At 70.1% G+C, this 57,671-nt stretch carries 52 protein-coding genes (1 of these 52 running past the window's edge); 14 read left to right on the top strand and 38 right to left on the bottom strand.

Features of this window, described 5'->3' with window-relative positions; all coding sequences use genetic code 11:
• The 9 genes from ACTWQO_RS37820 to hisD all read right to left on the bottom strand — a co-directional run.
• Positions 1-8, bottom strand: partial view of an ArsR/SmtB family transcription factor gene (locus ACTWQO_RS37820; RefSeq protein WP_443241904.1) — the beginning only. 577 nt of this gene lie to the left of the window's left edge; the window shows 8 of its 585 coding nt (coding positions 1-8); the start codon lies at positions 6-8; its stop codon lies beyond the left edge, outside the window.
• A gap of 112 nt (positions 9-120) precedes the next feature.
• On the bottom strand, positions 121-876 hold the full coding sequence (gene hisF, locus ACTWQO_RS37815; RefSeq protein WP_443241903.1) for an imidazole glycerol phosphate synthase subunit HisF: 756 nt from the start codon (positions 874-876) through the stop codon (positions 121-123).
• Complete coding sequence (locus ACTWQO_RS37810; protein WP_443241902.1) at positions 873-1,277, bottom strand: RidA family protein; 405 nt, start codon at positions 1,275-1,277, stop codon at positions 873-875. The genes hisF and ACTWQO_RS37810 overlap by 4 nt, the downstream gene beginning before the upstream one ends.
• A 16-nt stretch (positions 1,278-1,293) precedes the next feature.
• Complete coding sequence (gene priA / locus ACTWQO_RS37805) at positions 1,294-2,016, bottom strand: bifunctional 1-(5-phosphoribosyl)-5-((5-phosphoribosylamino)methylideneamino)imidazole-4-carboxamide isomerase/phosphoribosylanthranilate isomerase PriA (protein WP_443241901.1); 723 nt, start codon at positions 2,014-2,016, stop codon at positions 1,294-1,296.
• Complete coding sequence (gene hisH / locus ACTWQO_RS37800; protein WP_443241900.1) at positions 2,013-2,654, bottom strand: imidazole glycerol phosphate synthase subunit HisH; 642 nt, start codon at positions 2,652-2,654, stop codon at positions 2,013-2,015. Before hisH ends, priA begins: the two co-directional genes overlap by 4 nt.
• A complete protein-coding gene (locus ACTWQO_RS37795; RefSeq protein ID WP_443241899.1) occupies positions 2,651-2,815 on the bottom strand; it encodes a hypothetical protein in 165 nt (54 codons plus the stop codon). The genes hisH and ACTWQO_RS37795 overlap by 4 nt, the downstream gene beginning before the upstream one ends.
• Positions 2,812-3,405: an imidazoleglycerol-phosphate dehydratase HisB gene (hisB, locus tag ACTWQO_RS37790; RefSeq protein WP_030932889.1), complete on the bottom strand. Its 594-nt coding sequence runs from the start codon at positions 3,403-3,405 to the stop codon at positions 2,812-2,814. Before hisB ends, ACTWQO_RS37795 begins: the two co-directional genes overlap by 4 nt.
• Complete coding sequence (locus tag ACTWQO_RS37785; protein WP_443241898.1) at positions 3,405-4,508, bottom strand: histidinol-phosphate transaminase; 1,104 nt, start codon at positions 4,506-4,508, stop codon at positions 3,405-3,407. Before ACTWQO_RS37785 ends, hisB begins: the two co-directional genes overlap by 1 nt.
• Positions 4,505-5,830, bottom strand: a complete 1,326-nt coding sequence (hisD, locus tag ACTWQO_RS37780) for a histidinol dehydrogenase (RefSeq protein ID WP_443241897.1) — start codon at positions 5,828-5,830, stop codon at positions 4,505-4,507. The genes ACTWQO_RS37785 and hisD overlap by 4 nt, the downstream gene beginning before the upstream one ends.
• A 158-nt stretch (positions 5,831-5,988) precedes the next feature.
• On the opposite strand from hisD, the gene ACTWQO_RS37775 reads away from it, so the two are divergent.
• The 3 genes from ACTWQO_RS37775 to ybaK all read left to right on the top strand — a co-directional run bounded on the left by ACTWQO_RS37775 (position 5,989) and on the right by ybaK (position 8,934).
• Complete coding sequence (locus ACTWQO_RS37775) at positions 5,989-7,566, top strand: oxidoreductase (protein WP_443241896.1); 1,578 nt, start codon at positions 5,989-5,991, stop codon at positions 7,564-7,566.
• A 106-nt stretch (positions 7,567-7,672) separates the two neighbouring features.
• A complete protein-coding gene (locus ACTWQO_RS37770; RefSeq protein WP_443241895.1) occupies positions 7,673-8,413 on the top strand; it encodes an LON peptidase substrate-binding domain-containing protein in 741 nt (246 codons plus the stop codon).
• A 17-nt stretch (positions 8,414-8,430) separates the two neighbouring features.
• A complete protein-coding gene (gene ybaK / locus ACTWQO_RS37765) occupies positions 8,431-8,934 on the top strand; it encodes a Cys-tRNA(Pro) deacylase (protein WP_443241894.1) in 504 nt (167 codons plus the stop codon).
• Positions 8,935-9,427: 493 nt separating this feature from the next.
• Here ybaK and ACTWQO_RS37760 read toward each other — a convergent pair whose 3' ends face one another.
• From ACTWQO_RS37760 to ACTWQO_RS37745, 4 genes are all read right to left on the bottom strand, one after another.
• The gene (locus ACTWQO_RS37760; RefSeq protein WP_443241893.1) at positions 9,428-10,096 is read right to left on the bottom strand and encodes an AAA family ATPase; all 669 of its coding nucleotides are present in this window, start codon (positions 10,094-10,096) and stop codon (positions 9,428-9,430) included.
• Positions 10,097-10,130: 34 nt separating this feature from the next.
• Positions 10,131-10,952, bottom strand: a complete 822-nt coding sequence (locus tag ACTWQO_RS37755) for an ABC transporter permease (protein ID WP_362951538.1) — start codon at positions 10,950-10,952, stop codon at positions 10,131-10,133.
• 79 nt (positions 10,953-11,031) lie between these two features.
• Positions 11,032-12,003 (bottom strand): ABC transporter ATP-binding protein, encoded by a 972-nt coding sequence (locus ACTWQO_RS37750; protein WP_362951539.1) that lies wholly within the window; start codon positions 12,001-12,003, stop codon positions 11,032-11,034.
• Between the two features lie 107 nt (positions 12,004-12,110).
• The gene (locus ACTWQO_RS37745; RefSeq protein WP_443241892.1) at positions 12,111-13,334 is read right to left on the bottom strand and encodes an NYN domain-containing protein; all 1,224 of its coding nucleotides are present in this window, start codon (positions 13,332-13,334) and stop codon (positions 12,111-12,113) included.
• A gap of 225 nt (positions 13,335-13,559) precedes the next feature.
• Between ACTWQO_RS37745 and ACTWQO_RS37740 the strand changes: the two genes are divergently transcribed.
• A complete protein-coding gene (locus ACTWQO_RS37740) occupies positions 13,560-13,724 on the top strand; it encodes a hypothetical protein (protein ID WP_301979204.1) in 165 nt (54 codons plus the stop codon).
• 83 nt (positions 13,725-13,807) lie between these two features.
• On the opposite strand, the gene dnaE is transcribed toward ACTWQO_RS37740, so the two are convergent.
• Entirely contained in the window at positions 13,808-17,347 is a 3,540-nt protein-coding gene (gene dnaE, locus ACTWQO_RS37735) for a DNA polymerase III subunit alpha (protein WP_443241891.1), read from the bottom strand.
• 204 nt (positions 17,348-17,551) lie between these two features.
• Here dnaE and ACTWQO_RS37730 point away from each other — a divergent pair, with 204 nt between their 5' ends.
• From ACTWQO_RS37730 to ACTWQO_RS37715, 4 genes are all read left to right on the top strand, one after another.
• A complete protein-coding gene (locus ACTWQO_RS37730; RefSeq protein ID WP_443241890.1) occupies positions 17,552-18,886 on the top strand; it encodes a DUF2252 domain-containing protein in 1,335 nt (444 codons plus the stop codon).
• Between the two features lie 68 nt (positions 18,887-18,954).
• The gene (locus tag ACTWQO_RS37725) at positions 18,955-19,647 is read left to right on the top strand and encodes a hypothetical protein (RefSeq protein WP_443241889.1); all 693 of its coding nucleotides are present in this window, start codon (positions 18,955-18,957) and stop codon (positions 19,645-19,647) included.
• Between the two features lie 106 nt (positions 19,648-19,753).
• Positions 19,754-20,566, top strand: a complete 813-nt coding sequence (locus ACTWQO_RS37720; protein ID WP_443241888.1) for a thioredoxin domain-containing protein — start codon at positions 19,754-19,756, stop codon at positions 20,564-20,566.
• 99 nt (positions 20,567-20,665) lie between these two features.
• Positions 20,666-22,327 (top strand): alkaline phosphatase D family protein, encoded by a 1,662-nt coding sequence (locus ACTWQO_RS37715; protein WP_443241887.1) that lies wholly within the window; start codon positions 20,666-20,668, stop codon positions 22,325-22,327.
• 7 nt (positions 22,328-22,334) lie between these two features.
• Here the strand turns inward: ACTWQO_RS37715 and ACTWQO_RS37710 are convergent, their stop codons facing one another.
• Positions 22,335-22,910, bottom strand: a complete 576-nt coding sequence (locus ACTWQO_RS37710; protein ID WP_443241886.1) for a dienelactone hydrolase family protein — start codon at positions 22,908-22,910, stop codon at positions 22,335-22,337.
• Positions 22,911-23,025: 115 nt separating this feature from the next.
• On the opposite strand from ACTWQO_RS37710, the gene ACTWQO_RS37705 reads away from it, so the two are divergent.
• On the top strand, positions 23,026-24,141 hold the full coding sequence (locus ACTWQO_RS37705; RefSeq protein ID WP_443241885.1) for a mechanosensitive ion channel family protein: 1,116 nt from the start codon (positions 23,026-23,028) through the stop codon (positions 24,139-24,141).
• Between the two features lie 3 nt (positions 24,142-24,144).
• On the opposite strand, the gene ACTWQO_RS37700 is transcribed toward ACTWQO_RS37705, so the two are convergent.
• From ACTWQO_RS37700 to ACTWQO_RS37680, 5 genes are all read right to left on the bottom strand, one after another.
• Positions 24,145-24,885: an SDR family NAD(P)-dependent oxidoreductase gene (locus tag ACTWQO_RS37700; RefSeq protein ID WP_443241884.1), complete on the bottom strand. Its 741-nt coding sequence runs from the start codon at positions 24,883-24,885 to the stop codon at positions 24,145-24,147.
• A 103-nt stretch (positions 24,886-24,988) separates the two neighbouring features.
• Entirely contained in the window at positions 24,989-25,465 is a 477-nt protein-coding gene (locus ACTWQO_RS37695; RefSeq protein WP_443241883.1) for a GNAT family N-acetyltransferase, read from the bottom strand.
• Positions 25,462-26,406, bottom strand: coding sequence for an RluA family pseudouridine synthase (locus tag ACTWQO_RS37690; RefSeq protein ID WP_301979214.1), 945 nt, complete (start codon positions 26,404-26,406; stop codon positions 25,462-25,464). The genes ACTWQO_RS37695 and ACTWQO_RS37690 overlap by 4 nt, the downstream gene beginning before the upstream one ends.
• Positions 26,407-26,449: 43 nt before the next feature.
• Complete coding sequence (gene lspA, locus ACTWQO_RS37685; RefSeq protein ID WP_443241882.1) at positions 26,450-27,049, bottom strand: signal peptidase II; 600 nt, start codon at positions 27,047-27,049, stop codon at positions 26,450-26,452.
• Between the two features lie 99 nt (positions 27,050-27,148).
• The gene (locus tag ACTWQO_RS37680) at positions 27,149-28,336 is read right to left on the bottom strand and encodes a TraR/DksA family transcriptional regulator (RefSeq protein ID WP_443241881.1); all 1,188 of its coding nucleotides are present in this window, start codon (positions 28,334-28,336) and stop codon (positions 27,149-27,151) included.
• Between the two features lie 594 nt (positions 28,337-28,930).
• Between ACTWQO_RS37680 and ileS the strand changes: the two genes are divergently transcribed.
• Entirely contained in the window at positions 28,931-32,068 is a 3,138-nt protein-coding gene (gene ileS, locus ACTWQO_RS37675; RefSeq protein ID WP_443241880.1) for an isoleucine--tRNA ligase, read from the top strand.
• Between the two features lie 339 nt (positions 32,069-32,407).
• On the opposite strand, the gene ACTWQO_RS37670 is transcribed toward ileS, so the two are convergent.
• From ACTWQO_RS37670 to rsmH, 16 genes are all read right to left on the bottom strand, one after another.
• Positions 32,408-33,550, bottom strand: a complete 1,143-nt coding sequence (locus ACTWQO_RS37670; protein ID WP_362951561.1) for a DivIVA domain-containing protein — start codon at positions 33,548-33,550, stop codon at positions 32,408-32,410.
• Between the two features lie 53 nt (positions 33,551-33,603).
• The gene (locus ACTWQO_RS37665; protein ID WP_443241879.1) at positions 33,604-33,888 is read right to left on the bottom strand and encodes a YggT family protein; all 285 of its coding nucleotides are present in this window, start codon (positions 33,886-33,888) and stop codon (positions 33,604-33,606) included.
• Positions 33,889-33,950: 62 nt separating this feature from the next.
• Positions 33,951-34,592 (bottom strand): cell division protein SepF, encoded by a 642-nt coding sequence (locus ACTWQO_RS37660; RefSeq protein ID WP_210576123.1) that lies wholly within the window; start codon positions 34,590-34,592, stop codon positions 33,951-33,953.
• A 128-nt stretch (positions 34,593-34,720) separates the two neighbouring features.
• A complete protein-coding gene (locus ACTWQO_RS37655; RefSeq protein ID WP_443241878.1) occupies positions 34,721-35,440 on the bottom strand; it encodes a YggS family pyridoxal phosphate-dependent enzyme in 720 nt (239 codons plus the stop codon).
• Positions 35,441-35,446: 6 nt separating this feature from the next.
• Positions 35,447-36,175, bottom strand: a complete 729-nt coding sequence (gene pgeF, locus ACTWQO_RS37650) for a peptidoglycan editing factor PgeF (RefSeq protein ID WP_443241877.1) — start codon at positions 36,173-36,175, stop codon at positions 35,447-35,449.
• On the bottom strand, positions 36,172-37,365 hold the full coding sequence (gene ftsZ / locus ACTWQO_RS37645; protein ID WP_443241876.1) for a cell division protein FtsZ: 1,194 nt from the start codon (positions 37,363-37,365) through the stop codon (positions 36,172-36,174). The genes pgeF and ftsZ overlap by 4 nt, the downstream gene beginning before the upstream one ends.
• A gap of 286 nt (positions 37,366-37,651) precedes the next feature.
• Positions 37,652-38,446, bottom strand: a complete 795-nt coding sequence (locus tag ACTWQO_RS37640) for a cell division protein FtsQ/DivIB (RefSeq protein ID WP_443241875.1) — start codon at positions 38,444-38,446, stop codon at positions 37,652-37,654.
• Positions 38,447-38,471: 25 nt separating this feature from the next.
• Complete coding sequence (gene murG / locus ACTWQO_RS37635) at positions 38,472-39,569, bottom strand: undecaprenyldiphospho-muramoylpentapeptide beta-N-acetylglucosaminyltransferase (RefSeq protein ID WP_443241874.1); 1,098 nt, start codon at positions 39,567-39,569, stop codon at positions 38,472-38,474.
• Positions 39,570-39,575: 6 nt separating this feature from the next.
• Positions 39,576-40,928 carry a putative lipid II flippase FtsW gene (gene ftsW / locus ACTWQO_RS37630; protein WP_362951568.1) on the bottom strand — a complete coding sequence of 451 codons (1,353 nt, stop codon included), beginning with the start codon at positions 40,926-40,928 and terminating at the stop codon, positions 39,576-39,578.
• Between the two features lie 76 nt (positions 40,929-41,004).
• Entirely contained in the window at positions 41,005-42,438 is a 1,434-nt protein-coding gene (murD, locus tag ACTWQO_RS37625; RefSeq protein ID WP_443241873.1) for a UDP-N-acetylmuramoyl-L-alanine--D-glutamate ligase, read from the bottom strand.
• Positions 42,420-43,490 carry a phospho-N-acetylmuramoyl-pentapeptide-transferase gene (gene mraY, locus ACTWQO_RS37620; RefSeq protein WP_362951575.1) on the bottom strand — a complete coding sequence of 357 codons (1,071 nt, stop codon included), beginning with the start codon at positions 43,488-43,490 and terminating at the stop codon, positions 42,420-42,422. Before mraY ends, murD begins: the two co-directional genes overlap by 19 nt.
• Positions 43,490-44,896: a UDP-N-acetylmuramoyl-tripeptide--D-alanyl-D-alanine ligase gene (locus tag ACTWQO_RS37615; protein ID WP_443241872.1), complete on the bottom strand. Its 1,407-nt coding sequence runs from the start codon at positions 44,894-44,896 to the stop codon at positions 43,490-43,492. Before ACTWQO_RS37615 ends, mraY begins: the two co-directional genes overlap by 1 nt.
• Before the next feature lie 28 nt (positions 44,897-44,924).
• Positions 44,925-46,448, bottom strand: a complete 1,524-nt coding sequence (locus ACTWQO_RS37610; RefSeq protein WP_443241871.1) for a UDP-N-acetylmuramoyl-L-alanyl-D-glutamate--2,6-diaminopimelate ligase — start codon at positions 46,446-46,448, stop codon at positions 44,925-44,927.
• A gap of 169 nt (positions 46,449-46,617) precedes the next feature.
• The gene (locus ACTWQO_RS37605; RefSeq protein ID WP_443241919.1) at positions 46,618-48,582 is read right to left on the bottom strand and encodes a peptidoglycan D,D-transpeptidase FtsI family protein; all 1,965 of its coding nucleotides are present in this window, start codon (positions 48,580-48,582) and stop codon (positions 46,618-46,620) included.
• 5 nt (positions 48,583-48,587) lie between these two features.
• Positions 48,588-49,145 (bottom strand): septum formation initiator family protein, encoded by a 558-nt coding sequence (locus ACTWQO_RS37600; protein ID WP_443241870.1) that lies wholly within the window; start codon positions 49,143-49,145, stop codon positions 48,588-48,590.
• Positions 49,146-49,264: 119 nt separating this feature from the next.
• Positions 49,265-50,221, bottom strand: coding sequence for a 16S rRNA (cytosine(1402)-N(4))-methyltransferase RsmH (rsmH, locus tag ACTWQO_RS37595; protein ID WP_443241869.1), 957 nt, complete (start codon positions 50,219-50,221; stop codon positions 49,265-49,267).
• A 422-nt stretch (positions 50,222-50,643) separates the two neighbouring features.
• On the opposite strand from rsmH, the gene ACTWQO_RS37590 reads away from it, so the two are divergent.
• The 4 genes from ACTWQO_RS37590 (at position 50,644) to ACTWQO_RS37575 (ending at position 56,229) form a co-directional block, all read left to right on the top strand.
• Positions 50,644-51,189 carry a beta-class carbonic anhydrase gene (locus ACTWQO_RS37590; protein ID WP_443241868.1) on the top strand — a complete coding sequence of 182 codons (546 nt, stop codon included), beginning with the start codon at positions 50,644-50,646 and terminating at the stop codon, positions 51,187-51,189.
• 257 nt (positions 51,190-51,446) lie between these two features.
• Positions 51,447-52,484, top strand: a complete 1,038-nt coding sequence (locus ACTWQO_RS37585) for an AAA family ATPase (protein ID WP_443241867.1) — start codon at positions 51,447-51,449, stop codon at positions 52,482-52,484.
• Positions 52,484-53,848 (top strand): DUF58 domain-containing protein, encoded by a 1,365-nt coding sequence (locus ACTWQO_RS37580; protein ID WP_443241866.1) that lies wholly within the window; start codon positions 52,484-52,486, stop codon positions 53,846-53,848. Before ACTWQO_RS37585 ends, ACTWQO_RS37580 begins: the two co-directional genes overlap by 1 nt.
• Positions 53,845-56,229, top strand: coding sequence for a transglutaminase TgpA family protein (locus tag ACTWQO_RS37575; protein WP_443241865.1), 2,385 nt, complete (start codon positions 53,845-53,847; stop codon positions 56,227-56,229). The genes ACTWQO_RS37580 and ACTWQO_RS37575 overlap by 4 nt, the downstream gene beginning before the upstream one ends.
• A gap of 228 nt (positions 56,230-56,457) precedes the next feature.
• Here the strand turns inward: ACTWQO_RS37575 and ACTWQO_RS37570 are convergent, their stop codons facing one another.
• Both ACTWQO_RS37570 and ACTWQO_RS37565 read right to left on the bottom strand, forming a co-directional pair.
• Entirely contained in the window at positions 56,458-56,856 is a 399-nt protein-coding gene (locus ACTWQO_RS37570; protein ID WP_301979245.1) for a DUF3040 domain-containing protein, read from the bottom strand.
• A 277-nt stretch (positions 56,857-57,133) separates the two neighbouring features.
• Positions 57,134-57,671 (bottom strand): methyltransferase (locus tag ACTWQO_RS37565; RefSeq protein WP_443241864.1); only part of this gene is annotated, 538 nt, incomplete at its 5' end.

Here is a 57,671-nt window from a genome sequence, read left to right as displayed (position 1 = left end):
TCCGTCATGCCACTCACGCTAGATGGGAAAGAAAAGTTGCACAACATATTTTGCGCAATATTCCTTTCTCATCTGCCCATGAGAAAGCCCCGGCCGGGACCGACCGGGGCTCTGATCGTGCTAGCGGACGGGGTGCCCCGCCTCCCGCAACGTCTCCTTCACCTCACCGATCCGCAGGTCGCCGAAGTGGAAGACCGATGCCGCGAGGACCGCGTCCGCGCCCGCTTCGATGGCCGGGGGGAAGTGGGCGAGCCGGCCCGCGCCGCCGGAGGCGATGAGGGGGACGGTCACGTGCTTGCGGACGGACTCGATCATCTCGATGTCGTAGCCGTCCTTCGTGCCGTCCGCGTCCATCGAGTTGAGCAGGATCTCGCCCGCGCCCAGCTCGGCGGCCCGATGCGCCCACTCGATCGCGTCGATGCCGGTGCCCTTGCGGCCACCGTGGGTGGTGACCTCGAAGGTGCCTTCGGGAGTGCGGCGGGCGTCCACCGACAGGACCAGCACCTGCCGGCCGAACCGCTCCGCGATCTCGCGGATCAGGTCGGGACGGGCGATGGCCGCCGTGTTGACGCCCACCTTGTCCGCGCCCGCCCGCAGCAGCTTGTCCACGTCCTCGGCCGTGCGGACACCGCCGCCGACCGTGAGCGGGATGAACACCTGCTCGGCGGTGCGGCGCACCACGTCGTACGTCGTCTCGCGGTTGCCGGAGGACGCGGTGATGTCCAGGAAGGTCAGTTCGTCGGCGCCCTCGGCGTCGTACACCTTGGCCATCTCGACGGGGTCGCCCGCGTCGCGCAGGTTCTGGAAGTTGACGCCCTTGACGACCCGGCCGTTGTCCACGTCCAGGCAGGGGATGACTCGGACCGCCAGGGTCATGACTGCTCGGCTCCTCTGAATGCTTCTATTTCCACTTCGACCAGGATGCGCGAGTCCACGAAGCCCTCCACGATCAGCAGCGTCGAGACCGGGCGCACCTCGTCGAAGAGCTCCTTGTGGGCCCGGCCCACGGCGTCCACGTCCCGCGCGTGGGTCAGGTACATCCGCGTACGGACCACGGACCCGACCGCAAGCCCGAACTCGCCGATCGCCTCGATCGCGTTGGTGAAGGCCACCATGGCCTGTTCGTACGGGTCGCCCTCGCCGTACAGCACATCGCCCTTGAAGGACGTGGTGCCCGCCACCAGAACGCGGTCTCCCGCCGCGACGGCACGTGCGAAACCGAAGGACTCCTCCCAGGGGCTTCCGCTCTGCACGCGCCGCACGGCTTCGGACGTCATGACACTGTGCCCTTTTTCAAGACGTGGCCTCCAAGGCCTCTTCCAGGGTGAACGCCTTCGCGTACAGGGCCTTCCCTACGATCGAGCCCTCCACGCCCAGCGGTACGAGCTCGGCGATGGCCCGCAGGTCGTCCAGCGAGGAGACGCCGCCGGAGGCCACGACCGGGCGGTCGGTCGCCGCGCAGACGTTCTTCAGCAGCTCCAGGTTCGGGCCCTGGAGCGTGCCGTCCTTCGCGATGTCGGTGACCACGTACCGCGCGCAGCCCTCCTGGTTGAGGCGCTCCAGCGTCTCGTAGAGGTCGCCGCCGTCGCGGGTCCAGCCGCGCCCGCGGAGCGTGGTACCCCGTACGTCCAGACCCACCGCGATCTTGTCGCCGTGCTCGGCGATGACCTTCGCGACCCACTCCGGGGTCTCCAGGGCGGCCGTTCCCAGATTCACCCGGGTGCAGCCGGTGGCCAGGGCGGCGGCGAGGGAGGCGTCGTCCCGGATGCCGCCCGACAGCTCGACCTTGATGTCCATCGCCTTCGTGACCTCGGCGATCAGCGCGCGGTTGTCGCCGGTGCCGAACGCGGCGTCCAGGTCGACCAGGTGCAGCCACTCGGCGCCCGCCCGCTGCCAGGCGAGGGCGGCCTCCAGGGGGGAGCCGTACGACGTCTCGGTCCCGGACTCTCCATGCACGAGGCGGACGGCCTGGCCGTCGCGGACGTCGACGGCGGGGAGGAGTTCGAGCTTGCTCACAGTGTTCCGATCCAGTTGGTGAGGAGCTGGGCTCCGGCGTCGCCGGACTTCTCGGGGTGGAACTGCGTCGCCCACAGGGCACCGTTCTCCACGGCGGCCACGAAGGGCTTGCCGTGCGTCGACCAGGTGACCTTGGGGGCCGTCAGCGCCGGGTTGTGCACTTCGAGGTTCCAGTCGTGGACGGCGTAGGAGTGCACGAAGTAGAAGCGCGCGTCCGCGTCCAGACCGGCGAACAGCTCGGAGCCGGGCGCCACGTCCACGGTGTTCCAGCCCATGTGGGGCACGATGTCGGCCTGCAGCGGCTCGACCGAGCCGGGCCACTCGTCGAGGCCGGAAGTCTCGACGCCGTGCTCGATGCCGCGCGCGAACAGGATCTGCATGCCGACGCAGATGCCCATGACGGGACGGCCGCCGGCCAGACGACGGTCGACGATCCAGTCGCCGCGCGCTTCGGTCAGCCCCTTCATGCAGGCGGCGAAGGCGCCGACGCCGGGCACCAGCAGCCCGTCGGCGTTCATGGCCTTGTCATAGTCACGGGTGATCTCGACATCGGCCCCCACGCGCGCGAGGGCACGCTCGGCCGACCTCACATTGCCGAAGCCGTAGTCGAACACCACGACCTGCTTGGGTGCACTCAATTCCACACCTCCAGCCGCACCACGCCCGCGACCAGACACATCGCGGCGCCGATCGAGAGCAGCACGATGAGGCTCTTCGGCATCTCCTGCTTGGCGAAGGAGATGATCCCGCCGACCAGGAAGAGCCCGACGACGATCAGGATGGTCGACAGCCCGTTCACAGCGCGCCCTTCGTGGAAGGCAGGATTCCGGCGGCGCGCGGGTCCCGCTCGCTGGCGTACCGCAGCGCCCGGGCCAGCGCCTTGAACTGGCACTCCACGATGTGGTGCGCGTTGCGCCCGTACGGCACGTGCACGTGCAGCGCGATCTGGGCCTGGGCGACGAAGGACTCCAGGATGTGCCGGGTCATCGTGGTGTCGTACTCGCCGATCATCGGCGCCATGTTCTCGGGCTCGGTGTGCACGAGGTAGGGGCGGCCGGACAGGTCGACGGTGACCTGGGCGAGGGACTCGTCCAGCGGGACCGTGCAGTTGCCGAAGCGGTAGATCCCCACCTTGTCGCCGAGCGCCTGCTTGAAGGCGGCGCCCAGCGCGAGGGCGGTGTCCTCGATGGTGTGGTGCGAGTCGATGTGCAGGTCGCCCTCGGTCTTCACGGTCAGGTCGAACAGACCGTGCCGGCCGAGTTGGTCGAGCATGTGGTCGTAGAAGCCGACGCCGGTCGACACATCGACCTTGCCGCTGCCGTCGAGATCGATCTCGACGAGCACCGACGTCTCCTTGGTGACGCGCTCCACGCGTCCTACGCGGCTCATCAGCTCTGCTCCTTCTTGAGTTCACGGACCGCGTCGAGGAACGCGTCGTTCTCCTGTGGGGTTCCGGCGCTGACCCGCAGCCACCCCGCGATGCCGTTGTCGCGGACCAGGACGCCCTGGTCGAGGATCCGCTGCCAAGCCGTGTGAGAGTCCTCGAACCGGCCGAACTGCACGAAGTTCGCATCGGACTCGACGACTTCGTAGCCGGCCGCCCGCAACTCGCTCACCAGCCGGTCCCGCTCGGCCTTCAGCTGCTCGACGTACTTCAGCAGCGTGTCGGTGTGCTCCAGGGCCGCGAGCGCGGTCGCCTGGGTGATCGCCGAGAGGTGGTAGGGCAGCCGTACGAGCTGGACGGCGTCGACGACGGCCGGGTGCGCGGCGAGGTAGCCGAGGCGGAGCCCGGCCGCGCCGAACGCCTTCGACATCGTCCGCGAGACGACGAGATTCGGCCGGCCTTCGAGCAGCGGGAGCAGCGAGTCGCCGTGGCTGAACTCGATGTACGCCTCGTCGACCACGACCATCGACGGCTTCGCCGCCTGCGCGGCTTCGTACAGCGCGAGGACCGTCTCGGGCGGAACCGCGTTGCCCGTGGGGTTGTTGGGGGTGGTGATGAAGACGACGTCCGGCCGGTTCTCGGCGATCGCCTTCTCGGCGGCGGTGGGGTCGATCGTGAAGTCGTCGTCGCGCGGACCCGAGATCCAGCCCGTTCCGGTGCCGCGCGCGATGAGCGCGTGCATCGAGTACGACGGCTCGAAGCCGATCGCCGTACGGCCAGGTCCGCCGAAGGTCTGCAGCAGCTGCTGGATGACCTCGTTGGAGCCGTTGGCCGCCCAGACGTTGGCCAGGCCGACCTCGTGACCGGACGTGTCGGTCAGGTACTTGGCCAGCTGTGTGCGCAGCTCGACCGCGTCCCGGTCCGGGTAGCGGTTGAGGTTCCGGGCCGCCTCACGGACGCGCTCGGCGATCCGTTCGACCAGCGGCTCGGGCAGCGGGTAGGGGTTCTCGTTGGTGTTCAGCCGTACGGGGACGTCCAACTGGGGCGCGCCATAAGGGGACTTGCCACGCAGCTCGTCCCGTACGGGGAGATCGTCGATGCCAGTCACTTGCCCTCAGGTACCTTCCAGCCGAACCGCGCCTTGATCGCCGCACCGTGCGCCGGCAGGTCCTCCGCCTCCGCCAGCGTCACCACATGCTGCGCCACGTCGGCCAGCGCGTCCTTCGTGTAGTCGACGATGTGGATGCCGCGCAGGAAGGACTGGACCGACAGGCCCGAGGAGTGGCAGGCGCAGCCGCCGGTGGGCAGGACGTGGTTGGACCCGGCGGCGTAGTCGCCGAGCGAGACCGGCGCCCAGGGGCCGATGAAGATGGCACCGGCGTTCTTCACCCGGTCCGCGACCGCGGCAGCGTCAGCCGTCTGGATCTCCAGGTGCTCGGCGCCGTACGCGTCCACCACCCGCAGCCCCTCGTCGACGCCGTCGACGAGCACGACCGCGGACTGCCGGCCCTTCAGCGCCGGGACGACCCGGTCCTCGATGTGCTTGGTGGCCGCGACCTGCGGCTCCAGCTCCTTCTCGACCGCGTCCGCGAGCTCGACGGAGTCGGTGACGAGGACGGCGGCGGCCAGCGGGTCGTGCTCGGCCTGGCTGATCAGGTCGGAGGCGACGTGCACCGGGTCGGCGGTGGCGTCGGCGAGGATCGCGATCTCGGTCGGGCCCGCCTCGGCGTCGATGCCGATCTTGCCGGTGAAGTAGCGCTTGGCGGCGGCGACCCAGATGTTGCCGGGGCCGGTGACCATGTTGGCGGGCGGGCAGGACTCGGTGCCGTACGCGAACATCGCGACGGCCGTGGCACCACCGGCCGCGTACACCTCGTCGACGCCGAGCAGCGCGCACGCGGCGAGGATCGTCGGGTGCGGCAGGCCGTCGAACTCGGCCTGGGCAGGCGAGGCGAGCGCGATCGACTCGACGCCGGCCTCCTGGGCGGGCACGACGTTCATGATCACGGAGGACGGGTAGACCGACCGGCCGCCGGGCGCGTAGAGCCCGACCCGCTCGACCGGCACCCACTTCTCGGTGACCGAGCCGCCGGGCACGACCTGGGTCGTGTGTGTCGTACGGCGCTGCTCGCGGTGGACGAGACGAGCGCGCCGGATGGATTCCTCCAGGGCGGCACGCACGGCGGGGTCGAGTTCTTCGAGTGCCTTGTCGAGTGCCTCGGCCGGGACCCGTACGGAATCCAGACGTACCCCGTCGAACTTCTCGGCGAAGTCGATCAGCGCCGCGTCGCCCCGATGATGCACGGCCTCGCAGATCGGACGCACCTTCTCGAGGGCGGCCGCAACGTCGAAGTCGGCTCGGGGCAGCAGGTCGCGCAGGGCGGGACCCTCCGGGAGGGCGTCGCCGCGCAGATCGATTCGGGAGATCACGGTGCCAATTCTCGCAGACCGGAGTCGGGCGTCGTCCGCGCATTCCAATGGCTGATACAGGACCTGGAAGATCCCCTTCACGGTTAGCGTTCGGGGCGTCACTCAGCGGGCATGAACGGTTGTACGAAACCTATGAGTAACAGGAGGAAGGAACTACCGTGACCGAGGGCGCCGGCATCCGCGCCGGGGAGCTGCCGGACGATCTGACCGCCGCCGAGGCCGGCATGTGGCAGGCCTTCCGCAACGGCAGCGTGTACGACCTGAGCAGCGGAGACGCGATCGTCGACGATCCGCACGGCGGGCACCCGTGGGGACCGGAGCGGACGGTGCGGGCGCGGATCGTGTGCTGGCTGCTGCTGGACGGCCCGCCCGCCCTCGCGGGCCGCGTGTCGTCCCTGAAGCTCACCGGCGTGCAGATCAGCGGCACCCTGGACCTCGCGGGCGGCACGATCACGCCCTACGTCGAGCTGCGCGGCTGCCGTTTCGAACGGGAGGTCCTGCTGCCGGAGGCCCGCTTCACCACCGTACGGCTGGTGGACTGCTCGGTGCCGCGGCTGGAGGCGGCCCGGGTGCACACGGAGGGCGATCTGCATCTGCCGCGCTGCCGGTTCCACAACGGAGTACGGCTGACCGACGCGCAGATCGGCACGGATCTGCTGATCAACCAGGCCATCGTCTACCGGGACCGCAGCGGGCGCTCCATCTCCGGGGACGGCATGACCATCGGCCAGGACCTCCAGGCCGAGCTGCTCGAATCGCACGGCGAGCTGCGGCTGCGCGGGGCCAACGTCGGCGTGTCGCTGAGTCTGCGGGGCGCCCGGCTGGCCAACCCGTACACCCGGTTCGCGTTGAACGCGCCGCAGCTGACCGTGGGGCGGACGCTGTATCTCACACCCGCCGGTGTCGGCAGCGTGCTGCTGAGCGGGACCACACCCGCGCGCGGGACGCGGGTCCAGCGGGTCGAGTGCGAGGGCGGGGTGCGGCTGGACGACGGGCGGTTCGGGGACTCCGTCGACTTCGAGCGGGCCCGGTTCACCTTCACCGACGAGCAGGAGCTGTCGCTGCGGCGGGTGCAGACGCCGGAGTTGCGCTTCCTCGGGGAGAGGCCGGCGCGCGGGCGTGTCGTGCTCTCGGGGGCGAAGATCGTCAACCTGATGGACCGGAGGGACAGCTGGCCCGGCCCCGGGCGACTGCACATGGGCGGCTTCGCCTACGAGAACCTCGTGCCGCGCGGCCCGTTCCCGCTCGCCGAGCGGCTGGAGTGGGTGGCCGCCGCGACCGCCGAGTACAACCCGGAGCCGTACGAGCGACTGGCGACCGTGCTGCGGGCCGGGGGCGAGGACGAGGACGCCCGCGAGGTGCTGCTGGCCAAGCAGCGCCGGCGGCGCGAGACGCTGCCGCCGGCGGCCAAGCTGTGGGGGTATGTGCAGGACTTGACGGTGGCCTACGGCTACCGGCCCGGCCGGGCGGCGGTCTGGATGGCGCTGCTGTGGGCGGCGAGCTCGGTGGCCTTCACGCACGCCGACCATCCGCCGATCAAGTCCGGCGAGCATCCGCCGTGGAACCCGGCCCTCTTCGCGCTCGACCTGCTTCTGCCCGTCATCGACCTCGGTCAGGTGAGTTTCTTCGGGCTGCGCGGCGGCTGGCAGTGGCTGGCCGCGGCGATGATCCTGGTCGGCTGGATCCTTGCGACGGCGGTGGCGGCGGGGGCGACGCGGCTGCTGCGACGGGGCTGACGTACGTGCGGGAGCTGCCCGACAGGAGCTGACGCAGGTGCGGCAGCTGCCCACCAGGTGGTCGGTGCGCACGCGCGTTCTCCCGCGACCACTAGGCTTTTGCGCCGTGACCACCGTCCGGCTTCCGCTCTTCCCCCTGAACTCGGTGCTGTTCCCGGGACTCGTGCTCCCGTTGAACGTCTTCGAGGAGCGTTATCGCGCCATGATGCGAGAACTGCTCAAGTCCCCCGAGGACGAACCGCGCCGTTTCGCCGTCGTGGCGATCCGCGACGGCCACGAGGTGGCCGCCAGCGCGCCCGGCATGCCGGACCCGACGGCCCTGCCCGAGCGCGGGCCCGCCGCCGGCTTCGGCACCGACCCCGTCAAGGCGTTCCACGGCGTGGGCTGTGTGGCGGACGCGGCGACGATCCGGGAGCGGGCCGACGGCACGTTCGAGGTACTGGCGACGGGGACGACCCGCGTGCGGCTGCTGTCGGTCGACGCGTCCGGTCCCTTCCTGACGGCCGAGCTGGAGGAGCTGACGGAGGACCGCGGCGACGAGGCGGGGGCGCTGGCCGAGGGGGTGCTGCGGGCGTTCAGGCAGTACCAGAAGCGGCTGGCGGGGGCGCGGGAACGGTCGCTGTCGACGGGTGCGGAGCTGCCGGACGAGCCGGCCGTGGTCTCGTATCTCGTGGCCGCCGCGATGATGCTGGACACCCCGACGAAGCAGCGTCTGCTCCAGGCGCCGGACACCGCGTCCCGGCTGCGCGACGAACTGAAACTCCTTCGCTCCGAGACGGCCATCATCCGTAACCTGCCGTCGTTGCCGGCGTCGGACCTGACGCGCGGCCCGACGAACCTCAACTGAACCTGGGAAAAGGCCGGATGGCGAAGAAGTCGAAGAAGCAGCACCAGTCGGGCGGAACGCCCGCGACAGTCGCCCTGACAGCGGCAGGCGCGGACTTCACGGTCCACGCCTACGAACACGACCCCGCGCACCCCTCCTACGGCGAGGAAGCGGCCGAGGCGATGGGTGTCTCCCCGGAGCGGGTCTTCAAGACGTTGGTCGCGGACGTCGACGGCGCCCTGGTGGTCGGCGTCGTCCCGGTGTCCGGCTCACTGGACCTCAAGGCCCTGGCGACGGCGGTGGGCGGCAAGAAGGCGACGATGGCGGACCCGGCCCTGGCGGAGCGCACGACGGGCTATGTCCGGGGCGGTATCTCCCCGTTGGGCCAGCGCAAGAAGCTCCGGACGGTCCTGGACGCCTCGGCGACGGCCTTCGACACGATCTGCGTCTCGGCGGGCCGCCGCGGCCTGGAGGTCGAACTGTCCCCGAAGGACCTGACCGACCTCACGAACGCCACCCTCGCCCCGATCGCCCGCGCCTGACCCCTCGACGCCGGTCCCTTCCTCGGTTAAGCAGAGGGGACATGTCGAAGAAAACCCGAAAACGCAAGTGGCGTATGAAAAAGGGCCGAGCAAATCATGGCCGCCGCCCAGCCTGACCCAAGCCCGTCCGGCGTACCAGGGTGAAACCGCCTCGGCCACAACCAGCCCGTCCGGCGCCTGTGGCCGAGAACGGCCATGCCCACCCCCACCCACTGAGGGCACCTCACTCCTCGACACCGACCCGCACAACCCAGCCCACCCGGCGCTTCAGGACGAGAACAACCATCCCCAACCCCCACCCACCCACTGAGGGCGGCCCATTCTTCGGCGCCGGTCCGTGCATTTCAGCCCGTTGGGGGTGCCCCCTCTGGGGGAGTTTGAGGACGAGGCCGTTCAGGCCGAAGCGGGGGTCTGGGGGCGGCAGCCCCCAGGATGGGACGGGTAGGGGCGGCGGGGGCGAATCAACCCCCGCCGCAACCACAGCGGACCGCCCCTACGCAGGCGGCACCCCAGCAGGCTGCTGATACGGCTCCGGATCCCGCGGCCCGAACAACGCCGTGAGCCCCAGGTGCACCACCAGCCCAGCCAGCGGCCACGCCAGCAACGCGCCCTTCGCCCCCAGCTTCAGCGGCGCGGAGAAGGTGACTCCCTTGCCCACATCCTTGGCATGGGCGATGACGTCCTCGGCCGGCCCGAGCCAGATCCCCACCCGCCAGGCCAGCAACGCCCCGAGCAGCCCTCCGACGGCCAGCCCCACCACCAGCGGCACCCCGCCACGCCGCCGCACGAGGAACACGACGAAGGCGCTCACGACACCGAAGGCGACGGCCAGCAGAGTGAACGTGCCGTCCACCCCCACCGCCTGCTCCCCCTCGGTGTCCTTGAGGTAGACGACCCAGTTCTTGTCGACGACGTCCCCCACCAGCGGCACCCGCGGCGCCAGCCAGGCCCACACCACGCCCAGCAGCAGTCCGCCGAGCGCCACCACGACCGCGATCACCGCGGCTTCCCGCACTTCGGTCTTCATCCCGGGCCCGTCCTGTCCGTACCCGACATCATGCGTCGCGAGGGCCCCGTACGCCTGCCCGGCAGGCGACGGCGGCCACCCACCGTGGGGCGGCTGTTCATGCGGCGGCGGAGGAGGAGTCAGCGGTGCGGTCACCCTGACATCGTGCCAGGCCCGCCTGTGCGGTGTGTCACCGGACGGCAGCCCGGCGATACGCCCAGGTCGCGACGGCCAGCGACACCACGCCCACAACCCCGCAGACGGCGAGGTCACCGAGCACGAACGCCCAGTCCGGACTCGGCCCGAACGTACGCGCGAAGGCCTCCACGCCGTAGGTCGACGGCAGCAGATCCCGCAGGAACCGCACCCCTTCCGGCATCCGCTCCGCCGGCAGCACGCCCAGCAGCAGCGCCGCCGACATGCCCAACTGCCCGAGCAGCGTGGCCAGTTCCGGCCGCGGCGCGAGCAGCCCGAGGGCCGCCCCGAGCCCGGCGAGCGCGGCACCGGCGAGCGGGATCACCGCCGCCAGCACCCACAGATGCGCCAGCGGCAGCCCGAACAGCGCGCACCCGAACACCGCCGTCACGACGGTCCCCGGCACGGTGAACGACGCGTACGCGCCCGCCGCCCCCAGCACCACCGCCGCCGGCGGCACCGGCAGCGTCGCGTAGTGGTCGAGCCCGCCGCTGGCCCGCAGCTGCCCGAAGTACTGGGCGAGCAGGTTCAGGGCGACGAAGGCCACGACGAGCACCGACGACCCGGCCACCACGGCCCGCGCCTCGCCCCCGCCGTCCACGACCCCGCGCATCAGGACCATGATCCCGATCGACTGGAAGGTCGCCACGAACAGCAGCGGTATCCGCGCGACCCGCGCCCGGGACAGCTGCGCCCGGTACACGGCGGCGAGGGACGGCCACAGCCGCGCCCGCGGCCCGAGGACGGCCGCACCATCGGCGGCCTCCTCCACGCCCAGGGCCCCGCCCGGCAGGACATCGGCGGATACGACACTCACGTCGAAGTGCTCCCCTTCGTACGGCCCACTGAGGCAGTCCCCCTGTCCCCCACGGATACGGATACGACGATCCGCGCGCTCATGCCTTCACCAGCCCCTGCGCATCGCCGCCCAGCGCCAGGTACACGTCCTCCAGGCTCGGCGTGGCCAGCGTGAAGTCGTCCAGGGCGGTGAACGCGGCCCCGCCGGTGACCGTGGCGACGGCCACCCGGGCCTCCTCGGGTGCGAGCCGCAGCGTCCAGCGGCGCCCCGACTCCACGGCCCGTTCCCGCAGCGCGGCGACCTCGGGCACCTCCAGCGGCGCCCGGTCCCGCCACACCAGCTCGACCCGGACCTCCCCGGCGACCTGCTCCTTGAGCCCGGCGGGGCTGTCGCAGGCGATCACGCGTCCCTGGTCGAGGACGGCGACCCGGTCGAGGACGGTCTCGGCCTCGATGACGTTGTGGGTGACCAGCAGCACGGTGGTGCCGCGTTCGGCCCGGCGCCGGTCCACCGCGGACCACACGGCCCGCCGCGCCACCGGGTCCATACCGGTGGTCGGCTCATCGAGGACCAGCAGCGATCGCTCCCCCACCAGCGCCGAAGCGAAACAGGCCAGCCGCCGCTGCCCGCCGGACAGCTTCCTGATCGGGCGCCCGGCGAGCGGCGTGAGGCCCAGCTCGTCGAGTACGTCGTCCCGCTCGGCCCGCGCCCGCTTCACTTCGAGTCCGCGCAGCCGCCCGGTGGTCTCGGCGGCGAGCGACACGGTGAGGTCGTCGAGGGCGGTGGACTCCTGGCCGAGGTAGGCGAGGATCCGGGCGGCCCGCTCCGGATGCCGCACGATGTCGTGCCCGAGGATCTCCACGCTGCCGCGGTCCGGCCGCATCAGCCCGGTCAGCTGCCGTACGAGGGTGGTCTTCCCGGCGCCGTTCGGCCCGAGCAGCCCGAAGATCTCACCCCGTCGGATGTCCAGCCGTACATCGTCGGTGGCCCTGACCTCGGGCGTCGCCGGAACCCCGCGCCGACCCCGCACCGCGGGATAGGTCTTCGTCAGCCCGCGCACCGCGCACACGACATCCCGACCGTGCCGAAGTGCCTGTCCCGTGCGCATGCTCACAAGGGACGAGAGTACGGGGTCGGGAACCTCCGCTCCCCCTCGGGGGCGGCGTATGTGCCGTTTCACTCCCCCGCGGGAGCGTGTTCCGCGGCCGTCCGCACATCGATCTCACGCCAGAACCCGGCCCGGATCGCATAGCGGTCGTGCTCGTCGATCTGGTCGTCCTTGTGGGCGAGGAGCCCGAACCTGGCGGCGTACCGCAGCAGTTCCCCGTCGATGCGGTGCGGAATGCGCGGATACATCCCCGACAGCTTCTGCAGGTGGCTCTGGTCCCCGAGCCGCCCCATCCACCGCCGGGCGAACACCTGTCCCACCTCGTACGGATCACCGCCGACCGTGGTGATGTCCTCCTCCCGGTCCGCCCACCGCTGCTCCGCCGTGGTCAGCTGCGCCAGCGTCGGCATGGAGGCGACGTCGGGCGGTTCGGCCGCGACACCGGGCCGGTCGACCCAGCCCTTGTCGGAGGACCACCGCAGCGTCGCGCTCGCGGGGTGCTTGTCGGCCTGGGTGCCGCCGGGGGCGCGCAGCGCGGCCAGGTCCTTGGGGGTGGGCACGCCGCCCTTGGGCGCGGGCACCCGCTCCTGCGTGCCGTTCTCGGAGACGGTGGCCGCGGGCGGGTGCTCCCTGTCCTCGGCGGCCCGCTCGGCCGAGGAGAGCGCGGACTCCGGCAGCGGCGCGGAGAGGATCGCGGCGATCTCGGGCCGCGGCACCGGCGGCGGCGCGCAGATCCCGCCGAGATCCTTGGCCCGTACCGCCTTGGTGATCCATGTACGGTCGAGCACGCGCCGCTCGTCCGCCTCGGCGACCAGATCCTCGGACTGGTTGTAGTCGCCGTCCGCCGCCTGCACGGCCCACAGGTGTACGGCGACCCCGTGCTCCTTGGCGGCCATCATGCCCGGCAGCAGATCACCGTCGCCGGTGACCAGGACGATGTCGGAGCAGGCGCGGTTGCGGGCCAGCTCGGTCAGCTCGGCGTGCATCGCGGCGTCGACGCCCTTCTGGGCCCAGCGTCCGTCGCTGCGAGTCAGGGCGCCGAGCCGGACGGTGACGCGGGGCATCACGCGCAGCCTGCGGTGCTCGGGCTGGGGGACGCGGTCGGGGGCGCCGTCGAACCAGTAGATACGCAGCAGCGGCCGTTCGGTGTCCGACTCGGCGCGTTCGCGCAGGCCGTGGATGAGGGCGGTGTGGTCGACGGTGATGCGGGAACGTGAGGGCTCTCCGGCGAGAAGAGAGGCGGCGGCCCCCAGCAGATACCCGGCGTCCACCAGGACGATGCAGCGGTCCACGCGATCCACCCTCTTTCCGGGAGGTTTGCTTCGGGCTTCCTTCGAGTCTGCCCGACCACGCGAGGGTTAACGGTCGGAACTCGATCTTCGGCGTGGCGTTTCGGGGCATCGCTTCCCCGACTAGCACTGTCACACAGGGTAATTATCCGAAATGCGTTCCTTGCCAGCCTATGTGAGTCTGGTCGCGGCCCTGGCCCCTAGATCCCCCACAGGAGGCAGATCACCATGGCCAAGAACAAGAAACAGGACCGGAAGCAGCCGCAGTCCGAGCGCGGGCAGCAGCAGGCCCAGCAGTCCTCGATGGAGGCGCAGGCCGAGCAGCGCCTGTCCCAGGTGACTCCCAGCGACATCGCGCGCAAGGGCAAGCAGAAGCGCTTCGGTCACAACTGACATCTTCATAACGGGCTGTTGCGGCCCAGGCACAAGACGAGGGGCGCACCCCGCACGGTGCGCCCCTCTCGCAGCACTACGGCTCAGCCGGCCAGACAGGACGGCCCGAGCAGTACCTTCAGGTCGCCGAAGAGCGCGGGATCCGGCTTCACCCGGTGCCGGTCCAGCCGCAGCACGGTCGTCTTCCGCGGCCCCTGGAGCTTGATCCGCACCTCGCTCTCGCCCTTGTGATGGCTGAGGATCTCCCCGAGGCGGCTGACCATGGGCGGGGTGACCCGGGTGGCCGGGATGGTGAGGATCACGGGGGCGTTGGTGCCCGCGTTCGACAGGTCGGGGACCTGGAGCTCCATCGCGACGAGCCGCGGCACGTCCTCGCGCTTGTCGAGGCGGCCCTTGACGAACACCACGGCGTCCTCGACGAGTTGGGTCGACACCAGTTGGTACGTCGCCGGGAAGAACATGCACTCGATGGAACCGGCGAGGTCCTCGACCGTGGCGATCGCCCAGGCGTTGCCCTGCTTGGTCATCTTGCGCTGGAGGCCCGAGATGATGCCGCCGATGGTGACGACCGCGCCGTCCGCGTGCTCACCTCCGGTGAGCTGGGCGATGCCCGCGTCGGCCTTGTCGGACAGCACATGCTCCAGGCCGAAGAGCGGGTGGTCGGAGACGTACAGACCGAGCATCTCCCGCTCCTGGGCGAGCAGATACGTCTTGTCCCACTCCTCGGTGGTGAACTCCACGTCGAGTCCGAAGCCGGGCTCGCTGGTGTCCTCCTCGCCCATCCCGCCGAAGAGGTCGAACTGTCCCTCGGCCTCCTTGCGCTTGACCGCCACCACGTTGTCGATCATCGGCTCGAAGTGTGCGGTGAGGCCCTTGCGGGTGTGCCCCATGGAGTCGAACGCACCCGCCTTGATGAGCGATTCGGTGGTGCGCTTGTTGCAGGCGGCGGCCTCGACCTTGTCGAGGTAGTCGGGGAAGGAGGCGTACTTCCCCTTCGCGTTGCGGGACCGGATGATCGAGTCGACCACGTTCGTGCCGACGTTGCGCACGGCCTCCAGGCCGAAGAGGATCACGTCGTCGCCCTGGGCGGCGAAGTTGTGCAGCGACTCGTTGACGTTCGGCGGGAGCACCCTGATGCCCATGCGGCGGCACTCGTTGAGGTAGACGGCCGACTTGTCCTTGTCGTCCTTGACCGAGGTGAGCAACGCGGCCATGTACTCGGCGGGGTGGTTCGCCTTGAGGAACGCGGTCCAGTACGAGACGAGTCCGTACGCCGCCGAGTGCGCCTTGTTGAACGCGTATCCGGCGAACGGGACCAGCACGTCCCACAGGGCCTGGATCGCCTCGTCGCTGTAGCCCTTGTCCCGGGCGCCCTGCTGGAAGAGGACGAAGTTCTTCGCCAGTTCGTCGGGCTTCTTCTTGCCCATCACGCGGCGGAGGATGTCGGCCTCGCCGAGTGAGTAGCCCGCGATGATCTGGGCGGCCTTCTGCACCTGCTCCTGATAGACGATCAGGCCGTAGGTGACGGCCAGGACCTCTTCGAGGGGCTCCTCCAGCTCCTTGTGGATCGGCGTGATCTCCTGGAGGCCGTTCTTGCGCAGGGCGTAGTTGGTGTGCGAGTCCATGCCCATCGGGCCCGGGCGGTACAGGGCCGACACGGCGGAGATGTCTTCGAAGTTGTCGGGCTTCATCAGCCGCAGCAGCGAGCGCATGGGGCCGCCGTCGAACTGGAAGACGCCGAGTGTCTCGCCGCGCTGGAGCAGTTCGAAGGTCTTCGGATCGTCGAGCGGAAGGGCCAGCAGGTCGAGATCGATGCCCTTGTTGGACTTCACCATCTTGACGGCGTCGTCCATGATCGTCAGGTTGCGCAGGCCGAGGAAGTCCATCTTCAGCAGGCCGAGCGACTCGCACTGCGGGTAGTCCCACTGCGTGATGGTCACGCCGTCCGTGTGCCGCACCCAGACCGGGGCGTGGTCGACGATGGGTTCACTGGACATGATGACGCCGGCGGCGTGCACACCCATCTGCCGGACCAGGCCCTCGACGCCCTTGGCGGTGTCGATGACCTTCTTCACGTCCGGCTCGTTCTCGTACATCGCGCGGATCTCGCCGGCCTCGCTGTAGCGCGGGTGCGAGGGGTCGGTGATGCCGTTGAGGTCGATGCCCTTGCCGAGGACGTCGGCGGGCATCGCCTTGGTGAGGCGGTCGCCCATGGCGTACGGGTAGCCCAGCACGCGCGCGGAGTCCTTGATGGCGTTCTTGGCCTTGATCTTGCCGTACGTGCCGATCATGGCGACCTTGTCGGCGCCGTATTTCTCCGTCACGTACCTGATCACCTCGACGCGCCTGCGCTCGTCGAAGTCGATGTCGACGTCGGGCATGGAGACGCGCTCGGGGTTGAGGAACCGCTCGAAGATCAGGCCGTGCGGGATCGGGTCGAGGTCGGTGATGCCCATGGCGTACGCGACGATCGAGCCGGCCGCGGAACCACGGCCCGGACCGACCGCGATGCCCTGGTTCTTGGCCCACATGATGAAGTCGGCGACGACGAGGAAGTAGCCCGGGAACCCCATCTGGATGATGACGTCCATCTCGTACTCGGCCTGCTTCTGCCGGTCCTCGGGGACGCCGCCCGGAAAGCGGCGCTCCATGCCGCGGCGGACCTCCTCCTTGAACCAGGTGACCTCGGTGAAGCCCTCGGGGATGTCAAACTTCGGCATGAGGTTCTTGGCCTCGAACATGCCGGTGGTGTCGATCTGCTCGGCCACCAGGAGGGTGTTGGCGCAGCCCTCCTGCCAGGCGTCCGAGGAGTCGATGGCGTACATCTCGTCCGTGGACTTCAGGTAGTAGCCGGTGCCGTCGAACTTGAAGCGGTCCGGGTCGGAGAGGTTCTTGCCGGTCTGGATGCACAGCAGCGCGTCGTGCGCCGTCGCCTCGTGCGCGTACGTGTAGTGCGAGTCGTTGGTGACCAGGGGCGGGATGCCGAGCTTTTTGCCGATCTCCAGCAGTCCGTCGCGGACCCGGCGCTCGATCTCGATGCCGTGGTCCATCAGCTCCAGGAAGTAGCGGTCCTTGCCGAAGATCTCCTGGTACTCGGCGGCCGACTTCAGGGCCTCGTCGAACTGGCCCAGGCGCAGCCGGGTCTGCAGTTCGCCGGAGGGGCAGCCGGTGGAGGCGATGAGCCCCTCGGACCACTGGGAGATGGTCTCCTTGTCCATCCGCGGCCACTTCTGCAGCCAGCCCTCGGCATACGCGTCGGAGGAGAGCCGGAAGAGGTTGTGCAAGCCGGTGGAGTTCGCCGCCCAGATCGTCTTGTGGGTGTAACCACCGGAACCGGAGACGTCGTCGCGCTTCTGGTGCGGCTGGCCCCACTGGATCTTGCGCTTGTTTCGCCGGGACTCGGGGGCGACATAGGCCTCGATCCCGATGATCGGGGTGACTCCGGCCTTCTTCGCGGAATGGAAGAAGTCGTACGCCCCGTGCAGGTTGCCGTGGTCGGACATCGCGATATGGGTCATGCCCATCTCGTTGCACGCGTCGAACATGTCCTTGAGCCGCGCGGCACCGTCCAGCAGTGAGTACTGGGTGTGGACGTGCAGGTGCGTGAACGGCGGCTTTGACACGGCGTGACCTCCAAGGAAAACGCTCGGCGACAGGCTGCGGACAGTCTGGGGGGACAGCGTCGAAGTCTATGCCTGAGCACTGACACTCGGCGGGCACTCCCGCGTACCTTCGTGCGTTGGAAGGGGACGGACCAGCCCGTCCATCCGGACGTCACATCCGCCCCACATGTCACGCACCACCCTCGCACCAGGAGGCACCAGGCAATGTCGGTCCCGCAGCTCAGCGCCGAGCAACGCGGCGAGGAGATCCTCACCGTCTTCGACACCGCCTTCGGCGAGCTCCTGGCCGCCGACCCGGCCGCGTTCCGCGTGAAGTTCCGCAAGATGGCGGCCTCGGCGTTCGCGTTCTACCGGGGCACGGCGTGCCTCTTCTACCACGACCAGGACGCGGAGAAGCGCGGCGGACCGTACCTGGACGAGCGCACCTCGCGGGTGTGGATCCACGGCGACCTGCACGCCGAGAACTTCGGCACGTACATGGACGCCAACGGCCGGCTGATCTTCAACGTCAACGACTTCGACGAGGCGTACGTCGGACCCTTCACCTGGGACCTCAAGCGCTTCTCCGCCTCCATCGCGCTGATCGGCTACGCGAAGGCACTCAGTGACGAGCAGATCACCGAGCTGGTGCAGGTGTACGCGGGCGCTTACCGCGAGCGGATCCACGCCCTGGCGACCGGCGCCAAGCGCGACGAGGTGCCACCGTTCACGCTGGACACCGCCCAGGGCGCTCTGCTGGACGCGCTGCGTGACGCCCGCTCACTGACCCGTTTCGGACTGCTGGAGTCGATGACCGAGATCCGCGACTTCGAGCGCCGCTTCGCGCCGGGCGGCGGTTCCATCGAACTGGACGCGGCCACCCGCTACAAGGTGCTCGCGGCCTTCGACGGCTACCTGGAGACACTGCCCGAGGCCTCGCTCTCCCGCCCGGACTCCTACCGTGTCAAGGATGTCGTCGGCCGCCGCGGCATCGGCATCGGCTCGGCCGGTCTGCCCTCGTACAACATCCTCCTGGAGGGCCACACCGACGCCCTGGAGAACGATGTCGTCATCTACATCAAGCAGGCCCAGACCCCGGCGGCCTCCCGCCACATCACCGATCCGGCGATCCGCGACTACTTCCAGCACGAGGGCCACCGCACGGTGATCTCCCAGCGCGCCCTCCAGGCGCACGCCGACCCGTGGCTGGGCTGGACCGAGCTGGACGGCTCCGGTCAGCTGGTCGCCGAGGTCTCGCCGTACGCCGTGGACCTGGACTGGGGTGACATCGACGAGCCGGAGGAGATCGCGGCGGTCGTCGCCGACCTCGGCCGGGCCACGGCGACGATGCACGCCGCGGCGGACGACACCTCCGGCGAGTCCCTGGTGCCGTTCTCCACGGAGCGGGCCATCGACGCTGCGATCGCGGCGGACTCCGACGACGGCGCCGGCTTCGCGGACCTGCTGGTCGACTTCGCGCACAGCTACGGCGCACGCGCGCGTGCGGACCACCAGATCTTCCTGGACCTGTTCCGCAACGGCCGGATTCCGGGTCTGTGACGGAAGGGCCACTCACAGGAACCCTTTAAGGGTCCCTTACCGGCCCACGTGACAGACTCTCTTCCGCTATGGACATATCCGGGACCCAGCTCAGAGCCGTGCGCGCGGCGCTGTTCACGGCACTCGTCGTGACGCTCAGCACCGCGTCGCACGTGCTGCTGTCCCGGGTCCCGCTGCCGCTGAACACGGTGGCCGCGGTCGCCGCCGCCGTGTTCGTCATCGCCTACGCGCTGGCCGGCCGTGAGCGCGGGTTCGGACGGATCGCCGCCCTGCTGATCCCGCTGGAGCTGGCCGCCGACACCGTCTTCACCACCGGCCAGCACGTCTGTTACGGCGCCGCGGGTGGCCCGGTCGCGGGCCCCCTGCGCTCCGTCGGCTTCGACGTCCTGTGCGGCGACGGCACCGGCGTCGGCACCCCGCTGGCCCGGGTCACCGGAACGAACCCCGAGCGGGCCGCCGACCTGCTCGCCCACGCCGACCCGACGGCGGCCTGGCTGCTGCTGGGCGCACACGTCGGCGTCGGACTCCTGGCCGCCGCCTATCTGCGCCGCGGCGAGCGGGCCCTGGCCCAGCTGCTGAGCGCGGTGGCGGCGACCACGTTCCGGCCGCTGCTCCTCGCGGCCGCCGCGGTGACGGTACGCCCGGCCCCGTCGACCCGACGCCTGCCGCGCTCCGCCCACCGCCCGGCCGTCATCCGCGACCGGATCCTCGTGCACTCCCTGGGACGCCGCGGACCGCCGTGCCCGACCGCTTTCGCATAGGCCTTCATAGGCCTTCATCAGGCTTCACGCGAACAGCCACTGAGCACCAGCAGTCCCCCATACGTATCCCGCGCACGGCAGGTGCGCGTCCCCACTGGAGAACACCATGAGCAAGCGGAACAGCCAGGCCGCGAAGACCGCCGCCCGCGAGCGGCTGCGCCAGGAGCGCGAGCGGCAGGCCAAGCGCGACAAGGTCAAGCGCCAGGTCATCGTGGCCGGTTCGATCGTCGGCGTCCTCGCGATAGCCGGCGGCATCAGCTACGCGGTGATGCAGGGCAACAAGCCCGGTTACTGGGAGGCCGCGAAGAACGACAAGCTCGTCAAGCCGGCCAACACCACCGGGAAGAACGGCACGACCGTCGTCATCGGCAAGGCCAGCGCCAAGAAGACCCTGGTCATGTACGAGGACCCGCGCTGCCCGATCTGTGCCCAGTTCGAGCAGGCGGTGGGCTCGACCGTCGACAAGGGCGTCGAGGACGGCCAGTACAAGGTCCAGTTCGTCGGCGCCACGTTCATCGACAACGGCGCGCCCGGCGAGGGCTCCAAGAACGCGCTCAGCGCCATGGGCGCCGCACTGAACGTCAGCCCTGAGGCCTTCCTCGACTACAAGAAGGCGTTGTACTCGGCGAAGTGGCACCCGGAGGAGACGGACGACAAGTTCAAGGACGACGACTACCTGATCGAGATCGCGAACACGGTCGACGCCCTGAAGAACAACAAGGAGTTCCAGAACGCCGTGACCAACGGCACCTACGACAAGTGGGCGCTGGACATGTCGGCCACGTTCGACGACAGCGGCGTGACCGGCACACCGACCCTGAAGATGGACGGCAAGACACTGACCGGTCCCGACGGGAAGAACGCGCCCATGACGCCGGCCCACTTCAACACGGCGATCGAGGCGGCCCTCAAGGCCTGACCCCGGGTCACGGACTCCGGTCGACCCCCAGCCGAAGAGCGGGCGAACTTTTACGAGTTCGCCCGCTCTCGTTCATACCGATCAGTAACCTGATCGCTCGTGACCAGTCGATACAGAACTCCACAGAGCGCCAACCCGCTTGCACCGCGCCGCCGTACGGTCGTCAAGGCCGCGGCGGCCACCGCTGTCTTGGGCGGCCCGCTCGCCGCCGCGCTTCCCGCGCGCGCCGCCGACGAGGCCCCCGCGTTCCTGCACGGTGTCGCCTCCGGCGATCCGCTCCCCGACGGTGTCCTGCTGTGGACCCGGGTGACGCCCACCGCGGCGGCGGTGCCCGGCTCCGGGCTCGGCCCGGACACCGAGGTGAGCTGGACCGTCGCCACCGACAAGGCGTTCATGAACGTCGTCGCCAAGGGGTCGATCACCGCGACCGCCGCCTCCGACCACACGGTCAAGGCGGACATCCGGGGCCTCGCACCCGCGACCGACTACTGGTTCCGCTTCTCGGCGGGCGGCACGGACTCCCCGGTGGCGCGCACCCGCACCGCGCCGGCGGCGGACGCGGCCGTCTCCCATCTCCGCTTCGGCGTGGTCTCCTGCGCCAACTGGGAGGCCGGCTACTTCGCCTCGTACCGCCATCTCGCCGCCCGCGGCGACCTGGACGCCTGGCTGCACCTCGGCGACTACATCTACGAGTACGGCACCGGCGAGTACGGCACACGCGGCACCGTCGTACGGCAGACCTCGCCCGCCCACGAGATCCTCACGCTCGCCGACTACCGCGCCCGGCACGGGAAGTACAAGACCGACGCCGACCTCCAGGCCCTGCACGCGGCGGCTCCGGTCGTCGCGATCTGGGACGACCACGAGATGGCCAACGACGCCTGGGCGGGCGGCGGCGAGAACCACACCGAGGGCGCCGAGGGCACCTGGGCCGCCCGTCAAGCCGCCGCCAAGCAGGCGTACTTCGAGTGGATGCCGGTCCGTCCGGCGCTCGCCGGCACCACCTACCGCCGGCTCCGCTTCGGCAAGCTCGTCGACCTTTCCCTGCTCGACCTGCGCTCCTTCCGCTCGCAGCAGGTCGCCGTGGGCAACGGCGAGGTCGACGACCCGGACCGCACGCTCACCGGCCGCGCCCAACTCGACTGGCTGAAGGCGGGCCTGAAGTCCTCCGACACCACCTGGCGGCTGGTCGGCAACTCGGTGATGATCTCGCCGTTCGCGATCGGCTCGCTCTCCGCGGACCTCCTCAAGCCGCTGGCCAAGCTGCTGGGCCTGCCGCAGGAGGGCCTCGCCCTCAACACCGACCAGTGGGACGGCTACACGGACGACCGCCGCGAAATCCTCGCCCATCTGCGGTCCAACGCGATACGCAACACCGTCTTCCTCACCGGCGACATCCACATGGCATGGGCCAATGATGTGCCGGTGAACGCCGGGACCTACCCGCTGTCCGCCTCGGCAGCAACGGAGTTCGTGGTCACGTCGGTGACGTCGGACAACCTGGACGACATCGTCAAGGCGCCCGAGGGCACGATCTCCGCGATCGCCTCGCCGATCATCCGCGCCGCCAACCGGCACGTCCACTGGGTCGACACCGACCGCCACGGCTACGGCGTCCTGGACATCACCGCCGCCCGCGCGCAGATGGATTACTACGTCCTGTCCGACAAAACGAAGCAGAACGCGACCGCGTCCTGGTCCCGCTCCTACCGCACACGCAACGGCACGCAGAAGGTCGAGCGGACCTACGACCCGGTGTAACGGCCGGCTACACGTCCAGGCTTTCGAGGAAGCCGAGCGCCACCCGCCAGGTGGCCTCGGCGGCCTCCTCGTCGTAGTCCGGCAGGTCGGGGTCGGTGTACAGATGACCGGCCCCGGCGTATCGGTAGATCTCCACGTCGGCGCCCGCTCTGCCCATCTGCAGATACCAGGCGCTCAGCCAGTCGTCGGTCTCGAACGGGTCCGGCTCGGCGACATGCAGTTGCACCGGCAGACCGTCCACTGAGACGTTCGGCGCGAGGTCCGACGTGCCGTGCAGAAGCAGCAGCCCGCGCGCCTTCTCGTCGCCCAGCGCCAGGGTCTGCGCGATGGACGCGCCGAGCGAGAACCCGGCGTACACCAACCCCCGCTCGGAATACGGCGCCGCGGCCAGCACGGCACGCTTCAGCAGCTCGTCCTTGCCGATCTCGTCCTTGAAGGTCATGCCCTCCTCGACCGTCCCGAACGTACGCCCCTCGAAGAGGTCCGGCGTCCACACCTCGTGTCCGGCGCCGCGCAGCCGGTCCGCCGCCGCGCGCACCGCGGGCCTGAGGCCGAAGGTCGAGTGAAAGAGCACGATGTTCATGAGGCCATGGTGCCAGCCGGGTACGACAACGCCCCGCGACGCCCGCCACGAGGGACCCGCCGCGCACCGGGGGCGGCATGTTCACGCCCCCCGGTCGGCGGTTACGGTTCGGAGGATGGAGAACATACTCCGCCCGCTGATCGTCATCGGCGGCTCGATCGTGCTGCCGCTGCTCATCGGCTGGGCCACCGACCTACTGCTGCGCAAGGCCGACGAACGGCACACCGAGACCCCGCTGTGGGGCCTGCTGCGCCGCGCCCGGATTCCCTACCAGGTCGTGCTGTGCGCGGCGGTGCTCAGAGGGTCGTACGACGAGGCGAGGCTGCTGGAGGAGTACGAGGTCGGCATCGGCCGGGTGCTGACGCTGGTGCTGATCGGGGCCACCGCCTGGCTGATGGTCGGGATCGCCGCGTCCGTCGTCGAGACGTCGTACAGCCACTATGCGCGCGCCCACCGCGACCCGGCCCGGGTCCGGCGGGTCCGTACCCAGGTGACGCTGATCATGCGCGTGGTGGCGGCGATCGTCGGCGTGGTGGCCGTCGCCGCGATGCTGCTGACGTTCCCGGCGATGCGCGCGGCCGGCGCCTCGCTGCTGGCGTCGGCGGGCATCCTCGGCATCGTCGCCGGTGTCGCCGCGCAGTCGACGCTGGGCAACATGTTCGCGGGGCTGCAGATCGCCTTCGGCGACATGGTGCGCATAGGCGACACGGTCGTCGTGGACGGCGAGTGGGGCACGGTCGAGGAGATCACACTGACGTTCCTGACCGTACGGACCTGGGACGAGCGCCGGATCACCATGCCGGTGTCGTATTTCACCTCCAAGCCCTTCGAGAACTGGTCGCGTGGCGGCGCCCAGATGACCGGCATCGTCTACTGGCAGCTCGACCACTCGGCCCCGGTGGAGGCGATGCGTGAGCAGCTGCGCGACATCCTGCGCGAGTGCCCGGCGTGGGACGGCCGCCACTACGGCCTGGACGTCACGGACGCCACCGCGAGCACCATGGAGGTGCGGGCGCTGGTGACGGCCAAGGACGCGGACGACATCTGGACGGTACGGGTCACGGTGCGCGAGCGGATGATCCGCTGGCTCGCCGAACAGCACCCGTACGCGCTGCCCCGCGTCAACACGGCGGACGCGGTGCTGCCGCCCGGGCACGTCGACGGCCGCGCGTTCCGCGACGGCTCCGCCTCCCGCCGCGCCCATGACACGCCGCGTTCCGGAGACCGCTGACCGTCAGTGCCCGCGCTCGGCGCCGCCGTTGACCTGGATCACCTGGGAGGTGATGTGCCCGGCGGCGTGGGAGGCGAGGAAGTGCAGGGTCGCGGCGATGTCGCCGGGCGTCCCGGCCCGTCCGGTCGAGGTCTCCCCGATGAGCCGTTCCCGCCGTGCCGCGCCCATCGTGTCCCCGAAGAACCCGGTGTCCTCGACATACCCCGGCGCGACCACGTTCACGGTGATCGCCCGCGGCCCCAACTGCCGGGCCAGTTCATGGGCGTACGGATGCAGCGCGGCCTTGGCGGCGGCGTACGCCCCGCTTCCCGAACCCCGGAACGCGGCGATGGAGCTGAGGAACAGCACCCGCCCACCGGGCTCGGCGAGCCGCTCCTTGAGTGCCTCGGTGAGCAGCACGGCGGTCAGCGTATTGAGCCGAAAATTGACGGTCCAGTTGTGGGCGACGGCATCGAGCGGGTCGTCGCCCTCAGCCGGCGTCTCCAGAATCCCGCTTCCCCCGGCACTGTGGACCAGCACGTCCACAGTCCCGAACTCCCGCGCCACGAAGTCCGCGACGCCGCGCACCTCACGCGGATCGCTGAGATCGGCGGCACAGGTCAGCGCGCCGGGCACCCCGGCGTCCGCCAGCACCTCGGCCCGCCGCCCGAGGAGCAGCACCTGGTCCCCGTCACCGGCGAAGAGGTGCGCCGTCGCGAGCCCGATCCCCGTACCGCCACCACTGATCACCACATTGCGAGCCATGATCAAACCCTACGACCGCCGGCCGCCGACGGTGGGAGATCACCTCGAACCACGCACATTCCAGTGCCCCCGGACGCCCAGCGCGCCATGCGCACCCTCCGTGCTACACAGTCCGCCGCATCGCCCGATGCGGCATCCCCGCGTCCAGGAACTCCGGCCCGTACGCCGCGTACCCCAGCCGCTCGTAGAACCCCATCGCTTGGGTCTGCGCATGCAGATCCACGGCCCGCAACCCACGCGCGCGTGCCGCCTCCTCGATGGCCCGCACCAGTGCCGCCCCGACGCCCAGCCCGCGTGCCGCCTTCGTCACCGCGAGCCTGCCGAGCGAGCCGACCGACGGATCACCGCCGTTCTTCGCGGCGGCCTCCTCGCCGCACAGCAGCCGCCCGGCCCCGAGCGGCGTCCCGTCCTCCCGAACGGCCAGCACATGCACCGCTACGGCGTCATAGGCGTCGTACTCGAGATCCTCGGGCACGCCCTGCTCGACGACGAAGACCTCCTTGCGCACGCCGAAGCACACCTCACGGTCGCCGGGGTCCTCGGCGACCCGGACCACGTACGACACAGGCGCGGAACTCATGCGTACGTCTCCTCGCGGACCTGGTCCAGCGCCTTCTGCAGGTCGGCCGGGTAGTCGCAGGCGAACTCCACCCACTGGCCGTCGCCGGGGTGCTCGAAGCCGAGCCGTACGGCGTGCAGCCACTGGCGGGTCAGGTGGAGCCGCTTGGCGAGGGTCGGGTCGGCGCCATAGGTCAGGTCGCCGACGCAGGGGTGCCGGTGGGCGGCCATGTGGACGCGGATCTGGTGGGTGCGGCCGGTCTCCAGCTTCACATCGAGCAGGGAGGCCGCGCGGAACGCCTCGATGAGGTCGTAGTGCGTCACGGACGGCTTGCCGTCGGCGGTGACCGCCCACTTGTAGTCGTGGTTGGGGTGGCGGCCGATGGGTGCGTCGATGGTGCCGCTGGTCGGGTCGGGGTGGCCCTGGACCAGCGTGTGGTAGCGCTTGTCGACCGTGCGCTCCTTGAACTGGCGCTTCAGCGAGGTGTACGCGCGCTCGGACTTGGCGACCGCCATCAGCCCCGACGTACCGACGTCGAGACGGTGCACGATGCCCTGGCGCTCGGCGGCGCCGGACGTCGAGATGCGGTACCCGGCGGCGGCCAGCCCGCCGATGACCGTCGGTCCGGACCACCCGGGGCTGGGGTGCGCGGCCACGCCGACCGGCTTGATGATCACGACCACGTCCTCGTCGTCGTGAATGATCTCCATGCCCTCGACCGGCTCGGCGACCACCTGCACCGGCGCGGGCGCCTGCGGCATCTCGACCTCGAGCCAGGCGCCGCCGTGCACCCGCTCGGACTTCCCGACCACCGAGCCGTCGACCGTGACCTTCCCCGCCGCTGCCAGCTCGGCGGCCTTGGTACGGGAGAAGCCGAACATGCGGGAGATGGCGGCGTCGACGCGCTCGCCCTCCAGGCCGTCGGGCACGGGCAGGGTACGGATCTCGGGAAGCGTGCTCACCCGTCGAGTATGCAGGACAGCACTGACACCCCCGACCGCGCGCTCAGTCCTTGTGGACGGTGCCGTCCGGGTCGAGCCCCCGGAACGACAGCAGCACGATCAGGATGCCGCCGCACACGATCGCCGAGTCGGCCAGGTTGAACACCGCGAAGTGCTTGGGCGCGATGAAGTCGACGACCGCGCCCTCGAAGACGCCCGGCGAGCGGAAGATCCGGTCGGTGAGGTTGCCGAGCGCACCGCCCAGCAGCAGGCCGAGCGCGATCGCCCAGGGCAGGCTGTACAGCTTGCGGGCGAGGCGGGCGATCACGACGATCACGGCCGCGGCGATCACGGTGAAGATGACGGTGAAGGCCTCGCCGAAGCCGAAGGCCGCGCCCGCGTTGCGGATCGCCTCGAACTTCAGCCAGTCCCCGATGATCTCGATCGGCTCGTGGTGTTCCAGCTTGGCGACCACGATCATCTTGCTGATCAGGTCCAGGGCGTACGCGAACGCGGCCACGGCGAACAGGACAGCGATCCGGCGCTTGCCCCTGGCCCGCTCACCGGTGCTCTCCTGCCCATCCCCACCGGACGACTGCTCCGGCTCCGCTCCAGCTCCCTCAGGGGAATCCGGCGTACCGATGATGCGCTCCGCCTCTGCCACGTGAGTCCCTCAACCTAGGTACCTGACTGAGCACGAGGGTACGGCACGCCTCCTGGCACCGGCGTGCTGAGGAGGCGTACGAGGAACCGGCCGCCGCGATCAGTAGCGGCGCTCCTGCTTCTGCTTGCACTCGACGCACAGGGTGGCCCGTGGGAAGGCCTGCATGCGCGCCTTGCCGATGGGGTTCCCGCAGTTCTCGCAGAGGCCGTACGTACCCGCGTCGAGCCGCACCAGGGCGCGCTCCGTCTGGATCAGCATCTCGCGCGCGTTGGCGGCGAGGGCCAGCTCGTGCTCGCGCGTGATGTTCTTGGTGCCGGTGTCCGCCTGGTCGTCGCCCGCACCGTCCCCGGAGTCCCGCATCAGACCCGCGAGCGCCTCCTCGGACGACGTGATCTCGGTGCGCAGCCGCGTCCCCTCGGACAGCAGCTCGGCACGCGCCTCCTCGACCTCCTCCGGGGTCCAGGGGTCCTCACCGGGGCGCACCGCGAGCTCGCCCGGCTCCACCGCCGCGGCGACCCGTGCCTTGGGAACGGCGGTCTTCGCCGCCGTGGCCGTGCCAGGAGTCTTCTTCGCAACCACCGTCGTGGCTCCCGTCTGCTTCGCGGCCTCGGCCGCGCCCGCCTTCTTGGCCGTGCTCTTCTTCTTGGCCGCGCTCTTCTTGGAGGTGCCCTTCGCAGGCGTGCCCTTGGGGGCGCCGTCCTGCTCACCGGCACTCTTCGGAGCAGCCGTCTTCTTCGCGGCCGCCTTCTTCGTACCGGCCGCCATGGCCTCCTCCTTCGCGGCCGCCTTCTTCGTTACGGCCTTCTTGGCCCCCGCCTTCTTGGCAGTGGCCTTCTCTGCTCCCGCCTTCTTGGCTGCCGTCTTCGTGGCGGTCACCTTCTTGGCGGTCGCCTTCTTAACGGTCGCCTTCTTGGCCGCCGCCTTCTTCGAAGGAACCGAGGGGGCCGCCTTCGATGTCGCCGTTGCCTTCTTGGCGGCGGTCTTCTTGGCAGCCGTCTTCTTGGCAGCCGTCTTCTTGGTGGCGGTCTTCTTCGCTGCCCCCTCGGATGCCGCCTTCTTCTCCGTCGCCTTCTTCTCGGCCGCCCTCTTGTCCGTGCCCGCCTTTCCCCGGGCGGCAGCCCCCCGCACCGTCTTCACCGGCCTCGCCGGCTCCGCCGCCTTCGCGGCTTTCCCCGCGGACCCCCCTTGCGTGCTCTTCTTCCCGCTCACGTCCTTGGCCGCGCTGCCGGAGCCACGTGTGGATCTGCCGGACGCCGACTGCTGTACGGCGGTCTTCTTCGCCACCATGGCCGCGGCCCCTTCACATATTGTGATCTTGCTCGCGAATCGTGCTGGGACGATAAATCGACTTGAGTCCCGCGGCAACGGGGCACGCCGCCCGATTCGCCCGCCCCGCAAGCGCCGGGCGGGAAGCCTGCATCCGTTGTGCCCAGCTCTCCGCCGGGTAATCCGCCGAGCCCGTTGTCCCGGGATCCGAGCGCGCACACCTGGCCAATCGGGTCATCCCGGAACCCGCCGCCGCTCCGCCCCCGGCCACCGGAAAACCGGTCGGCCGCTGTCCGCGCGGCGCCGTACACTGGGCGGAGCGAAAAGCGTGGATGGGGACGAGTAGCGGCGTACGCAGCCCAGAGCGACCCGGGGACGGTGGAAGCCCGGGGGCGAGCGCGACGTGAAGATCACCCCGGAGCCGCCGGAAGAAACCCCGCCAGGGGCGGTAGACCCGGCATCGCTACCCCAATGAGGGGGCTCACCGACGCACCGGTTGCGGCGGGGAGCCAAGGAGGGTGGTACCGCGGGAGCGCGCCGAAGGCGGCGCAAGGAAAGACGTAGCTCTCGTCCCTCCGGTCGGAAGGCAGAAAGTCCGCCGGAGGAAGCTCGCTGATGACAACGCCGACGTACCGCCAGGTGCCCGCCCAGGTCGACCTGCCCGCGCTGGAGCACGCCGTGCTCGACTTCTGGCGTGAGCAGAAGATCTTCGCCAAGACCCTGGAGCAGTCCGAGGGCCGCCCCGAGTGGGTGTTCTACGAGGGCCCGCCCACCGCGAACGGCATGCCGGGCGCCCACCACATCGAGGCACGCGTCTTCAAGGACGTCTTCCCCCGCTTCCGCACCATGCGCGGCTACCACGTGGCCCGCAAGGCGGGCTGGGACTGCCACGGCCTGCCGGTGGAGCTGGCGGTCGAGAAGGAGCTCGGCTTCTCCGGCAAGCAGGACATCGAGGCGTACGGCATCGCCGAGTTCAACGCCAAGTGCCGCGAGTCGGTGACCCGCCACACGGACGCCTTCGAAGCGCTCACGACGCGCATGGGCTACTGGACCGACCTCAACGACCCCTACCGCACCATGGACCCCGAGTACATCGAGTCCGTCTGGTGGTCGCTGAAGGAGATCTTCAACAAGGGCCTGCTGGTCCAGGACCACCGCGTCGCCCCCTGGTGCCCCCGCTGCGGCACCGGCCTGTCCGACCACGAGCTGGCGCAGGGCTACGAGACGGTCGTCGACCCGTCCGTGTACGTCCGTTTCCCCCTCACCTCCGGCCCGCTCGCCGGCCAGGCCGCGCTCCTCGTCTGGACGACGACCCCCTGGACCCTGGTCTCCAACACGGCCGTCGCCGCCCACCCCGACGTCACCTACGTCGTCGCGACCGACGGCGACGAGAAGCTCGTCGTCGCCGAACCCCTGGTCGCCAAGGCCCTCGGTGAGGGCTGGGAGACCACCGGTCAGACCTTCACCGGCGCCGAGATGGAGCGCTGGACGTACCAGCGCCCGTTCGAGCTGGTCGAGTTCCCCGAACCCGCCCACTACGTGGTGAACGCCGAGTACGTCACGACCGAGGACGGTACGGGTCTGGTCCACCAGTCCCCCGCCTTCGGTGAGGACGACCTCAAGGTCTGCCGCGCGTACGGCCTGCCCGTCGTGAACCCGGTCCGCCCCGACGGCACCTTCGAGGAGGACGTCCCCCTCGTCGGCGGTGTCTTCTTCAAGAAGGCGGACGAAAAGCTCACAGAGGACCTCCAGCAGCGCGGCCTGCTCTTCAAGCACATCCCGTACGAGCACAGCTACCCGCACTGCTGGCGCTGCCACACCGCGCTCCTCTACTACGCGCAGCCGTCCTGGTACATCCGCACCACGGCCATCAAGGACCGCCTCCTCCAGGAGAACGAGGACACCAACTGGTTCCCGGAGACGGTCAAGCACGGCCGGTACGGCGACTGGCTGAACAACAACATCGACTGGGCCCTGTCCCGCAACCGCTACTGGGGCACCCCGCTGCCGATCTGGCGCTGCGCGGACGACCACCTCACGGTCGTCGGCTCCCGCGCGGAGCTGACCGAGCTGACCGGCACCGACCAGTCGGCCCTCGACCCGCACCGCCCGTTCATCGACGACGTCACCTTCGACTGCCCGCAGTGCGCCCAGACCGCCACACGCGTGCCGGAGGTCATCGACGCCTGGTACGACTCGGGTTCGATGCCGTTCGCGCAGTGGGGCTACCCGTACAAGAACAAGAACCTCTTCGAGGCCCGCTACCCGGCGCAGTTCATCTGCGAGGCCATCGACCAGACCCGCGGCTGGTTCTACACGCTGATGGCCGTCGGCACGCTGGTCTTCGACAAGTCGTCGTACGAGAACGTCGTCTGCCTCGGCCACATCCTCGCCGAGGACGGCCGCAAGATGTCCAAGCACCTGGGCAACACCCTGGACCCGATCCCGCTGATGGACCGGCACGGAGCCGACGCGGTCCGCTGGTTCATGGCGGCCGGCGGCTCCCCGTGGGCGGCACGCCGCGTGGGCCACGGCACGATCCAGGAGGTCGTCCGCAAGACCCTCCTCACGTACTGGAACACAGTCGCCTTCCAGGCCCTGTACGCCCGCACGTCCAACTGGGCCCCGAGCGAGGCCGATCCGGCTCCCGCCCACCGCCCGCTCCTGGACCGCTGGCTGCTGTCCGAACTGCACGCCCTCACCGACCAGGTGACCCAGTCCCTGGAGGCCTACGACACCCAGCGCGCCGGCAAGCTCCTGTCGGCGTTCGTCGACGACCTGTCCAACTGGTACGTACGCCGCTCCCGCCGCCGCTTCTGGCAGGGCGACAAGGCGGCGCTGCGCACGCTGCACGAGGTCGTCGAGACCGTCACGAAACTCATGGCCCCGCTGACCCCGTTCATCGCCGAGCGAGTCTGGCAGGACCTGATCGTGCCGGTCACGCCCGGCGCCTCGGAGTCGGTACACCTGGCGTCCTGGCCGGAGGCCGACCTCTCGGCGATCGACCCGGAGCTGTCGAAGCAGATGGTCCTGGTCCGCCGGCTGGTGGAGCTGGGCCGTGCCACGCGCGCGGAGTCGGGCGTCAAGACGCGCCAGCCGCTCAGGCGCGCGCTGGTGGCGGCGACGGGCTTCGACTCCCTCAACCCCGAGTTGCACACGCAGATCACGGAGGAGCTGAACGTCGAGTCGCTGGCGTCGCTGTCCGAGGTGGGCGGCTCGCTGGTCGACACGACCGCGAAGGCCAACTTCCGTGCCCTGGGCAAGCGGTTCGGCAAGCGCGTCCAGGACGTGGCCAAGGCCGTCGCCCATGCGGACGCGGCAGCGCTGTCGCTGGCCCTGCGTGAAGGCACGGCGTCGGTGGAGGTCGACGGCGAGACGATCACCCTCGCCCCCGACGAGGTGATCATCACGGAAACCCCGCGCGAGGGCTGGTCCGTGGCCTCCGACTCCGGCGCGACGGTCGCCCTCGACCTGGAGATCACGGAGGAACTCCGCCAGGCGGGCCTCGCCCGTGACGCGATCCGCCTGATCCAGGAGGCCCGCAAGAACAGCGGCCTCGACGTGGCCGACCGCATCGCGCTCCGCTGGACGGCGACGGACCCCGCAGTGATCGCCGCTCTGTCGGAACACACGGAGTTGATCGCCGACGAGGTCCTCTCCACGGACTTCGCCCAGGGAGAGGCGGACAACACATACGGCTCCCCGTTCACGGACGAGCCCCTGACCCTGACGTTCCGCCTACGCAAGGCATAGCCACACGCGAGCCCGCAGACCTGCGGACAGCCGACCCGCCCAGGCTGCGGGCATTCGTGCCGCCTAGGGCGGCACGGGTGGGCGCAGGCGGCACCCCGTAGCGCCGGGCTGCGCAACCCACCCCACCCCAGCCCCAACGCCGCGCACCTCAAGGGCCCAGCCCGCCGAAACTCCTTCGGCGGCCCGGGCCTTCGGCGTTGCGTACGTCGGACACCGCACCCAGACCCGAACAAACACCGCAGACGAACGCACACGCACACAGCAAAGGGCGGGGCCCCGGATCAGAAACCCGGGGCCCCGCCCTGAACGCTGCCGACGTCTACGCCGTACTACGAACCGTCAGTTGTCGTCCTCGTCAATGAGGAACCCCCGCATCGGCGAGGGAGCCTGCCCCATCGGACCAGGACCCTGCGGCCGCACCGGCGCCATCGGCTGGGTCATCGCCGGCGACATCTGCTGCTGACCGCCGTAGGACGGAGCGGCCGGAGCCGGGCCACCGCCCATGCCCTGGTTGCCGCCGTACGACGGCGCGCTCGCACCGGCCGGAGCCATGGAAGGCGCCGGGGACGGCGGGAGGGACGCCGTGGCCGGGGTGCGCGGCGGAGCCAGCGAGTCGTCGGACTGGGTCTCCAGCTGACGCAGCTGCGACTCCAGGTACGACTTCAGCCGCGTGCGGTACTCGCGCTCGAAGCCGCGCAGGTCCTCGACCTTGCGCTCCAGCGTGGCGCGCGCGGACTCCAGGGAGCCCATCGCGACACGGTGCTTCTCCTGCGCGTCCCGCTCCAGGGCGTCAGCCTTGGCACGGGCGTCCCGCTCGAGACCCTCGGCACGCGAACGCGCCTCGCCGACGATCTTGTTGGCTTCGGAACGGGCCTCGGCGATCGCCTGATCGGCGGTCTGCTGGGCCAGCGAGAGGACACGGGCGGCGCTGTCGCCACCGGGGCCCTGACCGGGGCCGCCCATCGGACCGCCCATGGGGCCGCCCATCGGGCCACCCATCTGCTGCTGCATGGGGGGCTGGCCACCCATGTGGCCCTGACCCATCGGACCCTGGCCCATCGGACCGGGACCCTGCGGGCCACCCTGACCCTGACCGCCGGGACCGGCGGGCAGCTGCGGTGCACCGCTCGGCAGCTGGGGCGGGCCACCCATGGGGCCACCCATCTGCTGCTGCGGCGGGCCCGATATGCCGGCGGGCACGGGGGCACCCGGCCCGCGCATGCCCTGCTGCGGCATGCCGCCCTGCTGCTGGTCCTGCGGACCGGGACCCTCCGGCGGCTTGCGCATGTTCTGCTGGTTCTGGGCAGCAGCGCGCGTGGCGGCGGCCAGCTTGGCGCGGAGGTCCTCGTTCTCGCGGAGCAGGCGGGTCAGTTCGGCTTCGACCTCATCGAGGAAGGCATCGACCTCGTCCTCGTCATAGCCTTCTCGGAGGCGGACGGTCGTGAACTGCTTGTTCCGCACGTCCTCGGGGGTCAACGGCATCTCTTCACCTCAACGTAGTCGTCGGCATTCGGCAAGACGGTAGTTCACATCGCTCACAGCCGACTCACGATCGAAATCAGGATGTAGACGATGATCATCAGTACGAAGAAGGACAGGTCGAGCGCCACGCCCCCGAGACGCAGCGGCGGAATGAACCGCCGCAGAAGCTTGAGCGGTGGATCAGTGACAGTGTAGGTGGCCTCCAGAACGACCACCATCGCCTTGCCGGGTTGCCATGAGCGGGCGAACTGGAAGACGTAGTCCATGACCAACCGGAAGATAAGCACGATGAGGAAGCACATCAGCGCGATGTAGACGACTTGCAGGACCACGCTCATGACCCTTGCTTCCCTCTCCCCTGATCCGTGCTGTTCGGTACTGCTGTTTCCGGTGGTGCGTCTCAGCTCTGGTTGAAGAACCCGCCCTCTGCGATACGGGCCTTGTCCTCCGCCGTGACATCGACGTTAGCAGGCGACAACAGAAACACCTTCTGCGTCACCCGCTCGATGCTGCCGTGAAGACCAAACACCAAACCGGCCGCAAAGTCGACAAGTCGCTTGGCGTCTGTGTCATCCATCTCAGTCAGATTCATGATCACCGGGGTGCCCTCACGGAAGTGTTCCCCGATGGTACGGGCCTCGTTGTAGGTCCGCGGGTGAAGTGTGGTGATCCGGTAAGGCTCTCGTTCCGACACGACCTTGGGCATGATCACCGGTGCGTTCTTCTCCAGGTTTTGACGTTCTTGTGTGATGGATGCCACGGGCGCGATGCGCGCCGGACGCCCGGATTCCGCGGGCAGTGCGGCCGCGTGAGGCACCGGATCGCGCGGCGCCGGAGGCTGCACCACTCGTACCGATTCATCCCTTTGGGACTGATGTGAGCCGTGGGACTGGTGCGACGGTTCGTGTCGCCGGTGGTCCCGTTCGGGCTCCGGGTCGAGTTCGGGTTCGAAGTCGTCGTCGGGGTCGAAACCGCGGCCGTCGTACCCATCGTCCTCCACGAGGCCGAGGTAGACCGCCATCTTGCGCATCGCGCCGGCCATGCTCTGAGTCCTCCGCTCTGTGGTGGATCGGCTGACGACTGCCAAGTGCCAGGGATCCACGAGGTCGTTACGCCCGCTGTACAGCGGTAATGACCATATTTTCTGCTGTGGTCCGACTCTTGGCGACGTTACCCGAGCCCGGCGCGGACTCCGAGTACCGCAGTGCCGACGCGCACATGTGTCGCTCCGGCTGCCACGGCTTGCTCGAGGTCCGCGCTCATTCCTGCCGAGACCATGTTCGCAGCCGGATGTGCCCTGCGCAGGTCAGTCGACAAATCCATCATGCGCTCGAACGCCGCCAGTTCGCGTCCCGCGTACTCCCCGGCGAGCGGCGCGACGGTCATCAGCCCGTCGAGCCGCAGCCCCGGAGACCGAGCCACCAGTTCGGCCAACTCGGCGATTCCGCCCGGTGCCACGCCTCCCCGCTCCCCTCTGCCGCTCGCGCCCGCGTCGAGCGCGACCTGGATCAGGCAGCCCACCTCGCGCTCGGCGCGCACGGCCTCCTTCGAGAGGGCCGTCACCAGCCGGGAACGATCGACGGACTGCACATGATCCGCGTAACCGACCACGGATCGCACCTTGTTGGTCTGGAGCTGACCCACGAAGTGCCACGTAAGGGGCAGATCCGAGCATTCGGCGGCCTTGGGTGCCGCGTCCTGGTCACGGTTCTCGGCGACATGGCGGACACCGAGTTCCGACAGGATTCGCACATCACTCGCCGGGTAGGTCTTGGTGACCACGATCAGGGTCACCTCTTCGCGCTTGCGCCCGGCGGCCACGCACGCCGCCGCGATGCGCTCCTCCACCTTCGCCAGGTTTACGGCGAGTTCGTCCTTACGGTCCGTCATGCCCCATCAGTCCAGCCAGACATAGCCCGCGAGCCGACCGGTGGTGCGGTCGCGGCGGTACGAGAAGTGGTCGCCCGACTCCAGCGTGCACACCGGCGACTGCTCCCGGTCGCGCACCCCGAGCCGTTCGAGCTGCGCATGCACGCCGGCGCTCACATCGACGGCGGGTGTACCCCAACTCGTCTCGGCGTACGCCGTCGGCTCCACTGCGGCCACCTCGGCTCGCATCGCCTCCGGCACCTCGTAGCACCGTCCGCAGACGGTGGGTCCGGTGCGGGCGACGATCCGGGACGGCTCGGCGCCCAGCTCCATCATCGCGCGTAGCGCGGCGGGCACCACCCCGGCGATCATGCCGGGCCGTCCCGCGTGAGCAGCGGCGACGACCCCGGCGACCGGGTCGGCGAGAAGCACGGGCGTGCAGTCGGCGGTGAGGACGGCGAGGGCGAGTCCGCGTCGCACGGTCACGATCGCATCGACCTGCGCGGCGGGCCGGTCGCCCCAGGGCCCGTCCACCACCGCGACGTCGTTGCCGTGCACCTGGTTCATCCAGACCACGTCGGCCGGGTCGATGCCCAGCGACTTGGCGGCCAGTTCGCGATTGGTCCGTACGGCGTCGGGGTCGTCGCCGACCGCGCCGCCGAGGTTGAGCTCCTCATACGGAGCGGCGCTCACCCCGCCCCACCGGTCGGTGAAGCCGAAGTGCGCGCCGCTCACGCTCTCGCGCTGTCCTATCACTTCAGGAAGTCCGGCACGTCCAGCTCCTCGGCCGCGCTGTCCGAGTAGGACCGGGACGGCGGGACCGGCGGGGCGACCGGGATGTCGTTGACCGGCTCCGGCGCGGGCGGCTCCGGCTCCTCCTTCGGCTTGACGCTGCCGAGCGAGCCGAAGGACGGACGACTCTCGGCCTGCCGTACCGGAGTCGGCTCCTCGCGCTTGGTCGCTGACGAGCCGAGGACGTTGTCCCGCTTGGACGGCGGCTGGCCCCCGTCGAAGCCGGCCGCGATCACGGTGACCCTGACCTCGTCGCCGAGGGCGTCGTCGATCACCGCGCCGAAGATGATGTTGGCTTCGGGGTGCGCGGCCTCGCTCACCAGCTGGGCGGCCTCGTTGATCTCGAACAGACCGAGGTCCGAACCACCGGAGATGGAGAGCAGCACACCGCGGGCACCGTCGATGGACGCCTCCAGCAGCGGCGAGGAGATCGCCATCTCGGCGGCGGCCACCGCGCGGTCGTCACCGCGGGCCGAGCCGATGCCCATCAGGGCCGAACCGGCCTCGGACATGACCGACTTGACGTCGGCGAAGTCGAGGTTGATCAGGCCGGGCGTGGTGATGAGGTCGGTGATGCCCTGGACACCGGAGAGCAGGACCTGGTCGGCCGATTTGAAGGCGTCGAGCACCGAGACCTGGCGGTCCGAGATGGACAGCAGCCGGTCGTTCGGGATGACGATGAGGGTGTCGACCTCTTCACGGAGTTCGGCGATGCCGTCCTCGGCCTGGTTGGCGCGGCGCCGTCCCTCGAAGGTGAACGGGCGGGTCACCACGCCGATGGTGAGCGCGCCGAGGGACCGGGCGATGTTGGCCACGACGGGCGCGCCGCCGGTGCCGGTGCCGCCGCCTTCACCGGCCGTCACGAAGACCATGTCGGCCCCCTTGAGGACCTCCTCGATCTCCTCGCGGTGATCCTCGGCCGCCTTGCGGCCTACGGCCGGGTTGGCTCCGGCCCCGAGTCCGCGGGTGAGTTCGCGGCCGACATCGAGCTTGACGTCGGCGTCGCTCATCAACAGCGCCTGCGCGTCGGTGTTGATGGCGATGAACTCGACGCCCTTGAGACCGACCTCGATCATCCGGTTGATGGCATTGACACCACCGCCGCCGACACCGATGACTTTGATGACTGCGAGGTAGTTCTGCGGTGCTGCCACGTCGAAGGCCTCTCGCCTCGAGTTACGTGCCGCCGGCCCGCCGAAGCACTGCTGCCTCGCGATCCGGCGACTGATGCCGAATGGGACGGTCCGAACGCCGACCCGAACCCTAACGTTGAAGTTTAGGGTTACCAGTGTGTGTGTTCGCTGGAATCTTCTGAACAGGACACTAAGTCGACAAGTGGCGCACGTTCAACGAACACGCCGAACCTCCCGTTTTTCTTTTCACCCTATGTGATCAGGCGTTGCACTGCCCAACCAGGGTGCTGGCCTGCGCGGATGTGCGTCAACTCCCCGATGACGCAGGGGCGGTGGGAACGCTGACATCGAAGTACCGCGCATCCGGCGATGCTTTCATGAGAGCGGTGAGCGTACGCGCCTTCGCGGCGCCGTTCTCCGCACTCCCCCACGCGACGGTGCGGCCGTCGCCCAACTCCAGTGAGATGTCGTCGTACGAACTCACCTTGACGGTCCGGGTGTCACGGGCGACGGCGGCCGGAATGGCACCCGCGGCGCGTACGGCCTCGCGCACCAGTCGGTCCTCGCCGAAACGACGCAGGCTCGCGGCGCTGGAGCCGCTGCGGGACGGCGTCAATTCGAGCGCGGGGATACCTTTCGGGGCGTCAGAAACCGTGGCGAATCGGACACCTTCATCGTCCACTTCGATGAACTTTCCGCCCTTTTCGACAATCAGGACCGGAACGCGCTCAATCACTTTCAGCCCGATTCCATGGGGCCACGAGCGGACCACGTCAACCGAGTCAATTCGGGGCAATTTTCGGCTCAGTCGTGCCTCAATCGCAGCGGTGTCGACGGAAATCAGCGGCGCCCCGACCGGTACGTCGGCGGCCTCGCGCACCTGCTGCGGCGTCAGAACCCGTGTTCCCGCGATCGATACACGCTCCACCCGCAGCCACTTCGAACCGTAGAGCACCCAGACCGAACCGGCCCCGACGAGCACCAGCACCACGGCCAGGATGACGATCGTACGAAGCCTCGGTCGCCGCAGACGACGAACCGGAGGCGGGCCGGCCGACTCCTGCTGGCTTTCACCGCGTTCGGCGGTCGTCGGTCCGGCCACGCTTCCTGCCCTCCGTCATCAGCTCCTAGTGGTGTGCACGACGCGCGGCGATCGCCTCGTACACCATGCCGACGAGCAGTTCGTCGGCGTCCCGGCGGCCGAACTCGCTGGCGGCGCGGGACATCTCGTACAGCCGGTGCGGGTCGGCGAGCACGGGCAGGACATTCTGCTGCACCCACTGGGGGGTGAGTTCCGCGTCGTCGACCAGCAGTCCACCGCCGGCCTTGACCACCGGCTGGGCGTTCAGCCGCTGTTCGCCGTTGCCGATGGGCAGCGGGACATAGGCGGCCGGGAGTCCGACGGCGGAGAGTTCGGCGACGGTCATCGCGCCCGCGCGGCAGAGCATCATGTCGGCCGCGGCGTACGCGAGGTCCATCCGGTCCACGTACGGTACCGGGATGTACGGGGGCATCCCCGGCATCTGCTGCACCTGCGGCAGTTCGTTCTTCGGGCCGACCGCGTGCAGGATCTGGATCCCGGCCTGCTGGAGGTAGGGCGCGACCTGCTGGACCACTTCGTTGAGGCGGCGGGCGCCCTGGGAGCCGCCGGAGACCAGCAGCGTGGGCAGGTTGGGGTCGAGGCCGAACATGTGCCGGGCCTCGGGTCGGGCGGCGGCCCGGTCGAGCGTGGCGATGGTGCGGCGCAGCGGGATGCCGATGTAGCGGGCGTCACGCAGCTTGCTGTCCGGGGTGGAGACGGCGACCTTGGCGGCGTACCGCGAGCCGATCTTGTTGGCGAGGCCGGGGCGGGCGTTGGCCTCGTGGATGATGATCGGCACGCCGAGGCGCTTGGCGGCGAGATAGCCGGGCAGGGCGACATAGCCGCCGAAGCCGACGACCGCGTCCGCCTTGGTGCGCTCCAGGATCTGCTCGGCCGCCTTGATCGTGCCGCGCAGCCGGCCCGGGACGGTGATCAGCTCGGGGGTGGGCTTGCGTGGCAGCGGTACGGCGGGGATCAGCGCGAGTTCGTACCCGCGCTCGGGTACGAGTCGGGTCTCCAGGCCGCGCTCCGTGCCCAGGGCCGTGATTCCCACGGTCGGGTCCTGCCTGCGCAGGGCGTCCGCGAGGGCGAGCGCGGGCTCGATGTGGCCGGCGGTCCCCCCACCGGCGAGTACGACATGCACCGAAATTCACCGCTCTCCGGACGAGCGCGCCGCTGAGGCACGCCGTCGCATCGTGTTCCATCTGCCCGGCCCCGAAGGGCGTCCCGCGCGCTTTCTACCAAAGCGAGGTTGCCGCATGGATAGCGCCGCCCGCGCAGCGGGCTCGTCACGCGCGAAGGCGATCAGCAACCCGATGGCGAACATGGTCGGCAGCAGGGCGGATCCTCCGTAGGAGAACAGCGGGAGGGGGACGCCGGCGATCGGCAGCAGACCGAGCACCGCACCGATGTTGATCACTGCCTGAGCGGTGATCCAGGTGGTCACGCCTCCCGCGGCATACCTCACGAACGGGTCCTCCGTGCGTCCGGCCACGCGGATACCCGCATAGCCTAGAGCCGCGAAGAGGGCGAGCACCGACAGCGTCCCCGCCAGGCCCAGTTCCTCACCGGTGACGGCGAAGATGAAGTCCGTGTGCGCTTCGGGGAGTTGGCCCCATTTTTCCACACTCGCACCGAGTCCGGAACCGAAGAGTCCGCCGGAGGCCAGCGCGTAGATCCCGTGCACGGCCTGCCAGCAGTCGGCGGTGCCGCTGCCGGGCTCGGTGGCACCGATACAGGCGAAGCGGGCCATACGGTTCGGGCTGGTCTTGATCAGGATCCCGCCGACGAACGCCGCCCCCGTCAGCACGCCCACGAACAGCCTGGTGGGCGCCCCCGCCAGCCACAGCAGGCCGAACAGGATCGCCGTCAGGATGATCGCCGTACCCATGTCGCCGCCGAGCATGATCAACCCGAGCAGCATGAACGCCACCGGAACGAGCGGCACCAGCATGTGCTTCCACTGGCTGAGCAGCTTCTTGTCCTGCTTGCGGGCGAGCAGGTCGGCGCCCCACAGCACCAGCGCGAGCTTGCCGAACTCGCTGGGCTGAAGCTGGAAAGGACCGGCGATGGAGATCCAGTTCTGGTTGCCGTTGACCGCCACCCCTATCCCCGGCACCTGCACCAGGGCCATCAGGAACACGGCGCCCGCCAGTATCGGGTAGGCCAGCGCCCGGTGCAGCTTGACCGGCATCCGCGAGGCGGCGAACAGCAGTCCGGCGCCGAGCAGCGCGGCCAGGGCCTGCTTGCGGAAGAAGTACGACCCCGGCAACGACAGCTGCAGCGCGGTGATCTGGGAGGCCGAGTAGACCATCACCAGTCCGAGCACGGTGATCAGCAGGCTGCCGCCGAGGATCAGGTAGTACGCGGTCAGCGGCCGGTCCCAGGCCTTCTGGGTGCGCGTGACCAGCCGGGCGACGGGATTCTCGCCCGGGGTCCGCGCAGCGGCGGGCCGGCGAACGTCCCGCTGCACGGGCGGCCGCCCGGTACGGCTACCCGGCATCGCTGCCTCCGCTGTACGTCGGCCTCGACGGCTCCACGCGTCCCTCCCAAGGTCGCCCGGCAGCCGGCGGCCGGGGTCAGGCACCGAGTTCGCGAACAGCGTCCGCGAACGCGTCTCCACGCTTGTTGTAGTTGGCGAACATGTCCATGGAGGCACAGGCAGGTGCCAGCAGCACCGTGTCTCCGGCAACGGCGAGTCGCCGCGCCTCCTGGAGCGCCGCGAGCATCGCCCCAGTGTCGGTCCGGTCGAGGTCGACGACGGGTACCTCGGGCGCGTGTCGCACCAGGGCTTCACGGATCAGCGCACGGTCGGCGCCGATCAGGACCACTCCGCGCAGCCGCTTCGCCGACTTGGCGACCAGTTCGTCGAAGGTCGCGCCCTTGGCCAGACCGCCCGCGATCCAGACGATCGAGTCGTACGCCGCCAACGAGGCCTGGGCCGCGTGCGTGTTGGTCGCCTTGGAGTCGTCGACGTAGGCGACCCCGTCCACGTCGGCGACGTGCGCGATGCGGTGGGCGTCCGGGGTGAACGCACGCAGCCCGTCCCGTACGGCCGCCGCGGGCACCCCGTAGGCGCGCGCGAGGGCGGCGGCGGCGAGGGCGTTGGCGATGTTGTGCGGGGCCGGCGGGTTGACGTCGGAGACCTCGGCGAGCTCCTGGGCGTTCTTCTGCCGGTTCTCGACGAAGGCACGGTCGACCAGGAGGCCGTCCACGACGCCGAGTTGGGAGGGGCCGGGGGTGCCGAGGGTGAAGCCGACGGCCCGGCAGCCCTCCTCGACGTCGGCCTCGCGGACCAGGTCCTCGGTGGCCTTGTCGGCGACGTTGTAGACGCAGGCGACGCGATTGCCCTCGTAGATACGGCCCTTGTCGGCGACGTACGCCTCCATGGTGCCGTGCCAGTCGAGGTGGTCGGGGGCGAGGTTGAGGACGGCTGCCGAATGCGCACGCAGGGAGGGCGCCCAGTGGAGCTGGTAGCTGGAGAGTTCGACGGCCAGGACGTCGTACTGCTCCTCGCCGAGCACCGCGTCCAGCAGGGAGACGCCGATGTTGCCAACGGCGGCCGTGCGCAGGCCCGCCGCCTTCAGGATCGAGGCGAGCATCTGGACGGTGGTGGTCTTGCCGTTGGTGCCGGTGACGGCGAGCCAGGGGGCGGCATCCGGGCCGCGCAGGCGCCAGGCCAGTTCGACATCGCCCCAGATGTCGATGCCGGCCACGCGTGCCGCCGCGAACAGCGGCTTGTCCGGCTTCCAGCCGGGTGCGGTGACGATCAGGTCGGTGCCCTCGGGCAGGGTCGCGCCGTCGCCGAGGCGGACGGTGACGCCGAGCGCCTCCAGTTCCGCGGCCTGTGCACGCGCGCGTGCGTCGTCGCCGTCGTTGACAACGGTGACGCGCGCGCCGAGGCCGTGCAGGACCTTGGCCGCCGGGACGCCGGAGACGCCCAGTCCGGCGACGGTGACGTGCTTGCCCTGAAACTCGAAGGGCTCCGAGGAGGTCACTTGTCCGCTGCCCATCCCGCGTAGAAGAGGCCCAGTCCGACGATCACACAGATGCCCTGAATGATCCAGAAGCGGACCACGACGAGCACTTCCGACCAGCCCTTGAGTTCGAAGTGGTGCTGGAGTGGCGCCATTCGGAACACGCGCTTTCCGGTCATGCGGAAGGAGCCGACCTGGATGACCACCGACATCGTGATCAGGACGAACAGGCCGCCGAGGATGGCGATCAGCAACTCGGTACGGGAGCAGATCGCCAGGCCCGCGAGGACACCGCCGAGCGCGAGCGAACCGGTGTCGCCCATGAAGATCTTGGCGGGCGAGGTGTTCCACCACAGGAAGCCGAGGCAGGCGCCCATCAGCGCGGCGGAGATGACCGCGAGGTCGAGCGGATCGCGCACCTCGTAACAGGCGCCCGGGTTGGTCAGGTCCTGCGCGTTGGCGCACGACTCCTGGAACTGCCACACGCCGATGAAGGTGTAGGCGCCGAAGACGAGCACGGAGGCGCCGGTGGCCAGACCGTCCAGACCGTCGGTGAGGTTCACGCCGTTCGACATCGCGAGGATCATGAACAGCGCCCAGACGACGAACAGCACCGGGCCGATCGTCCAGCCGAAGTCGGTGATGAACGACAGCTTCGTGGACGCCGGGGTGTTGCCGCGGGCATCCTCGAACTGCAGCGCGAGCACCGCGAAGGAGATGCCGCCGAGCAACTGGCCGGCCATCTTCGCCTTGGCCCGCAGACCCAGCGAGCGCCGCTTGACGATCTTGATGTAGTCGTCGAGGAAGCCGACCAGACCCATGCCGACCATCAGGCCGAGGACGAGCACACCCGAGTAGGTCACCGAGTAGCCGGTGATCAGCTTGGACAGGAAGTAGGCGGCGACCGTCGCGAAGATGAAGGCGATACCGCCCATCGTCGGCGTACCGCGCTTGCTGGCGTGTTCACGCGGGCCGTCGTCCCGGATGTACTGGCCGTAGCCCTTGCGGGCGAGCAACTTGATCAGCAGCGGGGTGCCGACCAGGGTCAGAAAGAGGCCAATGACTCCTGAGAACAGGATCTGCTTCATCATCGGGCGGCAACCTCACCCTCGGCACCGGTCCCGACGAGCGCCTGCGCCACGCTCTCGAGCCCGACCGACCGGGACGCCTTCACGAGTACGACGTCTCCCGGGCGCAATTCGCTGCGCAACAGGTCGACCGCCGCCTGTGCGTCGGACACGTGCACCGACTCCTCACCCCACGAACCCTCGTTATATGCGCCCAGTTGGAGCCAGGACGCTTCCCTGCCCCCGACCGCGACGAGCTTGCTGACGTTGAGCCGGACGGCGAGCCGTCCGACCGCGTCGTGCTCGGCGAGAGCCTCGTCCCCGAGCTCGGCCATCTTGCCGAGCACCGCCCAGGTCCGCCGCCCCTTGCCCATGGCCGCGAGCGCACGCAGGGCGGCTCGCATGGACTCGGGGTTCGCGTTGTAGGCGTCGTTGACGACCGTCACGCCGTCCGGGCGCTCGGTGACCTCCATCCGCCAGCGGGAGAGGGAGCCCGCCTCGGAGAGCGCGGTGGCGATCTCTTCCGCGGACATGCCCAGCTCATGGGCGACGGCGGCCGCGGCGAGCGCGTTCGACACGTGGTGCTCACCGTACAGGCGCATGGTCACGTCGCTTGCACCGGAGGGTGTGTGAAGGGTGAAAGCAGGCTGCCCACTGTCCGTGAGCCGCACGTTCTCGGCGCGTACGTCCGCTTCGCCGGACTCTCCGAAAAGGATCACCTTCGCCTTCGTACGGGATGCCATGGCCCGTACGAGGGGATCGTCGGCGTTCAGGATCGCCGCGCCGTCTTCCGGAAGGGCCTCCACGAGCTCGCCCTTGGCCTGCGCGATCTGCTCCCGGCCGCCGAACTCGCCGATGTGGGCGGTGCCGACGTTCAGGACGAGGCCGATCTTCGGGGGCGTCAGATCCGTGAGGTAGCGGATGTGGCCGAGGCCGCGGGCACCCATCTCCAGAACGAGGAACTTCGTCTCCTCGGTGGCGCTCAGCGCGGTCAGCGGCAGTCCGATCTCGTTGTTGAACGAGCCGGGTGTCCACACGGTCGGCGCCTTGCGCTGCAGCACCTGGGCGATGAGGTCCTTGGTGCTGGTCTTGCCGGCGGAGCCGGTGAGCGCAACGAGGGTCGTGCCGAGCCGTCGTACGACATGACGCGCGAGCGCGCCGAGGGCGGTCTGGACGTCCTCGACCACGATGGCGGGGGCGCCCACGGGGCGGGACGCCAGGACGGCGGCCGCTCCCGCTTCGACGACCTGGGCCGCGAAGTCGTGGCCGTCCACGCGCTCGCCGACGAAGGCGACGAAGAGGCTGCCGGGGCCCGCCTCACGGGAGTCCCGGACGACCGGTCCCGTGACCTGGACGGACGGATCCGGTATGTCGTGCGTCTGCCCGCCGACGACTGCTGCGATCTCGGCGAGAGAGAGGGCGATCACAAGTTCATCCCCTGGGTCTTCTGGATTCTCATCCCTGGGTTTTCCGGATTGCTTCGCGAAGCACCTGGCGGTCGTCGAAGGGACGGACCACCCCGGCGATGTCCTGGCCCTGCTCGTGGCCCTTCCCCGCGACCAGCACGGTGTCCCCGGGCTGCGCGCGGGCGACGGCGGCGGCGATCGCGGCGGCCCGGTCCTCGAAGACCTGGACCTCGCCGCGCTCGTGTGCTGGTACGGACGCCGCGCCCTGAAGCATGGTTGCGAGGATCGCGAGGGGATCCTCGGAGCGGGGGTTGTCGGAGGTCAGTACGGCGGTGTCGGCGAGCCGGGCCGCGGCGGCGCCCATCGGCTCGCGCTTGGTCGTGTCGCGGTCGCCGCCGCAGCCGAGCACGACGTGCAGCCGGCCTTCGGTGACCTTGCGCAGGGCCCGGAGCACCGATTCGACGGCGTCGGTCTTGTGTGCGTAGTCCACGACCGCGAGATACGGCTGACCGGCGTCCACCCGCTCAAGCCGGCCCGGCACGCCCGGCACGGCGGCGATGCCGTCGGCGGCGGCCTGCGGGTCGAGGCCCGCGGTGGCCAGGGCGACAATCGCGGCGAGGGTGTTGGCGACGTTGAAGGGGCCCGCCAGCGGGGACTTGGCGGCGATCCGCTCGCCCTTGGGGCCGATCGCGGTGAACACCGAGTCCATTGGGCCCACCTGGACGTCCTCCGCGCGCCAGTCGGCGTCGGGATGGCCCTCGGCGGAGAAGGTGACGACCGGGACGGCGGACTCCTTGGCGAGCCTGCGGCCGTACTCGTCGTCGAGGTTGACGACGCCGAGTTTGCTGCGTTTCGGCGTGAAGAGCTGTGCCTTGGCCCGGAAGTAGTCCTCCATGTCGGAGTGGAACTCCATGTGTTCCGGGCTGAGGTTGGTGAAGACGGCGATGTCGAAGACGCAGCCGTCGACACGGCCGAGGACCAGCGCGTGGCTGGAGACCTCCATGGCGACCGCCTCGACACCGCGTTCGCGCATGACGGCGAACAGGGCCTGGAGGTCGGTGGCTTCGGGGGTGGTGCGCTCGGACTTGATGCGCTCCTCGCCGATGCGCATCTCGACCGTGCCGATGAGCCCGGTGGACCTGACCGTCTTCAGGCCGCCCTCCACGAGGTAGGCGGTCGTGGTCTTGCCCGAGGTGCCGGTGATGCCGATCTGGAGCAGATCCCGGCCGGGGTGGCCGTAGATCGTGGCCGCCAGCTCGCCCATCCGTCCGCGCGGGTCGTCGACGACCAGGACCGGGAGCCCGGTGGCCGCTGCGCGTTCGGCGCCGGTCGGATCCGTCAGAACGGCGACCGCGCCGAGGCCGGCGGCCTGCGTGACGAAGTCGGCGCCGTGCAGGCGGGCGCCCGGGAGGGCGGCGTACAGGTCGCCGGGGCGGACGGCGCGCGAGTCATGGGTGATGCCCGTGACCTCGGCGGCGACTTCCGGCTGCGCGACACCACCCAGCTGATCGGCGAGCTCCGCGAGGGGTGTGGCGGAGACCTGAACCGGCCTGGGCGGCCCCGGATATGTCACGGGTGCGCCCTTCTGAGTGGTTTGGGACTGATCAGCGTGTGGCACGGCGGTGAGCGTACCCGGCGCACCCGCTTCGGGGCGAAGTGAGGGCGCGACCGTGCCCTGGTTCCCTGGATCGGGGGTGATCGTTGTCACGAGGGGGTTCCTGGTGGCTCGGTGCTGATCAGGGTCAGTATTCGACCGGCAGATTGGCGGGCTTGGCCCCGGTCGGCGGGACCTGGAGGGTCTTCAGCGCGAACTCCATGACCTTCTTGTAGACGGGGCCGCAGATCTGGCCGCCGAAGTAGCTGCCCGCGGTGGCGTTCTGGATGGCGCAGTAGACGGTGATACGGGGCTTGTCGGCCGGCGCGAATCCGGCGAACGACGAGGTGTAGCCGTGGTACTTGCCGGTGGCCGGATCCACGCGGTTGGCAGTGCCCGTCTTGCCCGCGACGCGGTAGCCGGGAATCCGCGCCTTGGTGCCGGTGCCGTCCCGGTCGTCCACGACCGACTCCAGCATCTGGGCGAGGGTCTTGGCCGTCTTCTCGCTGACGACCCTGGTCTTCTCGGGTTTCGCGGCGGGAGTGAAGCGGCCGTCGGCGCCCGTGGTGCCGCGCACGAGCGAGGGCTCCACGCGTACGCCGCCGTTGGCGATCGTCGAGTAGACGGACGCCGCCTGCATCGCGTTGAGGGACACGCCCTGGCCGAAAGGAATCGTGTACTGCTGCGAGGTCGACCACTGGCCGGGCGGCGCGAGGATGCCCTTGGTCTCGCCGGGGATGCCGAGCCCGCTGTAGCTGCCGAGGCCGAACTTGCGCAGATAGGAGTAGAGGATGCGGTTGGACTCTGCCTGGGTCTTGCCGAGCTGGCCGGTCGCCAGGATGGTGCCGATGTTGCTGGACTTGGCGAGCACGCCGTTCAGCGTGAGGTACCAGGTCTCGTGGTCGATGTCGTCCTTGAACAGCCGGTCGCCGCGGTGCAGCCGGTTGGGCACGACGACATGCGTCAGCGGGGTCGCGACGTTCTCTTCGAGGACGGCGGCCATCGACATGACCTTGGCGGTGGAGCCGGGCTCGTACGCGTCCTCCAGGGCCCAGTTGTGCAGGGACTCCGCGTCGGCCTGGGAGAGGTCGTTGGGGTCGAAGCCGGGCGAGTTGGCCATGGCGAGGATCTCGCCGGTCTTGGTGTCCTGCACTATCACGTAGCCGCGGTCCGCCTCGGACTCCCGCACCTGCTCGGTGATCGCGTTCTGTGCGGCCCACTGGATGTCGCGGTCGATGGTCAGCTCGACGTCGCTGCCGGGCACGGCGGGCGTCTCGGTCGAGGCCACGGTGGGCACCTGGCGGCCACCGGACTGGGCGTAGCGGATCTTGCCGTCCTTGCCGGCCAGCGCGGAGTTCAGCTGCCGCTCGACACCGCCGCCGCCCTTGCCGTCGGCGTTGACCCAGCCCAGTATCCCGGCGCCCAGCTCACTGTTGGGGTAGACCCGCTTGCTGGTGGGTTCCGCGAGCACGCCCGCGAGGACGTTGACCGTGCTCTTGTCGGACTCGGCCTTGGTGGCCAGCGTGCTCTTCAGGTCCTTGATCTGCTGCCAGACCTGCGGTGTCTGCCGCCGGGCCAGCAGGGCGTAGCGGAGCGCCTTGTTCTGCGGCCTGAGCTTCTTGACCAGGCCGTCCTGGTCCACGCCGAGGATCGGCGCGAGGAGCGCGGCGGCCTGCTCGGGCCCGTCGTCGATCTTCAGCTGCTCACGGCTGAACAGCGTGGGGTCGGCCGTGATGTCGTACGCGTCCTCGCTGGTCGCGAGCGCGACGCCGTTGCGGTCGGTGATCTCACCGCGTTCGGCGGCCAGGGTGCGGCCGACATACCGGTTCTGCCCGGCCTTGGCGGCCAGGGTGTCGGCGTCGACGGCCTGGACCTGGAGCAGTCGTACGACGAACGCGATCAGTACGAGGGTCAGCGCGAGGCTGACCATGCGCAGCCGGGGGCGGGGGCTGCCGAGCCGGATGACGCCGGGCCGGTTGGAGCGGGCGGCGGCCGGGTTCGGGCGGCGGGCCGGGCGGGCGCCGGGGCCGGGGCGCCGCTGGCCGCTGCCGCGGGGGCGGTCGGGCCGGGCCGGGCCGGGCACGCGGCGGCGCGGCGGTTCCCTGTCGGACACTTCCGTCACCTGCCGAGGGTCGTGGTCGGGGTGGGGGTGAGGGCTGGTGCTGCGGGCGCGGCGGGCGTCGGGAGCGCCGCGGCGTCCAGGGGGGTGGGTGTGGGTGTCGGGATCGTGGCCGGGCCTGCCGCCGGGTCGGCCGACAGTGCCTCGGGGGCGAGGACTAGGGGGGCGAACGCGTCGCTGTCCAGGCCCTCGGCGGGTGAGGGGACGCCCTTCACGGTGCCGTCGGGGTCGAGGAAGGCGGGGTCGCCGCCGGGGATCATGCCGAGCTCGCGGGCGCGGCGCTGGAGGGCGTCGGGGGCCGAATAGGCGTCGATGTCCCGCTGCAGGGCCTGTTCCTCGTCGGTGAGGCTCTGGGTCTCCTTCTGCAGGTCGTCGAGTCTGAACGCCCCTTCGCTGAGCGCCGAGTTCAGCACCAGGAGTCCGATGAGGCCGCCGCCGAGGAGGAGGACGACCAGGAGCACGAAGGGGGTGCGGGCGGCCTGGTTGCGGCCACCGGCTCCTGGGATGAGGCGTGCGAGACGGGCCGCACGCCCCCTCAGTTGGGGTTTCCTACTCACTCGCCCTCCCCCGAGTCCGGTTCCCCAACCGACTCACCCACCTGCGAGTCCGGTTTCCCAACCCACTCATGCCCCTCACGCCCCTCACGCCCCTCACGCCCCTTACGCCCCTCACGCCCCTACTCAACGTCTTCCCTGACCCGCTGGGCTCCGCGCAGTCGCGCCGGTGCCGCTCGCCGGTTCTCGGCGACCTCGTCCTCGGTGGGAAGTTCGGCACCGCGGGTGAGCAGCTTGAGCCGCGGCTGGTAGCGCTCGGGGACGACCGGCAGCCCGGGGGGCGCGGTGGTGGCGGCGCCGGCCGCGAACACCTGCTTGACCAGCCGGTCCTCCAGCGAGTGGTACGACAGCACGGCGATCCGTCCGCCCACGTCGAGGGCCTTCACGGCGGCCGGGATCGCCCGCTCCAGGACGGAGAGTTCCCCGTTGACCTCGATACGCAGGGCCTGGAAGGTGCGCTTGGCCGGGTTGCCGCCGGTGCGCTTGGCGGCCTGCGGCAGCGCGTCCCGGATCAGCTCCACGAGCCGGGCGCTGTTGCTGAACGGCTCCTTCTCGCGCTCCCGCACGATCGCGGAGACGATCCGCTTGGCCTGCTTCTCCTCGCCGTACAACCGCAGGATCCGGACGAGTTCGCCCGCCGGGTAGGTGTTGAGGACCTCGGCGGCGCTGATGCCGGTCGTCTGGTCCATGCGCATGTCCAGCGGCGCGTCCTGGGCGTAGGCGAAACCGCGGTCGGCCTCGTCGAGCTGCATGGAGGAGACGCCGAGGTCGAAGAGGACGCCCTGCACGCGCGCGATGCCGAGCCGTTCCAGTACGTCGGGCAGTTCGTCGTACACGGCGTGCACCAGGGTGGCCCGCTCGCCGAAGGGGGCGAGCCGCTCACCGGACAGGCGCAGGGCCTCCTTGTCCCGGTCGAGGGCGACGAGCCGCGCCTCGGGGAACTGCCTGAGCAGGGCTTCGCTGTGGCCGCCGAGGCCGAGTGTGCAGTCGACGACCACCGCTCCGGGGGCCTGGAGGGCGGGGGCCAACAGGTCCAGGCACCGCTGGAGCATCACCGGGACGTGTCGACTCTGGCTCAAGGGGCCCTCTCAGATCCGGCGGGCCCGTACGCACCGCCGGGTCCCCGCCCGCTCGAGAAGGGGACGGCCTGCCGGCGCCGGAAGCGTCAGCCGGCCGGGAGCGGGAGGAGGCCGAGCCGTACGTACGCGCCGCGCACGCGGGGAGATCTCCGGAACATCACCGGGGTCTCCGGGGGATTTCAGTCCAGCAGGGAGAGTCTCGCCTCCCGCTTCGCGTCACTTTAGTCCACGCTGTCTCGCGGTCAATCAACCGGCCTGCGCGTCGCGGCGCGGGGCGCGAAGGAAGCGGGCGGGGGCGGAAAACCACTCGTCCGGGCGCTCCCCGGTCACGCTTGTGGGTTACCTCACAACAAGGTTCATTGATGTTCTTTGTCCTCTCTCACAGCGGGCCCAGAACGGACGTGACCAGTACCGTCATGGGTATGACGACCTCCGCATCAGTTCCCGCTGGACCCGAAGGCGCCATATCGGTTGGCACTGTCACCGATCGTCTCGTAGAGGCCAACGCGCGGTACGCCGCCGCCTTCACCGACCCGGGTATGGACGCCCGTCCCGTTCTGCAAGTCGCCGTGGTGGCCTGCATGGACGCCCGCCTCGACCTGCACGACGCGCTCGGCCTCGACCTGGGCGACTGCCACACCATCCGCAACGCGGGAGGCGTGGTCACCGACGACGTGATCCGCTCCCTGACCATCAGCCAGCGCGCGCTCGGCACGCGCAGCGTCGTCCTCATCCACCACACCGGCTGCGGCCTGGAGACCCTCACCGAGGAGTTCCGGCACGACCTGGAGATGGAGGTCGGCCAGCGGCCCGCCTGGGCGGTGGAGGCCTTCCGGGACGTCGACCAGGACGTACGGCAGTCGATGCAGCGGGTGCGCACCTCGCCGTTCCTGGTGCACACCGACGACGTCCGGGGCTTCGTGTTCGACGTGAAAACAGGTCTGCTGCGCGAGATCGACCCCGCGTAACCGGCCGCGGGACCCGCGTAACCCGCTGCCAAAGCTGTCGTTTCGCTGTTGATTTCTGGTTCCGGGGTGGCCAAACAGCCATAAGACCGGCAAATCGCGGCCAGTTGTCCATAGGCGAGTGACACGAAACGGTAACGGCAGCAAGAATGCGAGTGTGGCGTCACGCGGAACTTTTCACGCGTGGTGTCCGTGTTCCAGGGGTGGGCCGGTCCGCAGCACAAGCGACGGCCCGGACAGAACGGGCCGAGGAGGGCCGGGTGACGACCTATGACGATCGAGCGAGCCTCACTGATCTGACCGCCACTGTGGAGCGTGTCCGCAGTTCGGTGGAAGGAGTGATCGAGGGCAAGCCCGAGGTCGTACGGCTTTCGCTGACCGTACTGCTCGCCGAGGGGCATCTTCTGATCGAAGACGTTCCAGGTGTGGGCAAGACAATGCTGGCCAAGGCGTTGGCGCGGTCAATCGACTGTTCGGTGCGGCGTATCCAGTTCACGCCCGACCTGCTGCCCTCGGACATCACTGGTGTGTCCATCTGGGATCAGCAGCGCCGTGACTTCGAGTTCAAGCCCGGTGCGATCTTCGCGCAGATCGTGATCGGCGACGAGATCAACCGCGCATCGCCGAAGACGCAGTCCGCGCTGCTGGAGTCCATGGAGGAGCGCCAGGTCACCATCGACGGGCAGACCTATGAGCTGCCGAGCCCCTTCATGGTGGTGGCCACGCAGAACCCCGTAGAGATGGAGGGCACCTACCCGCTGCCGGAGGCCCAGCGCGACCGTTTCATGGCCCGCGTCTCCATCGGCTACCCGAGTGCGGACGCCGAGTTGCAGATGCTGGACGTGCACGGCGGGGTGAACCCCCTGGACGACCTCCAGCCGGTGGCCCATGCGCACGAGATCGTGAAGCTGGTCGAGGCCGTTCGCGAGGTGCACGTCGCCGAAACGGTCCGGCGGTACGCCGTCGAGCTGGTCGCCGCCACGCGCAACCACCCCGACCTCAGACTCGGCGCCTCCCCGCGCGCGACGCTGCACCTGCTGCGCGCGGCGAAGGCGTCGGCCGCCCTCAGCGGCCGGGAGTACGCGCTGCCGGACGACATCCAGGCCCTCGCCGTGGCCGTCCTGGCCCACCGGCTGCTGCCCACCGCCCAGGCCCAGCTGAACCGGCGTACGGCGGAGCAGGTCGTGCAGGAGATCCTGCAGCGCACCCCGGTTCCCGCGGCACCCCAGCAGCAGCCCGGCCTCGGCCTGGCCCACGGCGCGACGGCATACGGCCAGCAGCCGCCGCGGAGGCTGTGATGACCACCGGTGGCACTCCGCACGCGACGGAGGACGACCGGGGCGAGAAGGGCGGTGTGCGCACGGCGCTGGCGGGGCTGACCACGCGGGGACGCTCCTTCCTGGCCGCCGGAGTGGCGGCGGCGATCTGCGCGTACGTCCTCGGGCAGAGCGATCTGCTGCGGGTCGGCCTGCTGCTGGCCGCGCTGCCCCTGGTCTGCGCGACGGTGCTCTACCGCACCCGCTACCGGGTCGCCGGCAGCCGCCGGCTCTCCCCCGCGCGCGTGCCCGCCGGCAGCGAGGCCCGGGTCCATCTGCGGATGGACAACGTCTCGCGGCTGCCCACCGGCCTGCTGATGCTCCAGGACCGGGTGCCGTACGTCCTCGGCCCGCGCCCCCGCTTCGTCCTGGACCGGGTGGAGGCGGGCGGCCGACGCGAGGTGTCCTACCGCGTCCGCTCCGACCTGCGTGGCCGCTACCCACTCGGGCCCCTGCAACTTCGCCTGACCGACCCGTTCGGCATGTGCGAACTGACCCGGTCCTTCTCGACGTACGACACCCTGACCGTCATCCCGCGCGTGGAACCGCTGCCGCCGGTGCGGCTCACCGGCGAGGCCAAGGGGTACGGCGACGGGCGGCAGCGCTCGCTGGCGCTGGCCGGCGAGGACGACGTGATCCCGCGCGGGTATCGCTACGGCGACGATCTGCGCCGGGTGCACTGGCGCCTGACCGCGCGCTACGGCGAGTTGATGGTGCGCCGCGAGGAGCAGCCGCAGCGCTCCCGGTGCACGGTGCTGCTCGACACCCGGGGCCTCGCCTATCAGGGCGCGGGCCCCGACTCGGCCTTCGAGTGGGCGGTGTCCGGCGCCGCGTCCGTGCTGGTGCACATGCTCGAACGGGGCTTCTCGGTGCGGCTGTTGACGGACACCGGCACCTCGGTGCCCGGCGAGGGCGCCGAGGGGTTCGCGGGCGCGAGCCAGGAGTCGGCGGACGCGGCCGGGCTGATGATGGACACCCTCGCGGTGGTCGACCACTCCGACGGCGCGGGTCTGTCGCGCGCGTACGACGTGCTGCGCGGCGGCAACGAAGGGCTGCTGGTGGCCTTTCTCGGGGATCTCGACGAGGAGCAGGCCGCGGTGGCCGCGAAGATGCGCCAGCGCAGCGGAGGTGCGGTCGCCTTCCTGCTGGACAGTGACACGTGGGTGCGGGAACCGACCGATGTCGCCGGGCCGTTGGACGGTAGCGAGGAGCGGCTGCGGATGCTGCGGGAATCCGGCTGGACGGCCGTGAGCGTGCCGCGGGGCGCTTCGCTGAACGAGCTGTGGCGTCGGGCGGACCGCGAGCGCACCGGATTGGCCGCGGCCGGCGGGGAGGGGCGGTCATGAGCGGACGGGCACGACTGGCGCTGTGCGCCTGGGCGGCCACGCTGATGTCGGCGGGCGCCCTGCTCCCGCTGGTCGACCCGGCGACCTGGCTGCTGCAGGCGGCCTTCCTGCTGGCGATCCAGACGGGCGTGGGCGCGGCGACCCGGCGGGTGCCACTGGCCCGGCCGCTGACCGTGGCCGTGCAGGTACTGGTCACGCTGATGCTGCTGACCCTCGCCTTCGTCCGTGAGCAGGCCTTCGTCGGCCTGATCCCCGGGCCGGACGCCTTCCAGCAGTTCGGCGTGCTGCTCCAGCAGGGCGCGGACGACATCAACCGCTACTCGATCCCGGCACCGCTGAACCCCGGCATCCGGCTGATGCTGGTCGGCGGTGTCCTGATCATCGGGCTCGCGGTGGACGTCCTCGCGGTGACGTTCCGCAGCGCGGCCCCGGCCGGACTGCCGCTGCTCGCGCTGTACTCGGTCGCGGCGGGGCTGTCCGACGGCGGCGCCGACTGGCTGTGGTTCGTGGTCGCCGCCGCGGGCTATCTGACGCTGCTCCTCGCCGAGGGACGTGACCGGCTCTCCCAGTGGGGCCGGGTCTTCGGCGGGGCCCCGCGCACCTCTGGCGTGGAGTCCGGGGGCGCGGTGGCACCGATCCGCACCGGCAGACGTATCGGCGTGGTCGCGCTCGGCCTCGCCCTGGTGGTGCCACTGGCCCTGCCCGCGATGAACGGCGGCCTGCTGGACGGCGCCGGGACGGGCGTCGGCTCCGGCAACGGAGGCGGCGGCACGATCTCCGCGGTCAACCCGCTGGTATCCCTGCGCGACAGCCTGAACGTGGACGAGGACCGCCAGGTCCTGTCCCTGCGTACGGTCCCGGAAGACGCCTCGGACCAGTATCTGCGGATCGTGTCCCTGGACGACTTCGACGGCACGACGTGGAAGCCGTCCCGGCGCAACATCGGCGCCGTGCCCGACGAGTTTCCGACACCGATGGGCCTCGGGCCCGAAGTCCGGCGCTCGGTGGTCCAGAGCCGCATCACGGCGGCCGACTGGTACGCCCAGGACTGGCTGCCGATGCCGTACCCGCCGAGCGGCGTCGACATCGAGGGCAGTTGGCGGTACGAACCTGAGGGCATGACCCTGGTCGGCGACCACGGCCAGAACACCCGCGGCCAGACGTACGAGGTGACGAGCCTCGACGTGCAGCCGACGGCGGCTCAGCTGGCCTCGGCCCCGGAGCCGTCGCCGGCCCTGAGTCGGGAGTACACACAACTGCCGGAGTCGCTGCCGGCGGTGGTGTCCGAGACCGCCCGCGAGGTCACCGAGGGTTCGGAGAACCACTACCAGCAGGCGGTCAAGCTGCAGGAGTACTTCTCGCTGACCGGCGGCTTCCAGTACGACACCCAGGTCCAGGTCGGCAGCGGTTCCGCGGCGATCGCCCGCTTCCTCAAGGACAAGCAGGGCTTCTGCGTCCACTTCTCCTTCTCGATGGCGGCGATGGCCCGCTCCCTGGACATACCCGCCCGGGTGGCGGTGGGCTTCGCACCCGGTTCACAGCAGGCGGACGGTTCGGTGTCGGTGTCTCTGAGGGACGCGCACGCCTGGCCCGAGCTGTACTTCGAGGGCGTGGGCTGGACCCGCTTCGAGCCGACGCCGACGCGGGGTACGACGCCGGAGTACACGCAGCCGGACGCCCCCGGCAGCACGCTTCCGGACGTGACGCAGCCGACCCAGTCCGCGAGCGCCGCGCCGTCCGCGTCGACGTCGGCGAGCGAGTCCTGCACGCCGGAGCAGAAGAAGCTGCAGGCCTGCCCGAGCGAGTCCCAGGCGGCCGCAGTGAGCAGTGGCGGCGACGGCCCGAGATGGTACGTCGTCCTGGCCTGGATCCTCGGCGGGCTCGCGGCGGTGGCGATCCCGTTGGCGCCGATGCTGTGGCGCCTGCGCATCCGGTCCGTACGGCTGGGGGCGCACGGCCGCAGCGAGGCCGGCACGGCGCTGCACACCCTGTCGGTCTGGCAGGAACTGACGGACACCGCCTGGGACTTCGGCATCGCGCCGGAGGAGTCACAGACTCCGCGCAAGGCGGCGGCCCGTATCGTCCGGCTCGGTCAGCTCGATCCGACGGCCGCAGCCTCGGTGCACCGGGTGGCGGACGCGGTGGAGCAGGTGCTCTACGCCCCGCACCCACGCCCGACGGCGGGCCTCGCGGACGATGTCCGCCGGGTGATCGGCACCCTGCGGAGCACGGTCGACCGCGGCACCAAGCTGCGCGCGCTGTTCGTTCCGCGGTCGGCCGTACGGGTGGTGTGGGCGGCGTCGGCCTGGTGGACCGGCCTCACAGCACGCGCGGCGGCCGCACGACCGACCCTGCGCAAGCCATCGGGGCAGCAGAGCTGAGAAGAGCTAGGGCCTGTCCGGCGGATCAGCCGGACAGGCCCTGAGCCGCGCCCGGTCACGGAACCTGGCTGAATCCACTCCCTCGGGCCCCGCCCTCCGAAGCCTCAGCGCCTCGGAGGTCGGGGCCCCGCCGCGTGCCGGAGCGCGGTCGGAGGGCATGCGTGAGGGGGTGACCACCCGATGGTGGTCACCCCCTCACGCCGTGCTCAAAAGAGTCTGGGCGTGGAGCTAATGGCCGCCGCCCTGTTCATCCCGGCGGCGCTGCCAACGCTGTTCGATACGGTCCATCATGGAGCGCCGCTGCCGTCCCTGACGGCCCGCGGGCTGGGCGCCCGCGGCGGGCTGCTCGCCCGGCTTGGGAGCCTTGCGCCAGCCGGTCACAGCGAGTACCGCACAACCCAGCATGACGAGGAAGCCCACCACGCTGAGCCAGACCTGCTTGGCGACCATTCCCGCCATGAGGAGCGCGATACCTACGAGGAAGCCCGCGACCGCCTGGTAGACCCGTCGCCGGGTGTACGTGCGCAGCCCGCTTCCCTCAAGCGCTGTCGCGAACTTGGGATCTTCGGCGTACAGCGCTCGCTCCATCTGCTCGAGCATTCGCTGCTCGTGCTCCGAGAGCGGCACGGAGTCCTCCTCATCGTGCAGTCGCCGGGGCGACCCGGGGGGTCCCTTCAGGATAGGCAGGGAATCGCCCCCGTGAAACCCGCCCCTCTACGCCAATTGGCCAACCGGAATCCGCCATGGACGTCCCGGCCTACTGAGGCTTCCATTCCCCAGCAGCCGACCCGTCATGCCGGGCGGTCTCCCTCGATCATACGGCGCAGAGCGCCCGATCGGGGGGCCTGTGGCGTACTCCATGTGCAGCCAAGTACCTGATCAGCGCCTCACCACGGGAGATGGCTCAGGCCTCGAACGCACCCCGGGTCTCACCGAGCACATGAAGCTGCGTGGCCACGGAGTGGAACGCCGCGAGCTCGGCGGCGGCGGCCTCCAGCCTGAGCAGCGCGTCCAGGGCACCGGGCTCGGTGTCCACGAGCGCGCCGGGGACGAGGTCGGCGAAGACGCGTACGCCGTGCACGGCGCCCACGCTCAGGCCCGCGGCCTCGACCAGATCGGTGAGCTGCTTCGCGGTGAAGCGGCGCGGCATGGGGTCGCCGGCGCCCCAGCGGCCGTCGGGGTCGTCGAGGGCCTGCTGGGCTTCCTTGAAGTGCCCGGCGAGCGCCCGCGCGAGCACGGCGCCGCCGAGGCCGGCGGCGAGCAGGCTCAGGACGCCGTCGGGGCGCAGGGCGGCCACGGCGTTGCGGACGCCCTCGGCCGGGTCGTCCACGTACTCCAGGACTCCGTGGCACAGCACGACGTCGTAGCCGCCTCGCTCGACCACGTCGAAGAGGCCGTGGACGTCGCCCTGCACGCCCTGCACACGATCGGCGACGCCGGCC

Source organism: Streptomyces sp. 4N124 (assembly GCF_052245395.1).
In the GTDB taxonomy this organism is placed as follows: Bacteria; Actinomycetota; Actinomycetes; order Streptomycetales; family Streptomycetaceae; genus Streptomyces.
The sequence above is the reverse complement of the archived record's forward strand: the minus strand, read 5'-3'. Positions and strand labels throughout refer to the sequence as shown.

What these genes read in the sequence shown, in the direction of transcription:
- hisF (WP_443241903.1), bottom strand. Translation starts at nt 876, where the DNA reads ATGACCCTGGCGGTCCGAGTCATCCCCTGCCTGGACGTGGACAACGGC.
- ACTWQO_RS37810 (WP_443241902.1), bottom strand. Translation starts at nt 1,277, where the DNA reads ATGACGTCCGAAGCCGTGCGGCGCGTGCAGAGCGGAAGCCCCTGGGAG.
- hisB (WP_030932889.1), bottom strand. Translation starts at nt 3,405, where the DNA reads ATGAGCCGCGTAGGACGCGTGGAGCGCGTCACCAAGGAGACGTCGGTG.
- ybaK (WP_443241894.1), top strand. Translation starts at nt 8,431, where the DNA reads ATGGCGAAGAAGTCGAAGAAGCAGCACCAGTCGGGCGGAACGCCCGCG.
- ACTWQO_RS37740 (WP_301979204.1), top strand. Translation starts at nt 13,560, where the DNA reads ATGGCCAAGAACAAGAAACAGGACCGGAAGCAGCCGCAGTCCGAGCGC.
- ACTWQO_RS37730 (WP_443241890.1), top strand. Translation starts at nt 17,552, where the DNA reads ATGTCGGTCCCGCAGCTCAGCGCCGAGCAACGCGGCGAGGAGATCCTC.
- ACTWQO_RS37725 (WP_443241889.1), top strand. Translation starts at nt 18,955, where the DNA reads ATGGACATATCCGGGACCCAGCTCAGAGCCGTGCGCGCGGCGCTGTTC.
- ACTWQO_RS37720 (WP_443241888.1), top strand. Translation starts at nt 19,754, where the DNA reads ATGAGCAAGCGGAACAGCCAGGCCGCGAAGACCGCCGCCCGCGAGCGG.
- ACTWQO_RS37710 (WP_443241886.1), bottom strand. Translation starts at nt 22,910, where the DNA reads ATGAACATCGTGCTCTTTCACTCGACCTTCGGCCTCAGGCCCGCGGTG.
- ACTWQO_RS37705 (WP_443241885.1), top strand. Translation starts at nt 23,026, where the DNA reads ATGGAGAACATACTCCGCCCGCTGATCGTCATCGGCGGCTCGATCGTG.
- ACTWQO_RS37700 (WP_443241884.1), bottom strand. Translation starts at nt 24,885, where the DNA reads ATGGCTCGCAATGTGGTGATCAGTGGTGGCGGTACGGGGATCGGGCTC.
- ACTWQO_RS37695 (WP_443241883.1), bottom strand. Translation starts at nt 25,465, where the DNA reads ATGAGTTCCGCGCCTGTGTCGTACGTGGTCCGGGTCGCCGAGGACCCC.
- ACTWQO_RS37680 (WP_443241881.1), bottom strand. Translation starts at nt 28,336, where the DNA reads ATGGTGGCGAAGAAGACCGCCGTACAGCAGTCGGCGTCCGGCAGATCC.
- ileS (WP_443241880.1), top strand. Translation starts at nt 28,931, where the DNA reads ATGACAACGCCGACGTACCGCCAGGTGCCCGCCCAGGTCGACCTGCCC.
- ACTWQO_RS37670 (WP_362951561.1), bottom strand. Translation starts at nt 33,550, where the DNA reads ATGCCGTTGACCCCCGAGGACGTGCGGAACAAGCAGTTCACGACCGTC.
- ACTWQO_RS37665 (WP_443241879.1), bottom strand. Translation starts at nt 33,888, where the DNA reads ATGAGCGTGGTCCTGCAAGTCGTCTACATCGCGCTGATGTGCTTCCTC.
- ACTWQO_RS37660 (WP_210576123.1), bottom strand. Translation starts at nt 34,592, where the DNA reads ATGGCCGGCGCGATGCGCAAGATGGCGGTCTACCTCGGCCTCGTGGAG.
- ACTWQO_RS37655 (WP_443241878.1), bottom strand. Translation starts at nt 35,440, where the DNA reads ATGACGGACCGTAAGGACGAACTCGCCGTAAACCTGGCGAAGGTGGAG.
- ftsW (WP_362951568.1), bottom strand. Translation starts at nt 40,928, where the DNA reads ATGCCGGGTAGCCGTACCGGGCGGCCGCCCGTGCAGCGGGACGTTCGC.
- murD (WP_443241873.1), bottom strand. Translation starts at nt 42,438, where the DNA reads ATGGGCAGCGGACAAGTGACCTCCTCGGAGCCCTTCGAGTTTCAGGGC.
- mraY (WP_362951575.1), bottom strand. Translation starts at nt 43,490, where the DNA reads ATGAAGCAGATCCTGTTCTCAGGAGTCATTGGCCTCTTTCTGACCCTG.
- ACTWQO_RS37590 (WP_443241868.1), top strand. Translation starts at nt 50,644, where the DNA reads ATGACGACCTCCGCATCAGTTCCCGCTGGACCCGAAGGCGCCATATCG.
- ACTWQO_RS37580 (WP_443241866.1), top strand. Translation starts at nt 52,484, where the DNA reads ATGACCACCGGTGGCACTCCGCACGCGACGGAGGACGACCGGGGCGAG.
- ACTWQO_RS37575 (WP_443241865.1), top strand. Translation starts at nt 53,845, where the DNA reads ATGAGCGGACGGGCACGACTGGCGCTGTGCGCCTGGGCGGCCACGCTG.